Annotated in this window: 52 protein-coding genes, 4 pseudogenes and 1 other annotated feature (1 of these 57 running past the window's edge); of the genes and pseudogenes, 3 read left to right on the top strand and 53 right to left on the bottom strand. The window is 39.9% G+C overall.

All coding sequences use genetic code 11. The features are described 5' to 3' along the window. From priA to CH76_RS00260, 5 genes and pseudogenes are all read right to left on the bottom strand, one after another. Positions 1 to 877, bottom strand: the 5' portion of a protein-coding gene (gene priA, locus CH76_RS00280; protein ID WP_036141224.1) for a primosomal protein N'. Its footprint begins 1,499 nt before the window's first position; the window shows 877 of its 2,376 coding nt (coding positions 1-877); its start codon is at positions 875 to 877; the stop codon falls past the left edge of the window. Between the two features lie 155 nt (positions 878 to 1,032). Beyond that, positions 1,033 to 1,740 (bottom strand): annotated as a pseudogene (gene coaBC, locus CH76_RS00275) (bifunctional phosphopantothenoylcysteine decarboxylase/phosphopantothenate--cysteine ligase CoaBC); the annotation flags it as partial. Between the two features lie 64 nt (positions 1,741 to 1,804). After that, a complete protein-coding gene (rpoZ, locus tag CH76_RS00270) occupies positions 1,805 to 2,032 on the bottom strand; it encodes a DNA-directed RNA polymerase subunit omega (protein ID WP_036141220.1) in 228 nt (75 codons plus the stop codon). 6 nt (positions 2,033 to 2,038) lie between these two features. Continuing rightward, entirely contained in the window at positions 2,039 to 2,656 is a 618-nt protein-coding gene (gene gmk, locus CH76_RS00265; protein ID WP_036141216.1) for a guanylate kinase, read from the bottom strand. A gap of 30 nt (positions 2,657 to 2,686) precedes the next feature. After that, complete coding sequence (locus CH76_RS00260; protein ID WP_369792338.1) at positions 2,687 to 3,595, bottom strand: YicC/YloC family endoribonuclease; 909 nt, start codon at positions 3,593 to 3,595, stop codon at positions 2,687 to 2,689. 107 nt (positions 3,596 to 3,702) lie between these two features. Between CH76_RS00260 and CH76_RS00255 the strand changes: the two genes are divergently transcribed. After that, complete coding sequence (locus tag CH76_RS00255; RefSeq protein WP_036141210.1) at positions 3,703 to 5,352, top strand: NFACT family protein; 1,650 nt, start codon at positions 3,703 to 3,705, stop codon at positions 5,350 to 5,352. A gap of 27 nt (positions 5,353 to 5,379) precedes the next feature. Here CH76_RS00255 and CH76_RS00250 read toward each other — a convergent pair whose 3' ends face one another. The 24 genes and pseudogenes from CH76_RS00250 to CH76_RS00130 form a co-directional block, all read right to left on the bottom strand. After that, the gene (locus CH76_RS00250) at positions 5,380 to 6,303 is read right to left on the bottom strand and encodes an ABC transporter ATP-binding protein (protein ID WP_036141207.1); all 924 of its coding nucleotides are present in this window, start codon (positions 6,301 to 6,303) and stop codon (positions 5,380 to 5,382) included. Next, entirely contained in the window at positions 6,296 to 7,357 is a 1,062-nt protein-coding gene (locus CH76_RS00245) for an ABC transporter ATP-binding protein (protein ID WP_036141204.1), read from the bottom strand. The genes CH76_RS00250 and CH76_RS00245 overlap by 8 nt, the downstream gene beginning before the upstream one ends. Before the next feature lie 15 nt (positions 7,358 to 7,372). Continuing rightward, positions 7,373 to 8,293, bottom strand: a complete 921-nt coding sequence (locus CH76_RS00240; RefSeq protein WP_036141201.1) for an ABC transporter permease — start codon at positions 8,291 to 8,293, stop codon at positions 7,373 to 7,375. Beyond that, on the bottom strand, positions 8,293 to 9,222 hold the full coding sequence (locus CH76_RS00235) for an ABC transporter permease (RefSeq protein WP_036141198.1): 930 nt from the start codon (positions 9,220 to 9,222) through the stop codon (positions 8,293 to 8,295). The genes CH76_RS00240 and CH76_RS00235 overlap by 1 nt, the downstream gene beginning before the upstream one ends. Before the next feature lie 116 nt (positions 9,223 to 9,338). Next, positions 9,339 to 10,991 (bottom strand): peptide ABC transporter substrate-binding protein, encoded by a 1,653-nt coding sequence (locus CH76_RS00230; RefSeq protein WP_036141195.1) that lies wholly within the window; start codon positions 10,989 to 10,991, stop codon positions 9,339 to 9,341. Between the two features lie 473 nt (positions 10,992 to 11,464). Then, positions 11,465 to 13,273 (bottom strand): annotated as a pseudogene (locus CH76_RS00220) (oligopeptide ABC transporter substrate-binding protein). A 13-nt stretch (positions 13,274 to 13,286) separates the two neighbouring features. Continuing rightward, positions 13,287 to 14,192: an ABC transporter permease gene (locus CH76_RS00215; protein ID WP_036141189.1), complete on the bottom strand. Its 906-nt coding sequence runs from the start codon at positions 14,190 to 14,192 to the stop codon at positions 13,287 to 13,289. A gap of 21 nt (positions 14,193 to 14,213) precedes the next feature. Continuing rightward, a complete protein-coding gene (gene opp4B / locus CH76_RS00210) occupies positions 14,214 to 15,176 on the bottom strand; it encodes an oligopeptide ABC transporter permease (RefSeq protein ID WP_036141186.1) in 963 nt (320 codons plus the stop codon). Between the two features lies 1 nt (position 15,177). Then, a complete protein-coding gene (locus CH76_RS00205) occupies positions 15,178 to 16,122 on the bottom strand; it encodes an ATP-binding cassette domain-containing protein (RefSeq protein ID WP_036141183.1) in 945 nt (314 codons plus the stop codon). Then, the gene (locus CH76_RS00200; RefSeq protein WP_036141181.1) at positions 16,119 to 17,126 is read right to left on the bottom strand and encodes an ABC transporter ATP-binding protein; all 1,008 of its coding nucleotides are present in this window, start codon (positions 17,124 to 17,126) and stop codon (positions 16,119 to 16,121) included. The genes CH76_RS00205 and CH76_RS00200 overlap by 4 nt, the downstream gene beginning before the upstream one ends. Positions 17,127 to 17,445: 319 nt before the next feature. Continuing rightward, on the bottom strand, positions 17,446 to 18,075 hold the full coding sequence (gene pyrE / locus CH76_RS00195) for an orotate phosphoribosyltransferase (RefSeq protein ID WP_036141178.1): 630 nt from the start codon (positions 18,073 to 18,075) through the stop codon (positions 17,446 to 17,448). Positions 18,076 to 18,077: 2 nt separating this feature from the next. Beyond that, positions 18,078 to 18,785, bottom strand: a complete 708-nt coding sequence (gene pyrF / locus CH76_RS00190; protein WP_036141176.1) for an orotidine-5'-phosphate decarboxylase — start codon at positions 18,783 to 18,785, stop codon at positions 18,078 to 18,080. Then, positions 18,785 to 19,696 carry a dihydroorotate dehydrogenase gene (locus CH76_RS00185; protein ID WP_036141173.1) on the bottom strand — a complete coding sequence of 304 codons (912 nt, stop codon included), beginning with the start codon at positions 19,694 to 19,696 and terminating at the stop codon, positions 18,785 to 18,787. Before CH76_RS00185 ends, pyrF begins: the two co-directional genes overlap by 1 nt. Further along, positions 19,693 to 20,463: a dihydroorotate dehydrogenase electron transfer subunit gene (locus CH76_RS00180; protein WP_036141168.1), complete on the bottom strand. Its 771-nt coding sequence runs from the start codon at positions 20,461 to 20,463 to the stop codon at positions 19,693 to 19,695. The genes CH76_RS00185 and CH76_RS00180 overlap by 4 nt, the downstream gene beginning before the upstream one ends. 1 nt (position 20,464) lies before the next feature. Then, positions 20,465 to 23,658: pseudogene (gene carB / locus CH76_RS00175) on the bottom strand (carbamoyl-phosphate synthase large subunit). Beyond that, positions 23,651 to 24,751 (bottom strand): carbamoyl phosphate synthase small subunit, encoded by a 1,101-nt coding sequence (locus CH76_RS00170; RefSeq protein WP_036141165.1) that lies wholly within the window; start codon positions 24,749 to 24,751, stop codon positions 23,651 to 23,653. The pseudogene carB and the gene CH76_RS00170 overlap by 8 nt, the downstream one beginning before the upstream one ends. Next, on the bottom strand, positions 24,748 to 26,025 hold the full coding sequence (locus tag CH76_RS00165; protein WP_036141162.1) for a dihydroorotase: 1,278 nt from the start codon (positions 26,023 to 26,025) through the stop codon (positions 24,748 to 24,750). Before CH76_RS00165 ends, CH76_RS00170 begins: the two co-directional genes overlap by 4 nt. A 1-nt stretch (position 26,026) precedes the next feature. After that, positions 26,027 to 26,905, bottom strand: coding sequence for an aspartate carbamoyltransferase catalytic subunit (locus tag CH76_RS00160; protein ID WP_036141158.1), 879 nt, complete (start codon positions 26,903 to 26,905; stop codon positions 26,027 to 26,029). Between the two features lie 151 nt (positions 26,906 to 27,056). Then, a complete protein-coding gene (locus CH76_RS00155) occupies positions 27,057 to 28,337 on the bottom strand; it encodes a solute carrier family 23 protein (protein ID WP_036141155.1) in 1,281 nt (426 codons plus the stop codon). Positions 28,338 to 28,342: 5 nt separating this feature from the next. Further along, positions 28,343 to 28,888 (bottom strand): bifunctional pyr operon transcriptional regulator/uracil phosphoribosyltransferase PyrR, encoded by a 546-nt coding sequence (gene pyrR / locus CH76_RS00150; protein ID WP_036141153.1) that lies wholly within the window; start codon positions 28,886 to 28,888, stop codon positions 28,343 to 28,345. Positions 28,889 to 29,107: 219 nt separating this feature from the next. Beyond that, positions 29,108 to 30,013, bottom strand: a complete 906-nt coding sequence (locus CH76_RS00145; RefSeq protein WP_036141150.1) for an RluA family pseudouridine synthase — start codon at positions 30,011 to 30,013, stop codon at positions 29,108 to 29,110. Further along, the gene (gene lspA / locus CH76_RS00140; protein WP_036141147.1) at positions 30,010 to 30,489 is read right to left on the bottom strand and encodes a signal peptidase II; all 480 of its coding nucleotides are present in this window, start codon (positions 30,487 to 30,489) and stop codon (positions 30,010 to 30,012) included. The genes CH76_RS00145 and lspA overlap by 4 nt, the downstream gene beginning before the upstream one ends. Positions 30,490 to 30,603: 114 nt before the next feature. After that, complete coding sequence (locus CH76_RS00135; RefSeq protein WP_036141144.1) at positions 30,604 to 32,169, bottom strand: cation acetate symporter; 1,566 nt, start codon at positions 32,167 to 32,169, stop codon at positions 30,604 to 30,606. A 22-nt stretch (positions 32,170 to 32,191) separates the two neighbouring features. Further along, positions 32,192 to 32,518, bottom strand: coding sequence for a hypothetical protein (locus tag CH76_RS00130; protein ID WP_036141143.1), 327 nt, complete (start codon positions 32,516 to 32,518; stop codon positions 32,192 to 32,194). Positions 32,519 to 32,651: 133 nt separating this feature from the next. On the opposite strand from CH76_RS00130, the pseudogene CH76_RS14215 reads away from it, so the two are divergent. After that, positions 32,652 to 33,746: pseudogene (locus CH76_RS14215) on the top strand (AraC family transcriptional regulator); the annotation flags it as partial. Positions 33,747 to 33,843: 97 nt separating this feature from the next. Here the strand turns inward: CH76_RS14215 and ileS are convergent. The 24 genes from ileS to CH76_RS00010 all read right to left on the bottom strand — a co-directional run bounded on the left by ileS (position 33,844) and on the right by CH76_RS00010 (position 56,370). Next, entirely contained in the window at positions 33,844 to 36,609 is a 2,766-nt protein-coding gene (ileS, locus tag CH76_RS14025; RefSeq protein ID WP_036141140.1) for an isoleucine--tRNA ligase, read from the bottom strand. A gap of 38 nt (positions 36,610 to 36,647) precedes the next feature. After that, positions 36,648 to 36,862 (bottom strand) — a binding site (T-box leader). Positions 36,863 to 36,903: 41 nt separating this feature from the next. After that, positions 36,904 to 37,410: a DivIVA domain-containing protein gene (locus tag CH76_RS00120; protein WP_036141138.1), complete on the bottom strand. Its 507-nt coding sequence runs from the start codon at positions 37,408 to 37,410 to the stop codon at positions 36,904 to 36,906. An 87-nt stretch (positions 37,411 to 37,497) separates the two neighbouring features. Continuing rightward, a complete protein-coding gene (locus tag CH76_RS00115) occupies positions 37,498 to 38,280 on the bottom strand; it encodes an RNA-binding protein (protein WP_036141135.1) in 783 nt (260 codons plus the stop codon). 45 nt (positions 38,281 to 38,325) lie between these two features. Then, the gene (locus tag CH76_RS00110) at positions 38,326 to 38,595 is read right to left on the bottom strand and encodes a YggT family protein (RefSeq protein ID WP_051910114.1); all 270 of its coding nucleotides are present in this window, start codon (positions 38,593 to 38,595) and stop codon (positions 38,326 to 38,328) included. Between the two features lie 13 nt (positions 38,596 to 38,608). Continuing rightward, positions 38,609 to 39,088 (bottom strand): cell division protein SepF, encoded by a 480-nt coding sequence (locus CH76_RS00105; RefSeq protein ID WP_036141132.1) that lies wholly within the window; start codon positions 39,086 to 39,088, stop codon positions 38,609 to 38,611. After that, positions 39,085 to 39,771, bottom strand: coding sequence for a YggS family pyridoxal phosphate-dependent enzyme (locus CH76_RS00100; RefSeq protein ID WP_036141129.1), 687 nt, complete (start codon positions 39,769 to 39,771; stop codon positions 39,085 to 39,087). The genes CH76_RS00105 and CH76_RS00100 overlap by 4 nt, the downstream gene beginning before the upstream one ends. 131 nt (positions 39,772 to 39,902) lie before the next feature. Continuing rightward, entirely contained in the window at positions 39,903 to 41,048 is a 1,146-nt protein-coding gene (gene ftsZ, locus CH76_RS00095; RefSeq protein ID WP_036141126.1) for a cell division protein FtsZ, read from the bottom strand. A gap of 31 nt (positions 41,049 to 41,079) precedes the next feature. After that, positions 41,080 to 42,363 carry a cell division protein FtsA gene (gene ftsA / locus CH76_RS00090; protein ID WP_036141123.1) on the bottom strand — a complete coding sequence of 428 codons (1,284 nt, stop codon included), beginning with the start codon at positions 42,361 to 42,363 and terminating at the stop codon, positions 41,080 to 41,082. Between the two features lie 75 nt (positions 42,364 to 42,438). Further along, on the bottom strand, positions 42,439 to 42,819 hold the full coding sequence (locus CH76_RS00085) for a small basic family protein (RefSeq protein ID WP_036141121.1): 381 nt from the start codon (positions 42,817 to 42,819) through the stop codon (positions 42,439 to 42,441). A 5-nt stretch (positions 42,820 to 42,824) separates the two neighbouring features. Beyond that, on the bottom strand, positions 42,825 to 43,544 hold the full coding sequence (locus CH76_RS00080; RefSeq protein WP_036141118.1) for a DUF881 domain-containing protein: 720 nt from the start codon (positions 43,542 to 43,544) through the stop codon (positions 42,825 to 42,827). 26 nt (positions 43,545 to 43,570) lie between these two features. Beyond that, on the bottom strand, positions 43,571 to 44,272 hold the full coding sequence (locus CH76_RS00075) for a DUF881 domain-containing protein (RefSeq protein ID WP_051910113.1): 702 nt from the start codon (positions 44,270 to 44,272) through the stop codon (positions 43,571 to 43,573). Beyond that, complete coding sequence (locus tag CH76_RS00070; protein ID WP_051910112.1) at positions 44,269 to 45,153, bottom strand: cell division protein FtsQ/DivIB; 885 nt, start codon at positions 45,151 to 45,153, stop codon at positions 44,269 to 44,271. Before CH76_RS00070 ends, CH76_RS00075 begins: the two co-directional genes overlap by 4 nt. Before the next feature lie 13 nt (positions 45,154 to 45,166). Beyond that, positions 45,167 to 46,513 (bottom strand): UDP-N-acetylmuramoyl-L-alanine--D-glutamate ligase, encoded by a 1,347-nt coding sequence (murD, locus tag CH76_RS00065; protein ID WP_036141116.1) that lies wholly within the window; start codon positions 46,511 to 46,513, stop codon positions 45,167 to 45,169. Beyond that, positions 46,514 to 47,485, bottom strand: coding sequence for a phospho-N-acetylmuramoyl-pentapeptide-transferase (gene mraY / locus CH76_RS00060; RefSeq protein ID WP_036141113.1), 972 nt, complete (start codon positions 47,483 to 47,485; stop codon positions 46,514 to 46,516). 89 nt (positions 47,486 to 47,574) lie between these two features. Next, positions 47,575 to 49,857, bottom strand: a complete 2,283-nt coding sequence (locus CH76_RS00055; RefSeq protein WP_081892581.1) for a penicillin-binding protein — start codon at positions 49,855 to 49,857, stop codon at positions 47,575 to 47,577. After that, the gene (gene ftsL / locus CH76_RS00050; protein ID WP_051910111.1) at positions 49,854 to 50,210 is read right to left on the bottom strand and encodes a cell division protein FtsL; all 357 of its coding nucleotides are present in this window, start codon (positions 50,208 to 50,210) and stop codon (positions 49,854 to 49,856) included. The genes CH76_RS00055 and ftsL overlap by 4 nt, the downstream gene beginning before the upstream one ends. 14 nt (positions 50,211 to 50,224) lie before the next feature. Continuing rightward, positions 50,225 to 51,163 (bottom strand): 16S rRNA (cytosine(1402)-N(4))-methyltransferase RsmH, encoded by a 939-nt coding sequence (gene rsmH / locus CH76_RS00045; protein ID WP_036141111.1) that lies wholly within the window; start codon positions 51,161 to 51,163, stop codon positions 50,225 to 50,227. Positions 51,164 to 51,181: 18 nt separating this feature from the next. Next, positions 51,182 to 51,613 carry a division/cell wall cluster transcriptional repressor MraZ gene (gene mraZ, locus CH76_RS00040; protein WP_036141108.1) on the bottom strand — a complete coding sequence of 144 codons (432 nt, stop codon included), beginning with the start codon at positions 51,611 to 51,613 and terminating at the stop codon, positions 51,182 to 51,184. 195 nt (positions 51,614 to 51,808) lie between these two features. Continuing rightward, positions 51,809 to 53,410: a bacillithiol biosynthesis cysteine-adding enzyme BshC gene (gene bshC / locus CH76_RS00035; protein WP_036141106.1), complete on the bottom strand. Its 1,602-nt coding sequence runs from the start codon at positions 53,408 to 53,410 to the stop codon at positions 51,809 to 51,811. Positions 53,411 to 53,490: 80 nt separating this feature from the next. Beyond that, positions 53,491 to 53,862 carry a DUF3397 family protein gene (locus CH76_RS00030; RefSeq protein ID WP_036141103.1) on the bottom strand — a complete coding sequence of 124 codons (372 nt, stop codon included), beginning with the start codon at positions 53,860 to 53,862 and terminating at the stop codon, positions 53,491 to 53,493. Next, on the bottom strand, positions 53,859 to 54,722 hold the full coding sequence (locus tag CH76_RS00025) for a 2-dehydropantoate 2-reductase (protein WP_036141100.1): 864 nt from the start codon (positions 54,720 to 54,722) through the stop codon (positions 53,859 to 53,861). Before CH76_RS00025 ends, CH76_RS00030 begins: the two co-directional genes overlap by 4 nt. Before the next feature lie 46 nt (positions 54,723 to 54,768). Then, entirely contained in the window at positions 54,769 to 55,533 is a 765-nt protein-coding gene (locus tag CH76_RS00020; RefSeq protein WP_036141097.1) for an enoyl-CoA hydratase/isomerase family protein, read from the bottom strand. A 102-nt stretch (positions 55,534 to 55,635) separates the two neighbouring features. Beyond that, positions 55,636 to 55,809 (bottom strand): 50S ribosomal protein L32, encoded by a 174-nt coding sequence (gene rpmF, locus CH76_RS00015; RefSeq protein ID WP_036141093.1) that lies wholly within the window; start codon positions 55,807 to 55,809, stop codon positions 55,636 to 55,638. A 24-nt stretch (positions 55,810 to 55,833) separates the two neighbouring features. After that, positions 55,834 to 56,370, bottom strand: coding sequence for a DUF177 domain-containing protein (locus CH76_RS00010; RefSeq protein WP_036141090.1), 537 nt, complete (start codon positions 56,368 to 56,370; stop codon positions 55,834 to 55,836). Between the two features lie 130 nt (positions 56,371 to 56,500). Between CH76_RS00010 and CH76_RS00005 the strand changes: the two genes are divergently transcribed. Next, the coding region (locus CH76_RS00005; protein WP_152553262.1) for a nucleotidyltransferase at positions 56,501 to 57,671 on the top strand (1,171 nt) is incomplete at its 3' end.

Raw genomic sequence — 57,671 nt, 5'->3', positions numbered from 1 at the left:
AAATCTCCGTCTTGCCGCTGCCTGTTATGCCGTGTAATAAATACGTATGAGCTTCATGTAGTACAATTCGATCCTTAGCTTGTTGTTGTTCAGTTGTGAGTGTGAGTGCTGTTGTTTTATCAACAGCTGTAGCAAATGGGTCACGGTAAATCTCTTGCTGTGTAAAACTTGCTGCTCCCGCTTTAATCACCTCTTGAAGGACCGCCGTAGATGCCGGAATATCACTAGGTAAAAATTGCTGTTCACTATGTGCTGCTAGCCATTGCAAAAGCTCATGTTGCTTTTTGGCACGCGTACTTGTTACTGTTTGGGCCGCTTCAATTTGTTCGAGATTGCCGACAGTTACATAACGTACTTGCTTTGCTTTACCTCGCTGACTCACTTTAGTCGTTATGCGTAAGTGTCCATTGCGTACGCCTTGTTTTACTTCAGCTAATAAATTTGCTTGTTCAGCCACTTTATAGCTCATACGCCCTTGCTTCATATTAGTTGCAAGCTCCATACTAAGCTCCTCGATGGGTATAAGTGTCTCAATCATTTTTTCGTATTTGGCACGTAATGCTGATGGTAGCATTGCCTGCAGGGCATCAATTTCAAAACAAATGGTTTCGTGCTTAAGCCACGCCGCAAGTTGTAATAACTCAGGTGTTAGCACAGGCTCAATATCTAATAGCTCTGTAATAGCCTTTAGCTTACCTGTTGGTACGTCGGTTTCTTCTGTAAGTGCAATAACAAAGCCAAGCACTGGTCGTCTACCAAAAGGGACCTTTACCCGACTACCAATTTCAATAATGCCTTGCCATTTTGCAGGTATAATATAATCAAAAGGACGGTCAACATGATACGTTGGTACATCTACAATTACTTTTGCAAACATTACTGCGTACCTTCTTGTAGGCGTGCTAAAATACGTTTGGCTCCGTCTAAATTTTTGACCATAATGGCAAACGGTAAAACAATATCCTCGGCAACATCTGCACTAATAACAATGCCTGACGGATTAGTATCTTGCCATGCTAGTACATATGGTACTAACGCTTCTTTTGTTTTAATAACTTCCTTTATTAACTCGTGAGGAAGTGCTAGTGGCTCACTTGTTACAATAGTTAACGGTTGCTTAGCCTGTGCAAAATACGTAGCAATCGTTTGTCCTAATAAACTGTTTTGCCCTGCTACTACTAATACATGTGCGACAGGCTTTGTAGCAAAATGTGCCTGCACAAGTGCTGTGATTTTTTCTGGCTCCTCTAAACGTCCCTTGCCAACATAGCCACAAGCTAAATAACCTTCGGATGGCTCAATAAAGCGATAGCCATCTTGATGAAGTTGCTCAATATTGCGTAATACAGCTGGGTGATCATACATGTGAACGTTCATGGCAGGAGCTATCCAAACGGGAGCGGTTGTTGCGAGTAGCGTGGTTGTGACCATATCATCTGCAATACCATGTGCTAGCTTTGCCAACACATTAGCGGTTGCTGGTGCTACAAGCACAAGGTCTGCCCAATCTGCTAAATCAATATGTGCAATTACACGTGAATCTTTTTCGTCAAAGGTATCATAAAAAACATCGTTTTTAGACATTACTTGAAAGCTTAAAGGTTGTACAAATTGTCGTGCAGAAGCGGTCATAATCACTTTTACATTACAGCCTGCCTGCGTTAATTTACTTGTAAGTGCTACAGCTTTATAAACAGCAATGCCTCCTGTTACACAAAGTAATACATTTTTACTCGCCATTTTTCATGCCTCCTTAAACAATAAGCTCCCAAAGAGTATTCTTCGGGAGCTGTATTATCCTAGATTAAATTTCGTCTTCGTAAATTGCTGATGCATCTTGTTCTTTTTGTGTAAGTGCGCCGACACTAACTTCTTCTAGTGCCTTACCTACAAATTTGTGTGAACGGTACGTGTCTAATTGCTCTGTACCCTCATACTCTTGCATTTGGCGTGCACGTTTAGATGCAAGACTTACTAAAGAGTATTTTGAATCGATTTTGGTTTTTAATTTATCAACTGATGGATATAACATACGTTATTATTCCCCTTTCAACATAGCGATATAGCGCTTTTCGACGCGTTCGCGGCGGCAATGCTCTGCCTTAATAATAGCATTAATACGGTCACATGCGTTATGAACTTCATCATTTTCTACAACATAATCGTATAAACTCATCATTTCTACTTCTTCTCTAGCTTTTGCCACACGACGTGCAATAACGTCTGCCGGCTCTGTGCCACGACCCTCTAAACGGTCTTGCAGTGCTGTAATGCTTGGTGGCGCTAAGAAAATAAATAAGGCATGAGGCGCCTTTTCACGAATTTGGGCAGCACCTTGTACTTCGATTTCTAAAAATACGTCACGTCCTGCATCTAACGTTTCATTGACATAAGCAAGTGGTGTGCCGTAATAGTTACTAACAAACTCTGCATGCTCAAGTAAGCCACCTTGTTCGATTAGTGCTTCAAACTCCTCACGTGTTTTAAAGAAATAATCCACACCATCTTCTTCACCCTCACGTGGTAAACGTGTTGTTGCTGAAATCGAATACTCATAATTCGTATTTGGTTGTGAAAACAATTCCTTACGTACTGTACCTTTACCAACGCCTGACGGACCTGATAATACAATAAGTAAGCCGCGTTCTTTACTCATTTTCATTCTCCTTTATATATGGCAATCATTTTACTCTATATTTTGTACTTGTTCACGCATTTTCTCTAAAATTGTTTTAGCTTGCACAACAGCTACTGATACGACTGTTGATTGATTTTTAGAGCCAATGGTATTAATTTCACGGTGCATCTCTTGCATAATAAAGTCTAGCTTACGCCCAATAGCTTGCTCGCTCTCTAGCGTTTTAGCAAATTGTACAAAGTGACTTTGTAAGCGGTCAAGCTCCTCTGCAATATCCACACGCTCTGCATAAATCGCAACCTCTGCAATGGTGCGCTCTTCCACATCAATTTGTCCTGCTACACTTTGCAAACGTTCAAGCAAACGTGTACGGTATTTTTCGACTGCTTGCGGAGCCAATGCTGTAATTGTGGCAACTTCATCTGCTAGTGCTTGTTGTTGCTCAACGAGTACTTGCTTGAGCATTGCACCCTCTGCCTCGCGCATGGCAAGCAAAGCATCCATGGCTTCTAGTAATGCTTGATGCACAGCTTCATTTACTTGCTGTGTAGGTAAATCTTTTTGTTGCACAAGTGCGCCCTCTAATGAAAACAACTCACTCATTTGCCACTGCTCTGCTAGTGGTGCAAGCTTAGCTACATCTTGACGCGCAGCAGCATAGGCCTCAATTAGCGCTGTATTTACTGCAATCGTTTGTGCTGCCTGCTCAAGCTCTTTCACATTTACGGTAACATCTACCTTACCGCGTGCTAATTTTGTAGAAATTGTTTTTTTCGTCAGCACTTCTGCTTCCATCCATTCCTTGGGGAAGCGGCTATGTACTTCTAAAAAACGGTGGTTGACTGAACGCATTTCTACAGTTAGTTGAAATGCCTTGGTTGTTGTGACACCTCTGCCAAAACCCGTCATGCTACGTACCAAGCTCGTCACATCCTTCATGCGTATACTGTCGTACATTATACCATAGGCTCATGTTTTTTCGCAGTAGCTCCGTTACGAAAAAGGGAATAGTCGTGTTAAGATAGTACAAGACTACACAATAACAAACGAGAGAGTGAATTACTATGGCATTTGACGGATTATTTACACGCGCCATGACAACCGAGCTTCAGCAACTTGTCACAGGACGCATTACAAAAGTTCACCAACCTAACGCACAAGAAATTGTTTTACACATTCGTGCTAATGGAGCTAACCATAAATTACTATTATCCGTTCACTCGTCGTACGCCCGCGTACAGTTAACGGAACATACTATTGATAACCCAGCCGAACCGCCAATGTTTTGCATGTTTTTACGTAAGCACATTGAAGGTGGCTTTATTAATGCCATTAAACAAGTAGGCAGTGACCGTATAATGATTATGGAAATTCACAGCACAAACGAAATTGGTGACGCTACTGTACGTGAGCTTCATGCCGAAATTATGGGCCGCCACAGTAATATTTTATTAGTAGACCCTAGCAAAAACCAAATTATCGAGGCACTTAAACACCTATCACCTTTAATGAACCGCCACCGCACTATCATGCCAGGACAACCCTTTATTGCACCACCTGCACAGGATAAGGTAGATCCATTTTCAGGCGATGATAACTTTTTTACTGAGCCGCGCACAGCTAAAGACATCGTTTCGCACTTCGCTGGCTTTAGCCCACTCCACGCAGAAGAAGTGCTTGCTCGTGGCACAGCAAGCTTTAATGACTTTGTTCAAGCCTTTACGCAAGGCGGTGAGCAACCAACCTATGCTGAGATTGGCAATAAGGTAGTGTTCTCACCTAACCGTCTCACACATATCGCAAATACGAGTAGTTTCAAAAGTAATAGCGCACTACTTGATCGTGTATTTTTTGCACGTGCAGAGCGCGACCGCGTTAAACAACAAGCTGGCGATTTAGAGCGCTGGCTACAAAATGAAATTAGTAAGCTCCAACTAAAAATGAAAAAGCTCACAAAAGATTTTGAGCGCGCTTCACGCCTTGAGACTTTTCAATTATACGGGGAGCTATTAATGGCTAATATTTATACATTTGAACGTGGTGTTAATGAAGTAACTGTAACTAACTATTATACGGACGAACCTGTGACCATCACAGTTGATCCACGTAAATCACCTGTTGATAACGCGCAAAGTTACTTTACAAAATATAACAAAGCTAAAAATGCATTAGTGATGGTACAAGAGCAACTAGATAAAACAACTGAAGACATTAGCTATTTCGAAATGCTCATGCAACAAGTACAGCAAGCTTCGCCAACTGACATTGAGGAAATTCGTGAGGAACTAGCGGAGCAAGGCTTTTTAAAACGTCGCATTCTCAAAAAGAAAAAGAAACCAACACAAGCAAAACCCGAGAAATTTGTGTCTTCAAGTGGCATTGCCATTTCTGTTGGTAAAAATAATAAACAAAACGACGCACTCACTTTTAAAATCGCTAAACGTACTGACACATGGTTACACACTAAAGACATCCCTGGCTCACATGTGGTCATCCATAGCGACGAGCCTGATGAGCAAACGATTATGGAAGCTGCAACACTTGCAGGTTATTTCAGTAAAGCACGCGAGTCTTCTTCAATCCCTGTGGATTACACGCAAATCAAACATGTAAAAAAACCAAGTGGTGCAAAGCCAGGTTTTGTTATTTATTTCGAACAAAAAACAGTTTACGTAACCCCAGACGAAGCATTAGTTATGCAATTAAAAAAATGAGGAGTGCGCATAATGCGCCTCCTCATTTTATTTTTTGCGCGCTTGCGCCCACTCTGTTACTAAACTCTCTGTGCCATAAACGAAATGTTCCTCGTCCACCTCATAATACGTTGCGCTATCTGGTACTTCTGTATGTTCATACGGAATACGCTGACGACGCTTTTCTGATAGTGGGTCTGGTAAAGGAATCGCAGACAGTAATGATTTTGTATAAGGATGCACAGGGTGATGATAAATATCATCTGCACGCCCAATTTCTAAAATCTTACCACGATACATTACCGCAATACGGTCACTGATGTACTTAACCATAGATAAATCATGGGCAATAAATAAATATGTCAGCCCACGCTCTTTTTGCAGTTCTTTTAACAAGTTAACAACCTGCGCTTGAATCGAAACATCTAACGCTGAAATGGGCTCATCCGCAATAATAAAACTTGGGTCTAGGCTTAGCGCACGCGCGATACCAATACGTTGTCGCTGCCCCCCTGAAAACTCATGCGCATAGCGATTGGCGTGCTCACGGTTTAACCCCACAGCCTCAAGTAGCTCATAAATTTTCATTTGACGTTCTTTTTTATTTTTGTGTAAGCCATGAATCGTAAAACCTTCTGCAATAATTTCGCCCGCTGTCATACGCGGATTTAAACTTGCGTAAGGGTCTTGGAAAATCATCTGCATCTCACGGTTGAAGGCTTTTACTTCTTCCTTCGACTTTTTACCATGCACATCTTGACCTTTAAAGATAATTTCGCCATCTGTAATATCATATAAACGAATAATTGAGCGCCCTGTTGTTGACTTACCACAACCCGACTCACCTACAAGTCCTAGCGTTTCACCTTTATATACATCAAAGCTAATACCATCAACTGCTTTAATTGGACTACTTGGCGAACCGAAGTGCTGCTTTAAATTTTTAATTTCTAAAATCTTTTCTTTAGTCATTGTATTGCGCCTCCTTCTCTGCAAAGGTACGAATACGTTTTGCTACGATCTCTGGCATTGCAACATCTGGTGCGTCCGGATGTAATAACCATGTTTTAGCAAAGTGCGTGTCACTCACTTGGAACATTGGCGGCTCTTGCTCATAATCAATTGCCATCGCAAATTCATTACGCGCTGCAAAAGCATCACCCTTTGGCGGGTGTGTTAAATCTGGCGGTGAACCTGGGATTGTATGCAGTAATTCTTCTGCATCATTATCTAAATCTGGCATTGAGCCAAGTAAGCCCCATGTGTATGGATGCTTTGGATTATAAAAAATATCATTTACTGTGCCGTACTCTACAATTTGCCCAGCATACATTACTGCAACGCGGTCAGCAACATTCGCTACTACACCTAAGTCATGGGTAATAAAAATAATAGATGTTTTAGAAGTTTTCTGAATTTCTTTCATTAACTCTAAAATCTGCGCCTGGATTGTTACATCTAGCGCTGTCGTTGGCTCATCCGCAATTAATAACTTTGGATCAGCGGCTAAAGCAATCGCAATAACGATACGCTGACGCATACCACCTGAAAACTCATGTGGATATTGATTGTAGCGCTTCTCAGGGAAAGGTATACCTACCTGATCAATTAATTGAATTGCTTTTTGCTTAGCCTCACTGCGTGGCATTGAACGGTGTTGTAAAATCACCTCTGTAATTTGACGCCCAACTTTCATTGTAGGATTAAGACTTGTCATTGGGTCTTGGAATATCATTGCGATATCATTACCGCGAATTTTTGTCATTTGCTTCTCTGTTAATTTCACTAAATCTTTACCATCAAATAAAATTTCACCTGAAGCATAAATACCTGGTGGCTGCGGAATCAATTTCATTAAAGCATTACTTGTAACACTTTTACCTGAACCCGATTCACCAACAATCGCTAATGTTTCACCCTCATATAACTCAAAGTTCACACCGCGAACCGCCTGTACTAAGCCTGCGTAAGTTTTAAAATTAATACGTAAATCTTTTACTTCTACTACTTTTTTTCGTGTTTCCATGATTCAGCCACCTCCTTACTTACGTAGTTTTGGATCTAATGCATCGCGTAAGCCATCACCAATAGCATTAAACGCAAAAATTGTTAACGAAATAAATACCGCTGGGAAAATTAAACGCCATGGATAATCAGCAATTGCCTTGTTACCATCTGACGCCATCGTTCCCCATGAGGCACGAGGTGCTGGTACACCTAAACCTAAATAACTTAAAAATGACTCGGTAAAAATCGCCGAAGGAATTGTTAATGTCATTGTTACTAAAATAGCACCTAATGCGTTAGGGATTAAATGCTTCATAATTAAATGCCCTGTGCTTGCACCTAATGTGCGTGCAGCAAGTACATACTCTTGATTTTTAATGGATAATACTTCACCACGTACAATACGTGCCATGTTAATCCAACCCGTAATTGACAGTGCAATAATCATTGGCACAATACCTGGTTGCATAACAACTAATAATACGATTACAACTAACAGGTAAGGTACAGCTGTTAACACGTCTGCGATACGCATCATAATATTATCAACACGTCCACCTGCTAAACCTGACACACTACCCCATAGCACACCAATAACTAAATCAATCAGTGCTGCTGTAATACCAATAAATAATGAAATACGAGCGCCTGCCCAAATACGAACAAAAATATCTCGCCCTAAGTCATCCGTACCAAACCAAAACTGCGCGCTTGGTGGTGAGTTATACACACCTAATTGGTCACTATATTTATATTGCGACAACATTGGTACAACAATTGCCATCGCAATAATAATTGCTAAAATTATTAAACCTGCAATCGCCATTTTATTATGAGAGAAGCGAATAAATACTTCTTTCCAAAAGGATACAGATTTTTTTGCTAATTTATCAGAAGCCTCGTCGTTGACGCCGACTACTTTAAATAAATCCTTATCAATCGGTTGTTGCGTCATTATTTTTTCGCTCCTTTCAACTTAATTCGCGGATCAATGATGCTGTATAAAATATCTACAAGGAATACCGCAAATAAAAGTATGATTGAATAGAACACAGTCGTCCCCATAATTACCGTATAATCTCGGTTTGTAATACTTTGTACGAAGTGTTTACCCAATCCTGGCACGGCGAAAATTTGCTCAACAATAAAACTACCTGTTACTACGCCAGCTGTTAACGGACCTAAATACGTTACTACTGGTAATAATGCGTTACGCAAAGTATGACGGAAAACAACTGTCCATTTGCCTAACCCTTTTGCTCGAGCCATCTTCACATAGTCACTGCTATTTTGCTCAAGCATACTTGAGCGTGTTAGCTTGGCAATAAAGCCCGCATGTGTGAAAGCGATTGCAAGTGCCGGCAGCACACTATAAATAAAACCATTCCACCCTGCCGTCGGGAAAATATCTAACTTATAAGCTAAGAAGTACTGCATTAACCCAGCCAAAATAAAGGATGGGACGGAAATACCGAGCACTGCTATGGACGTAGCCAAATAATCTGGGAATTTATTATGATAGAGCGCGGATATGACACCTATTAGCACACCAAAACCTATAGCTAACAGCATTGCCTCTAGACCTAAGGTTAAAGAAACAGGGAAACTTTCCGCAATCATATCATTAGTAGAACGCGCTTTATACTTCATTGATTCACCGAAATTAAAAGTGGCCGTATCGATTAAATAATCTTTGTATTGGATATACCAAGGGTTATTTAAGCCATACGTTTCGTTTAACTTTTCCTCAATTTGAGGAGGGAAATTACGTTCATTTGCAAATGGACTACCTGGTGCTAAACGCATTAAGAAAAACGTGACCGTTACGATGACGAAAAGCGCGAGAAGTATATACATCAGCCTTTTCAAAATATAGTTAATCACTTTGGACTCCTCCTTCTATTTGCCCTCTGACAAATATATGCTTTCGCATTAATAGAAAAAAGAGCTACCTCAAAACCGAAGTATCAGCTATGAGGCAGCCCTTCGCTGTTGTGAAATTATTTCACGTCAACATTTTTAAGTTGGAAGTTACCTAAAATGTCAGGTTCCATGCCACTTACTTTATCTTGTACTACTGATGGATCTGTGTAGTAGTAGATAGGTGCAACAGGGAATTCTGTCATTGCAATTTTTTCTGCTTCTTTTAAGATTTCAATACGTTTTTCAGTATCTACTTCTTTGTTTGAAGCTTCCATTAACTCTTTGTATTTAGGATTTTCCCAGCCTGTATCATTGTTGCCGTTTTCAGCAGTTGCATACATTTCTAAGAATGTGTAAGCATCGTTGTAGTCAGCAATCCAACCCATACGACCTACTTGGTATTCACCCATGTTTACTTTCTCTAAATAAACTTGCCATTCAGAGTTATCTAATGTTGTGTTAATACCTAAGTTTTTGCTCCAGCTCTCTTGGATGTATTGTGCTACTGATGCGTGAGCCTCACTTGTGTTGTAAGAAATAGCAATTGTTAAATCTGATGCTTTAGCAATACCAAGCTCTTTAAGTCCTGCTTCAAGTGCTTTTTTTGCTTCTTCAATATCATTGTCTTTAAAGTAACCACGGTCTTCTTCAAAACCTTTGATTACTGTTGGTACCATACCTAATGCTGGTGTTTGATCAGCTTTTAATACGTTGTCAATTAAACCTTGACGGTCCATTGCTAAAGTTAGAGCACGACGAATATTTTCGTTAGCCACTACTTTGTCTTTTGTATTTAGTTTGTACCAATAAACGCCTGCTTTATCAGCAATGTTTAATTTATCTTCTGAACGGAATGCATCCATAGAATCTAGTGCTACCGTTTGGAATGGTGAACCTAAGAAGTCAATTTCACCTTTTTTGAACATTGTTACTGCTGTTGATTCGCCTTCTACCATGCCGATGTTAACTTTTTCAAGTTTCACTGTATCAGCATCCCAGTAATCTTCGTTTTTCTCTAATGTGATTGAAGCATTATGTTTCCACTCTGCTAATTTAAATGGTCCGTTTGTTACGAAGTCTTCACCAGCATCTGTGTACCAGTTTTCATTCGCTTCAACTACTTTTTGATTAAGTGGTGCATATGTTTTAAACGCTGTAAGCTCTAAGAAATACGCTGTTGGGTTTTCTAAAGTTACAACTAATGTTTTTTCATCTTTAACTTCAATACCTAAATCATCTGCAGAGCCTTTAGTGTTGTTGTACGCTTCAGCACCTTTAATTGGATAAAGTAGTGATGCATATTCAGACATATTGTCTGGGTTTAATGCCCACTCCCATGAGTATGCAAAGTCGCCAGCTACTACTGGGTCGCCATTACTCCATTTAGCATCACGTAATTTAAATGTATACGTTAAGCCATCTTCACTTACTTCCCAATCCTCTGCCATTGCTTTTTGAGGTACTGTATCTTTGTCTAAACGTGTAAGACCTTCAAATACCTCATTTAATACTGCACCTGATGTTGTATCAGTAGCAAGTTGTGGATGTAATGACGGTGGTTCTGAGGCAACTACTAAATTAAGTTCTTTTTTACCCGAACCTTCTTTACCATCGCCATTAGAATCTTTTTTGTCATCAGTAGCCTTATCGCCACCAAAGCCACATGCTGCTAGCACTAACGAGAACGCTGCAAGTAATGCTAATAAGAAAAACTTTTTGTTCTTATTCATGTGAAATCCCCCTAATGTTTTATAAGCCCGAAATCTAAGCTCTAATCAAATATACCAAAAATTACGACATTGAAAAGCAAAAATATTTAATTTTCTATTTATTAAACTATTCACAAAAGATTAAACAATAAATTATATTTCAATACATTAATAGGCTAAAGTGCCTTTTTATCATTTTTTTGATATTAAATTTACTTTTATCGTTGTTAACTAGACTTATGTATGAACAAACGTTTTTTCTCTTTATTTTCTGATTTTTCTGCACTAATAGCTTTATCTTGTAAAATAATTCTTTATACCTAATCTCGTTTTTTACATTATTATGTAAGTAAACCATATAAATAGTATTGCCTACTATTATAAATCCCTTATCCTCCTTCTTATTCCATGTGCTTTTTTTGGATTTTAAGGCTATTTTTATTATAGTAATAAACAAATAAAGAGCTATCCTGCATAGGACAGCTCTTTATGTTTTATTTCACTGGTGTATCAGCAACAAGTTCAATTTCATGTAATTTTGTTGCATCAATATAGTCAATGTTGTAGTTTTTAACACGTTTATTGACTGGCACAATTTCTGTACGGAAGTACGTAGGAATTGTTGTTGCTTGATCAGCCATATATTCTTGCCATGTACGGAAAGCTTTTGCACGGTAATCAGCATCCATTGCTTCCTTAGAATCAATATCAGCTAACATTTTTGTTAAGTCATCCGTTACAATGCGTGCAAAGTTAAACTCTGCATCTTTACCATACAAGCCTGCTGGCGATGGATTAGTACCTGTGCCCCACGCTGCCATAAACATATCAATCTCTGGGTCATCTGCTTTTACTTTATCATAGAAGCTTTGGAATTCAATTAAGCGACCTGTTGTTAATTGTACATCTAAACCAACATCTTTCCAGTTTTGACGATAGTACTCAACAATCGCCTCATCTGTATCAGAACCTGACATTGAAGCTAAATTAATCGTAAATGGTTTTCCGTCTTTATCTTCACGGATACCGTCACCATCCACGTCTTTATAACCCGCTTCTTCTAATAAGGTTTTTGCTTTTTCTGCATCATACGTAATACCTTCTAATGAATCATCATAAAATGATGCAAATACTGGTGGGATTAATGAGTTACCACGCACACGTAAGCCTTGGTAAAACTCTTTTGTTACAGATTCAATATCCATAGCATAGCCAATTGCTTGACGTAAATCTTTGTCGTTCATTTTTGCATTTTCATCTGTAACATTTAATTTAGCTTCCTTATCATACTTACCTAGTTTAAATGATAGGTATGAGTAAGCTAACTCTGGTCGACCTAATAAATCAATATTTTTTAAATCTTTTACGTTATCATATTGTGTTGCTGGGAATGAATCCACAATATCAAACTTACCTGATTTAATAGCTGTTGCTGCTGAAGATGATGGTACCGTTTGTAATACAATTTTGTCTAACTTCGGTTCACCTCTCCAGTAATGTTCGTTTTTAGTAAACTGTACTGACTCACCTGGTACGATTTTTTCAAATTTAAATGCGCCTAATGTTACCGGATTTTTGCGTACAGCATCTGATGCTAATAAATCTGCTACTGCAATGCTTTCTAGTTGATGCTTTGGTGCTGCGTAGCCCCATAAACCATCGCCGCCACTATAAATAGCTGGTGATAATTTTTTAAATGAAATTTCTAACGTTGTGTCATCTACTTTTTTAAGTCCTGAAATTGTGTCAGCCTTACCATCATGGAACTCTTCAACGCCAACGATATTTCGGAAGTCACCGTCATAACGAACACCTGGGTAATCTTTGTCTGCAATAATTTCATAAGGATAAATTAAATCTTCAATTTTAAGTGGCTCACCATCCGATCATTTTACATCTTTACGGATTGTAATAGTTGCTTTGTTGTTATCAGCATCCACTTCTAATTTACCGATACCTTCATCTGTAATTAAAAAGTCTTCTCCTGTATCAAATAATGAGTTTGTTGCAAATCCCATTACTGTTGAATCATAAGCGTCATCATATAACTCCCAAGAGAACACGCCTTGGAATGGTGAGTCTGTTACCATACCATATTGTAGTGTACCACCCTTAACTGCTTCGCCGTCATTCTCAATCTTCATGGGAAGCACCGCTGATGCGTCCTTGCTGTCTTCTTTCTCTGTGCTGTCATCCTTCTTGCCAGTGTCTTTGCTGCTATCTGTACCACCACCACTACATGCTGCTAGTGCTAGTAGGGCTGCAAAGAGTAGAGCTAATAGTGATAAACTTCTCTTCTTCATTATAATTCCTCCCTTATCCTAATCTTTGTCTTGCGTCAGCCGCACGTCGAAGCGCTTGACCGACATAATTTATACCAAGCATCATAATTAAAATGAATAATGATGCGGGCAACCATACCCACCACTTACCTGCAAGTACTACAGGGTTTGTAGCATAACTTACTAATGTACCTAAGCTTGGCACTGAAGGTGGTAAACCAAATCCTAAGAAGGATAGCCCTGTTTCAATACCAACATTACCTGCAAAGCTTAGTGTTAGCTCAACAATTAAAATCGAGCTTAAGTTAGGCAAAATACCTTTAAACATAATGGCTAAATCACTTGTACCCATTGTTTTAGAAGCATTAACATAATCACGCTTTGCCTCAGACAACACCTTACTACGAATAAGTCGTGCAGTGCTGACCCAGCCAAAAATACTAATTACTAGTATTAAATGTAAGGCTGTATATTTAGGAATAATTGTAATCATTACGATAATAATCATTAGCGTTGGTAATGTCATAAAGAAATCAATTACTCGCATAATAATATTATCAATAAATCCGCCATAATAGGCTGCAGCTAGGCCAATCATAATCCCTAAAACTGAGGTAATGACAGTAACTGAGATAGCAATGAAAATAGAGTTTTTAGCCCCTATAATTAGTTGCATCAAAATATCTCGCCCTGCTTCATCCGCTCCTAATACATAGCCGTTAACTCCTGGCTCTGCATAACGTTGTAGCAGTTTCACCTTCATTACTTCATCAATATCAATAAAAAAGTAGCTCGCAATATAAACACCCACAATTAAAGCAGTAATAAAGATGAATGAAAACATTGCAATTTTATCTTTTTTAAACTCTCGTAACACAACTTTCAATCCTGTTGGTGGTACACTTTCTGCTAGTACTTCTTGTTGCTTTTCCTGTTCCATAGCGTCTTCACTCCTTCTTTATTAGTCAATGCGAATGCGTGGGTCTACGATACTCATAATGATGTCGGACAATAGACTGCCAAGTAAGGTTAAGAAACCAAATAGCATGACAAGTGTAGTAATTACACTGTAATCACGTGTAATCACTGAGTTCACAAATAATTGCCCCATACCAGGATAGCCAAAGATGGTTTCGATAAAGATAGAGCCACCTAATAGGCCAGTAATCGTAAATCCTAAAAATGCCGCAACTGGTAATAAAGAATTTCGGAAAATATGACGTGTGTATACTTTACGTAGTGGTACACCTTTACTACGTGCTGTTTTCACATAATCTTGTGTTTGTGCATCAATCACTTCACTACGTAAATATTGAATAATACCTGTCGTACCTAAAATGGCATATGTGATAGCTGGTAGTAGCATATGATGTATGCGGTTCCAATAATATGCAAATGTACCTTCTGTAATATTGACATCCACTGTACCGCTCGTTGGGAACCAACTCAGTTGATAGCCAAATATATATAAAAATATTAGGGATAGCACAAAGGTTGGTATGGCATAGCTCACAAAACTATAGAGTACAATGGTTTTATCAACAAAACTATCCTTATACCTACCTGCAATAACTCCTAATGGAATAGCGAGCGCATAGACTAAGATCACACTTAATAAGGACAATAAAAATGTATTATAAGCACGCTCACCAATTAAAGAAGAAACACTTCGTTTATACGTGTAACTTTTACCAAAGTCACCTTGCGCAACATTTTTAATCCAATTGACATACTGTACAGGCGCTGGATCATTAAGTCCTGCTTGCTCTCTAAGTTCTTCTACACGTGCTGGGTCCGTCTCTGGTGTAATTAAGCCTGAGAAAGGATCTCCTGGCATCTTTTGTGCCAATAAGAAAATAATAATACTCAATACAAATAATTGCGGAATCATAACTAAAATACGTCTAATAATGGTCTTCCACATATTATCGCTCCTCCCCCGTTGGCAAAATTGCTACATGATGTGTATTTGTTAAGGGACGGATAGGGTAGACTTTACCGTCTTTGTCATAGTATTTATGCTGTTCTTCACGATAGAGTTGCTCAACACGTAAACGCTCATCTCTACGTTCCTTACGTGTACTTGGCTCCGTATTAGGTATCGCTGACAGTAAACGGTGTGTATAAATATGTTGAGGGTTAGTATAAATATCTTTACTTGTTCCTCTTTCCACAAAACGACCGCGGTACATAATCGCAATATCATCACACATATGCTTAACTACACCTAAGTCATGCGAAATAAATAAATAACTTAACCCATACTCATCTTGAATATCCTGCATAAAGTTAAGCACCTGCGCCTGTACGGATAAATCTAGTGCTGATACCGGCTCATCTGCAATAATTAGTTTCGGTTTACACGCTACAGCACGTGCAATACCTAAACGTTGGCGCTGTCCTCCTGAAAATTGATGCGGGTATTTATACTTGGCATCCTCTGGCATACCAACAATCGCTAATAATTCATTTACTCGGCGATTTTCCTCATCTGGTGTCATTGTCGTAAAATTCCGAATTGGTTCGGCAATAATATCCAAGACACGCTTACGCGGATTCATACTTGAATGAGAATCTTGAAAAATCATCTGTACATCACGGTTATAGCTCGAATTTCTTTGACGGCGTTGATTGGTTACGTCCTGTCCTTCATACGTAATAGAACCTGAGGCGATTTTTTCGAGCCCTATAATCGCTTTACCTGTAGTTGATTTACCGCAACCTGATTCCCCTACAAGTCCATAAGTTTTACCTGTTTCAAATGCCATCGAAATCCCATCAACCGCGTATACTTGGTCCACTACCTTATTTAAAAAGCCTCCACGAATTGGATAATGCACGCAGAGGTTTTTGATTTCCATAAAACTCATACCACATCGCTCTCCTCTTCAAAACGAAATGTCTGCCAGCATGTACAGCGTACATAATGGTCGGGTGCTACCTCATGCATACGTGGTTCCTGCTCATGACTAGACGTATCTAACCACGGCACTCGTGTCGAAAAACGACAGCCTGTGCGAGGTAAATTTTTAAGCGATGGCACAATGCCATGAATTACATTTAACTTCTCACCTTCTACATTCATTTGCGGAATTGAGTTAAGCAATGAACGTGTATAAGGATGTTTTGGGTTGGTAAACAATTCATTGACAGGCGCTTCTTCGATAACTTGCCCTGCATACATTACGGCTACACGATCAGCAATCTCTGCTACTACACCAAGGTCATGTGTAATTAAAATAATGCCTGCTTCTGTTTCTGTCTGTAGCTCTTTTAATAAATCTAAAATTTGTGCCTGTATCGTTACATCAAGCGCCGTTGTCGGTTCGTCTGCGATGATTACTGCGGGTTTACAAGATAATGCAATCGCAATCATGACACGCTGACGCATGCCCCCTGAAAGCTGATGCGGAAACTGCTTAGCCGTACGTTGCGGATTAGGAATGCCTACTTGCTCTAGCAATTCAATAACACGTTTGTGCCTAGCATCCTTATTTAGCTTCGTATGATAGATCAACGATTCCTCAATTTGTTGTTCAATACGCATAAGTGGGTTAAGCGCTGATAATGGGTCTTGGAAGATGAACCCAATCTCTGCACCTCTGACATTGTTGAATTGTTCGTCTGTCATTGCAACGAGATTTTTTTTATGATAAATAATTTCTCCCTCGGTTTTGGTGTCGTCTGGATTATGCAACCCGACAATCGAAGTAGCTAAGGTACTTTTACCACAGCCTGATTCACCAACAATTGCCAACACTTCATTTTTGCGTAGCGTTAACGTTACATCGTCAACTGCTGCAAAGTAATCATCTTTGATGCGAAAACTGGTCGTTAAGTTTTTAATGTCCAGCAATATGTCTGCCTTATTCAACGCGGCAACCTCCCTTAAAAGAATACTTAAATATTATACTAATAAGTTTGATTATCACGTAAATTTCGAATATTGTAAACAGTTTTATTTACATTTTATCCTAATCATTAAAAAATAGCTGTAAAAACTGAGGTTTTCGCTGTAAAAATCAATTTTACCTACAATTAAATAATCAGTTATTTCTAACTATTTAACTCCAAATATATACATACCATGTATATATTATCCTTAGATAATGGATTTCTAACATAAAACATAGAGTAAGGCATAAAAAAACATCTTTTTCGATAAACGAAAAAGATGTTTTTTATATTTATTTTTATAGTTCGCCTGCTTTTAATTTTGCATGCCACTCTTTTAAGAAAGGTGCGTTTTCTTCTTTAATTGAACCTGCCTCAGTTGCCGCTTCAATTAAATAATCAAAGTTTGTTAAACTTGCGTAGCTCACGCCAATTTCATCAAATGCTTTTTCGGCACGTGGTAGATTGTATGTATACACACAAACCACACCTACTACTTCACAGCCTGCCTTACGCAGTGCTTCTACAGCAGTAATCGAAGAACCACCTGTTGATACGATATCTTCAACTACTACAACCTTTTGACCTGGTGCATATTTACCTTCAATTTGATTGCCACGTCCATGCTCTTTTGCTTTTGAACGTACATAGACCATTGGTAAATCTAAAATATCACTTACCCACGCAGCATGCGGAATGCCCGCAGTCGCTGTGCCCGCTACAACTTCTGTTTCTGGGAAGTTTTCTTTAATTAATGTAGCTAAACCGTTAGCGATTTGCTTACGTGCTTTTGGATCAGAGATTGTTAGGCGTGTATCACAGTAAATTGGTGATTTGATACCAGAAGCCCATGTAAATAAATCAGTTGGATTAAGTTCTACTGCTCCTACACTAAGCATAGCGTGTGCAATTTCGTTTTGTAATGTCATAATTAGTTGCCCTCCCATAATGTACGTACCGTTGTGTATGCAAGTTGTGGTTCTGCTGCTTGTGTGATAGCACGTCCTACTACAATTTGTGTTGCGCCGTCACGTTTTGCACCGTCTGGTGTTGCAATACGCTTTTGGTCATGCGTTTCGCCACCTGCTAAACGAATGCCTGGTGTTACTCGTAAGAAATCAGCGCCACAAGCTTCGCCAATCATGGCTGCTTCATGGACGGAGCATACTACGCCATCAAGCCCTGCTTCTTTTGTTAGTTGAGCGTAATGCTTTACTGCATCATTAAGTGAAAGCATAATTTTTTGCTCACGTTGCATTTGCTCTTCTGTTGTAGAAGTTAGCTGTGTTACAGCAATTAGCTTAGCACGTTCTTGTCCTGCTGGCGTACCTTCTTTTAATCCTTCAAGTGCTGCTTCCATCATTGGACGACCACCTGCCGCATGTACGTTAACCAAATCCACGCCTAGCTTAGCTAAGCCGCGCATTGCTGACTTAACTGTATTAGGAATATCATGAAGTTTTAAATCTAAGAAAATATCATGCCCCATATTTTTAATGGTTGTAATAATGCTTGGGCCTTCTTGTAAATACAGCTCCATACCAACCTTTACAAATAGACGCTCATCAAATTGTTGTAAAAAAGCTACGACTTCTTGCTCAGTCGAAAAATCTAGCGCAATAATAGGATTGGTGTTCATTAGCGGTGGCTCCTTCCGATAATTTCTGAAATATGCGTTACGCCAAGTGCATCTAGTTTAGCTGGTAGTGCTTCAACTAAATTTGGGCATACAAAATGATCAACAAAGTTCGCTGTACCTACTGCAACAGCCGAAGCACCTGCTGACATAAAGTCAATCACATCTTGTGCGTCTGTAATACCACCCATACCAATGATTGGAATGTTAACAGCATTGTATACTTCATACACCATACGGATAGCAACAGGTTTTACGGCTGGGCCTGATAGACCACCTGTTTTATTAGCAATAACTGGCTTACCTGTGCGCTCATCTAAGCGCATACCAACTAATGTATTAATCATCGTAATACCGTCTGCTCCGCCTGCTTCTACAGCCTTAGCAAGTTCCACTACGCTCGTTACATTAGGTGATAGCTTCACATAAACAGGTACCTGTGATACGGCCTTAACCGCTGCTGTTAGTTCTTGAGCAGTTTGTGGGTCTGTACCAAACTGGATACCACCACACTTAACATTTGGGCAGGAAATATTTAGCTCTAGTGCTTTAACATTAGGTGCAGTTGAAATACGTTTAGCTACTTCAACATAATCAGCTGTCTCTGAACCCGCCACGTTAGCAATAATAGGTACATCATATTGTGCTAACCACTTCAATTCATTATTCATAACATGCTCAAGCCCTGGATTTTGTAAGCCAATAGCATTTAGCATACCTGCTGCGGTTTCAGCAACACGCGGCGTTGGGTTACCACGGCGTGGCTCTTCTGTTGTTGCCTTAATCATAATAGCGCCAAGCTTCTCTAAATCATATAACTTGGCATACTCTTGACCAAACCCAAAACAGCCTGAAGCGGGCATAATAGGATTGCGTAAATCTAAACCTGGTAATTCCATAGCTAAGCGATTCATAATGCCACCGTACCTTTCGGGAATACTGGACCATCTGAGCATACTTTAATATAGTCGCGCTCATCTTGATCTGTTGTATCACATACACATGCGAAGCAAGCGCCAATACCACAGCCCATGCGCTCTTCAAATGATAAGTAACCCTCTTTTTCGGGGTAGTATGCCTCTAATGCACGTAACATTGGCATTGGACCACATGAATAAAATACATCAAACTCTGGTTGCAACTTATTTAAAACATCCGTAACAAAACCTGTATGACGATGTGTGCCATCAGCTGTAACATATTGCGTTTCACCTAGTGCTAAAAATTCATTTTCATAGAAACAAACATCTGCTGTTTGGAATCCCATAACATGAATCGTTTTAACCCCTTTAGCATTAAGTTGTTTAGATAGTTCATACAGCGGGGGCACACCAATACCGCCACCAACGAGTAATGCTGTATCGCCCGCTTGTACAGCATCTAGTGGGAAGCCATTACCAATTGGGCCAAGTACGTCTACAACTTCGCCTTCGCGATTTTTAGCTAATACTTGTGTACCGCGCCCCTCAGCACGGTAAATCATTGTAAATTCACTTTTCTCTTTATCTACATTAGCAATGCTAATTGGTCGTCGTAACAAGGGCTCAAGTGCATCCGTCACGCGAACATGAACAAATTGCCCAGGAGACATGTCCTGAACAATTTGTCCGCGTAACGTGATTTCAAAAATGTTTTTTGCAATTTGAGCTTGGCGAACGACCGTCATTCGCTCTTGTTGCATATTATTTTACCTCCGCCTTTGGCATTTGCTCTGCTGTAAAGGTCATTGACTCAATTACACGTAGCATTGCCTCTGCTGTATCTAATGAAGTTAAGCAAGGTACGCCGTTTTCTACTGACTCGCGTCGAATACGGAAACCGTCACGTGCTGGTTGCTTACCTTTTGTTAATGTATTGATTACAAGCTGTGCCTCACCGTTTTGGATAACATCTAGTAACGTTGTACCCTCAGCACCAATTTTGCCAACAACATCTGTACGGATGCCCGCTTCTTCAAATGTTTTTGCTGTGCCTTCTGTTGCTAAAATACGGTAGCCTACTGTTGAGAAGCGTTTTGCTAATGCAATTGCCTCGTCTTTATCCTTATCTGATACAGTGAATAGCACTGAACCATGTGTTTGGATTTCCATACCTGCTGCTACTAAACCTTTGTAAAGTGCTTTTTCAAGCGTAGCATCTTTACCCATTACCTCACCTGTCGATTTCATTTCAGGTCCAAGCGTAATGTCAACACGGCGTAACTTCGCAAAGCTGAATACTGGTACTTTAACGAACACGCCTTGTTGCTCAGGAGCTAGGCCTGTTGGGTAGCCTTGTTCTACAATTGACTCACCTAAAATGGCTTTTGTCGCAATATTTGCCATCGGAATATTTGTAATTTTACTTAAGAATGGTACTGTACGGCTTGAACGTGGGTTAACCTCGATTACGTACACTTCACCTTCTGAAATAACATATTGAATATTCATTAGACCTACAATTTTTAAGCCACGTGCTAAGCGCGTTGTATAGTCTGTTAAGGTTTCGATTTGTTGTTGCGTTAATTTTTGCGGTGGGTATACAGAAATTGAGTCACCTGAGTGAACACCAGCGCGCTCAATATGTTCCATAATCCCTGGGATTAATACGTTTTCACCATCACAAATTGCATCAACTTCAATCTCGTTACCTGTTAAGTAGCGGTCAATAAGCACTGGGTGGTCGGGTGATGCTTCAACCGCATGTTCCATATAGTGCTCTAACTCTTCTACGTTATATACGATTTCCATTGCTCGTCCACCAAGTACGTAAGATGGGCGCACCAGTACTGGGAAGCCAATTTCTTTACCAATTACTACTGCTTCTTCTTTAGAAATCGCTGTTTTACCAAGTGGTTGTGGTATGCCAATTTCGTGGAGCGCACGTTCGAATTTATCACGATTCTCAGCGCGATCGATATCTTCTAATGTTGTACCTAAGATTTTTACGCCGTTTGCTTCTAGTTTGTCTGCTAAGTTAATAGCTGTTTGTCCACCGAACTGTACAATGACGCCCTTAGGTTGTTCAAGGTCAATAATATGCATTACATCCTCAATTGTTAGTGGCTCAAAGTATAATTTATCTGAAATTGAGAAGTCCGTTGATACCGTTTCAGGATTTGAGTTAATAATGATAGCTTCATAACCTGCTTCTTTAATTGCCCATACAGAGTGAACTGTCGCATAGTCAAACTCTACGCCTTGTCCAATACGGATTGGCCCAGAGCCAAGTACAATAACAGATTCTTTATCTGTTTTTATCGATTCATTTTCTTCTTCGTATGTGCCATAGAAGTAAGGTGTATTTGATTCAAACTCACCTGCACATGTATCTACCATTTTGTATACAGGTACAATGCCATGCTCCTTACGGAAAGCATAAATGTCTGCCTCAGTTGTATCCCATAGCTCTGCAATTTTACGGTCTGCAAAACCTAAACGTTTTGTACATAAAGTGTATCTTTATCTTGCTTATTGTCAGCGAGCGTTTTTTCCATTTTAACAATTTTATCGAACTTCTCTAGGAAGAATAAGTCAATTGCTGACCATTCGTGAATTTGCTCAATCGTTACACCACGGCGTAGTGCTTCACCAAGGAAGAAGATACGCTCATCGCCTGCTTTACGGATACGTTTTTCAATCCATGCGTCGTCGTGCTCCGCACCATTTTTAAGTTCTAGGTGGTCTTGTCCCATCTCTAGTGAACGAACAGCCTTTAACATTGCCTCTTCAAATGTGCGACCAAGTGCCATTACCTCACCTGTTGCTTTCATTTGTGTACCAAGGTTACGCTTTGCTGATTCAAACTTATCAAAAGGCCAGCGTGGAATTTTTGCGACAACATAGTCAAGTGCTGGCTCAAAGCAAGCATATGTTGACTCTGTAACAGGGTTTTTAATTTCATCTAGTGTTAAACCTACCGCAATTTTAGCTGCAAGCTTTGCAATCGGGTAACCTGTTGCTTTTGACGCTAGTGCAGATGAACGTGATACACGTGGGTTAACTTCAATTACATAGTACTGGAAGCTATATGGGTCTAGTGCAAGCTGTACGTTACAGCCACCTTCAATTTTTAATGCGCGGATAATATCTAGTGAGATATTACGTAGCATTTGGTTTTCGCGGTCAGATAATGTTTGTACTGGTGCTACTACAATAGAGTCACCCGTATGGATACCTACAGGGTCAACGTTTTCCATGTTACATACTACGATGGCGTTGTCTGCTGCGTCACGCATTACTTCGTACTCAATTTCTTTATAACCTGCGATTGATTTTTCTAGTAAACATTGTGTTACTGGTGAGTATTTTAAACCTGACGTTACGATTTCTTCTAAATCTTGGTCATTGTAACAAATACCGCCGCCTGTACCACCAAGTGTGAAAGCAGGGCGTACGATTACTGGGTAATCAATGCGTTGTACAAATGCTTTTGCTTCATCTAGATTGTGGATGATATCTGATTCAGGTACTGGTGCACCTAACTCATACATTAAGTTACGGAATAAATCGCGGTCCTCAGCTTTATGGATAGCATCTAGTTTTGTTCCTAAAATTTCTACATCTAACTCTTTTAAAATGCCTGATTCTTCAAGCTCAATTGCCATGTTTAACCCTGTTTGTCCACCTAATGTTGGTAGTAGGGCATCCGGGCGCTCTTTACGAATAATACGAGATACGAACTCTAAAGTGATAGGCTCGATATATACTTTGTCAGCGATTTCGGTATCTGTCATGATTGTCGCTGGGTTCGAGTTAATTAAAATTACGCGGTAGCCCTCTTCTTTTAACGAAAGACAAGCTTGTGTTCCTGCGTAGTCAAATTCTGCGGCTTGTCCGATTACGATTGGGCCTGAGCCGATTACTAAAATAGTTTCAATATCTGTACGTTTAGGCATTTTGTTTCCCCTTTTCTACTTCATTTTCCATCATTTCAATAAAGTCATCGAATAAGTGGTTAGAGTCCTCTGGACCTGGTGAACCTTCTGGGTGGAATTGCACCGCAAAGATTGGATAGTTTTTGTGGCGGATACCTTGTACTGTTCCGTCATTTAAAGCGATATGTGTTACTTCTAAGTCTGTTGCTTTTAGTGATGCCTCGTCAATCGCATAGCTATGATTTTGCGATGTTAGCTCTGTACGACCTGTTGCTAAAGATTTAACAGGGTGGTTACTACCACGGTGACCGAATGCTAGTTTAAATGATTTGGCACCGCTTGCCATTGATAGGATTTGGTGACCTAGGCAAATACCGAACATTGGCACTTTTCCGATTAAATCTTTCACAATTTCAACTGCCTCAGGAATGTCTGCTGGGTTACCTGGGCCATTTGATAATAAGATACCATCTGGATGCCATGCTAAAATTTCCTTAGCCGGTGTGTTGTAAGGTACAACTAATACGTCACAATCACGTTTATTTAACTCGCGTAGTAAACCATGCTTCATACCATAGTTAATGACAACAACACGCATGCCACGACCTGGGCTTGGGTAAGCTGCTGTTGGTGATACTTGCTTAACGTGGTCTGTAATTAGGTCTGTTGCTTTTAGTTGTGCTACAATCTCATCCACGTTTACTGCTTCATCTGCTGCTGTAAGGATAGCGCGCACAGTTCCTGCCTTGCGGATAATGCGTGTTAACTTACGTGTATCAATACCTTCGATACCTGGTACGTTTTTAGCCGCAAGGTAGTCGTCTAATGTTTCGTCACAACGGAAGTTAGAAGGATGCTTTGCTAGCTCACGTACCACTAATCCACGGATATGTGGAGTAATACCCTCAAAATCATCACGGTTAATGCCGTAGTTACCGATTAATGGGTAAGTTAATGTTACAATTTGACCGTAAAATGAAGGGTCTGTGATTTCCTCTTGGTAACCAGTCATACCCGTTGTAAATACTACTTCACCTTGTGATGCAGCTTCACTACCGAAAGCAAAGCCTTTAAATACTGTACCGTCTTCTAAAATAAGCATACGTGTTTTCATTTTGCGTCCTCCTGATATACGATTTCACCTTCGAAAATTGTCATAACAGGCCAACCCTGTACAACCTTTTCATTAAATGGTGTATTTTTCCCCTTTGAAACAAATGTCGTGCGATCAATTACTTGCTCTTTAGCAAGGTCAATTAGTACAAGATCCGCCACAGCGCCCTCTGCTACCGTACCATAAGGTAGGTTAAAGACTGCTGCTGGTTTAACTGTCATCCAGTCAATTAATTGCTTTACTGTCCACTCGCCCGTTTTAACAAAGCGTGTATATAGTAGTGGGAACGCAATTTCAAAGCCATGGATGCCGAATGGTGCATCGCTCATGCCGTTTGATTTTTCTTCCTCCGTATGAGGCGCATGGTCGGTTGCGATACAGTCGATTGTGCCATCTAGTAAACCTTCGCGTAGCGCTTGTAAATCTTCTGCCCCACGTAATGGTGGGTTCATTTTCCAGTTTGCATCATCTGAAGGTATATCATCCTCACATAGTAATAAGTGGTGTGGTGTTACTTCAGCTGTTACTTTTACGCCAGCTTTTTTAGCATCACGGATAACGCGTACTGACTCTTTTGTTGATACGTGGCAAACATGGTAGTGTGCGCCCGCTGCTTCTGCAAGTAAAATATCACGCGCGATATGCACTGATTCACATACAGAAGGAATACCTTTTAACCCAAGCTCCTTATTGCGCTTGCCTTCATGCATTACGCCACCATAAATTAATGAGTTGTCTTCACAGTGTGCAACTACTGCCATATCAAGTTTAGCAGCATCCTGCATACACTCAAACATCGTTGCAGCTGTTTGTACACCTACACCATCATCTGTGAAAGCAAATGCACCGTGTTGTTTTAAAGCTGCTAAGTCTGTACGCTCTTTACCTGCTTGACGAACTGTCAGTGAAGCATAAGGTAATACGCGAATTTTAGCGTTATCTTTAATTAATGTATTCACAAGCTCAAGGTTTTCTACTGTGTCTGGTACTGGACGTGTATTTGGCATTGAGCAAACTGTTGTATAACCACCTTTTGCCGCTGATGCTGTACCTGTTGCAATCGTTTCTTTCTTTTCGCCGCCTGGCTCGCGTAAGTGAACATGCACATCTACAAAGCCTGGTGCTAGTAAGTTACCCTTACCATCAATCACTGTTGCACCTTCTGTTTGTACGTCTCCGATCTTAGCAATCTTACCAGCCTCAATCGCCACGCTAGTGTCGATTAATTCACCTTGCTCGTTTAACATTTTGACATTTTGAATAACTGTTTTCATTTTATTCTCTCCCTTTCAAAAGTGTTTCAACAATTGCCATGCGAACATAAACTCCGTTGCGCACTTGCTCAAAAATGCGTGAGCGCTCGCACTCAACTAATGTAGTATCAATTTCGACACCCCGATTAATTGGTGCTGGATGCATGATGATTGCACCGTCTTTCATTTGTTTCTCGCGCTCTAGCGTTAAACCATACTGCGCATGGTAGCCTTCCTTCGAGAAATCTTTATTGACTTTATGACGCTCGTGCTGCACACGTAGCAACATAATTACATCACTATCTTCTATTAAATCATCCCAATCATGATGGGCTTCAAAATCGCCTGCCCATTCAGGCGGACATAAGAAGCGCACATTTGCACCTAAATGTTCTAGTGCAATGGCGTCTGATTTAGCTACGCGGCTATGCGAAATGTCGCCAGCAATCGTAACATTTAACCCCTCAAACTTGCCAAACTCTTTTTTTATTGTATATAAGTCAAGCAGTGATTGTGAAGGGTGCTGCCCCGCACCATCGCCTGCATTGATTACAGCTACATTAATACCTTCAAGCAACTCATTGTAGTATTCATCTTCCTTAGCTCGAATGACTACTGCGTCTAAACCAATCATCTCAAGTGTTTTTACCGTGTCGTACATTGTCTCGCCCTTAATCGCACTAGAAAAGCCTGCATCGAAAGGGATAACGGTACAACCAACATTGCGCTCTGCCATTTCAAAGCTTGTTTTTGTACGTGTACTTGGTTCAAAGAATAAGTTCGCTACGTTGTATTTGCGCTCAAGCTGACTTGGCTCACCTGCTTCAAAAGCACTTGCTCGCGCTAGGATGTGTAAGATTTCTTCGTTTGATAAATACTCCATGGATAATAGGTTTTTCACGTTCGTTAGCTCCCGTCTCTATAAAAATAGCCTCGCTTAAGGTAAGCGAGGCGTAGGGAGGCATGACGAGATAGAGCTGTAGCGCTAAACGCTTGCTCACTCACCAAGTTCCCCTTTTTTGCCTCTCTGGACAATCTATTAAAAGGTACTGCTATTCATCTAATAATTTTTCATTTTCTTTTGTGTAAGGTGACTTCGGTAACACTAAGTTAAGTATAACACCTACAATTGCTGCAAGTGCCATGCCCTCAAGTGTTACTAACGAAAAGTCTAGCTTTGCTCCACCAATACCGATAATTAGTACGACTGAGGCAATGACTAAGTTGCGACTTTCACCAAAATCAATTTGGTTTTCGACTAGCATGCGTAAACCGCTTGATGCAATGATACCAAATAATAGTATCGATACGCCACCTAAAACCGATGTCGGAATTGTGGCAATTATCGCCATTGTTTTACCAGAAAACGATAAAAGTATTGCAATTATGGCAGCACCAAGTATTACAAACACACTATAGACACGTGTAATTGCTAATACGCCGATGTTTTCGCCGTAGGTTGTCTTTGGTGGACCACCGATTAGCGCACTAATAAATGTACCAATCCCATCGCCAAGTAATGAGCGGTGTAAGCCAGGGCTTTCAAGGTAGTTACGATTTACAACACGTCCAAGCACTAACTGATGACCAATATGCTCAGAAATTGTTACGAGTACAACTGGCACCATGATAAGTAAAATCTCTGCCGTTACCGTAAAGCTATAATCCACACCTGGTAGTAAAAACTTCGGCATCTCCAACATTTTTGCTTCACTTACTTTACTATAATCCACAATACCAATTGCTAGTGAATAAAGATAGCCTACCACAAGTCCCATTAAAATTGGCATTGTGCTTAAAATACCTTTAAAAAAGACTGTAAAGATAATTGCGGTAAATAATGTGACTAAAGCTGCTGAGAAGTGCAACATATTATATTCACCATTTACATTCATCGCCATATCAACTGCTGTGCCTGCTAAGCCTAATCCAATTACCATAATTACAGGGCCTACAACAATTGGTGGTAGCAATTTCATTAACCATTTATAACCGGTACGCCAAATGATGAGCGACACAATACCGTATACTACCCCGACCGCCATTGCACCGATCATAGCGCTACCTGGGCCATCAATTTTACTCGCTAAAATAATTGGTGCGATAAAGGCGAATGATGACCCTAAGTAAGCTGGTACCTCAAAGCGTGTAATTAATAAGAAGAAAATCGTTGCAATACCGCTTGTTAACAATGCAATAGCTGGCTCTAAGCCCACTAAAGTTGGCACTAAAATCGTTGAGCCAAACATCGCAAACATATGTTGTGCACTTAAAGTAATAAGCGACAGTGGATTTGGTACATCTCTAACGTCTAATCTTGCGTTCGTTGCCATCGCTATTACTCTCCCTGCTTATGAATTGTTACACTATCTAAACCATCAACCTCTGTTAAATGCACGACAATTTTTTCTGTGCTAGAAGTCGGAATGTTTTTACCTACATAATCAGCACGGATTGGTAACTCACGGTGACCGCGGTCCACTAAAACAGCCATTTGGATTTGTGATGGTCTTCCTAAATCCATTACAGCGTCAAGTGCTGCTCGCACTGTGCGTCCCGTGTATAACACGTCATCTACTAAAATAATTTTTTGGTTAGCTACTACATAATCAATATCAACCTGTTGCACATACGCCTCAGCGTTTTCATGCTTAGGTGTTAAGTCATCGCGATACAGTGTGATATCAAGCTCCCCTGTACGAATTGGTTTGCCTTCAATTTTTTCAATGCGCTCTGCTAAACGTTTAGCTAGAAAAGCACCTCGCGTTTTAATACCAACTAAAATACATTCATCAATTCCCTTATTGCGTTCAATAATTTCGTGTGCAATCCGTGTGATTGCTCGTGACATTGATTGGGCATCTAATAACTCTGTTTTTGTCAAAGTAGTGCTCTCCTCTCAGTTTCCTTAATTTTTCCAAAGAAAAAACCTCTTAAGCATATTGGCTCAAGAGGTGAATTTGCACACAAAAAGACATACGTAGCCGTCTACAGACGGGTAGCGTTGTATTTGGTACCTTATCAGCCTCTCTGGACTGCCATTAAAGGTGAATATTTAATTGACTGTCGCTAATTATAGACTGAAAAATACCAAACGTCAATGCTATTTACGTAACTTTTCGATTAAGGCTACAAAGTCAGACGGCAATTCTTGCTCAAATTGTAAATATTTCTTAGTGACTGGGTGTACAAAACCAATCACACCTGCATGTAACACTTGTCCGCCGAAATCAATGGTCTTCTTAGGACCGTACTTAGGGTCCCCCGCCATTGGGTAGCCAATATAGTCCATGTGTACGCGGATTTGGTGTGTACGCCCTGTTTCTAAGCGGCACTCTACTAATGTGAAATCACCAAGACGCTCGAGTACAGTGAAATGCGTAACAGCGTGCTTACCATTATCTTGTACAGCCTGTTTTTGACGGTCGCGTGAGTCACGACCAATCGGTGCTTCAATGGTACCCTTATCATGTGCAATATGACCGTGCACAAGTGCTGTATATTTACGTGTTACTGTTTTATCAACAAGTTGTTGCACAAGACCTTCATGTGCTTCATTTGTTTTTGCAACCATTAATAAACCTGACGTATCTTTATCAATACGGTGAACAATACCTGGGCGTAACTCACCATTCATATCAGATAAGTTGTTAAGTTGATAGGCTAAACCATTTACTAGCGTGTCCTTGGTATGCCCCGGCGCTGGGTGTACTACCATACCACGTGGCTTATACACAACAGCTACATCATCATCTTCATAAACAATATTTAATTGTAAATCTTGAGGAATAATTTCAATTACTTCTTCCTCAGGTATATTTACTTCATAGCTTTCACCAAGTTTAACTTTATAGTTTGCTTTTGGTGTTGCGCCGTTTAATGTAATGCGTTCTTCTGTTAACCATGTACCAATCTGCGTACGTGACCAATCTGCCTCTAGCGTTGATAGTGCCTTATCTAAACGTGATCCTACTACTTCTTCTGTAATAACTACTGTTTGTAACGTCATACTTTCACCTGTTTCCTTGTTTTTCGTTCTTCCATATACATCCCAATAAATAAAATGATAACCGCAAAGGTTAGTGCTGCGTCTGCCACATTAAAAATAGGGAAGTAATAATTAATTCCTGGGATTAATACGCTCGCAAAGTCTACAACCTCACCTCGTACAAGACGATCAATAAAATTACCAATCGCTCCGCCTAATAATAGCATTAACCCTACTTGTAGTACGGGCTTGTGTTGTGCTTCCTTGTGAAAGAAATAAATAATTGCTCCGATTACGACAAGGGTAATAATCGTAAAGAGCCACATTTGTCCTTCAAGCATCCCCCAAGCAGCGCCGCGATTGCGGTGTGATAATATAGCAAACCATGGGTCCCAAATCATAATACGCTCGCCAACTGCCATATTTTTAACGATTAGCCACTTCGACCATTGATCAAGTGCAATAACAAATAATGCAATGCCATAAAATTTATACACACAAACGTCCTCCAATACGCTGTACTTTCGCTATCGTAACATTCTATACGTTTTTTTAGCAAAATACAAAAAACATCCCTACACTCCTGTAGAAATGTTTTTGTATTGTTTTTATTATACCGTTTCTGAGCCCTTTGCGTGAACTTTTTTCATAAAGTCATTCACATCTGCAGGCACTTGTCTATCAAGTAGTGACACAATAATGACAGATAGGAAGCCTACAGGCACTGTAATAATGCCTGGGATTTTAAATTGTAAAAATTCAGGCATAACACTTGGGAAGAAAATAAGTAACATGGATACGCCTAAACCAATAACCAAACCAGCAATTGCACCCTTCTCTGTCATGCGACGCCACCAAATACCTAAAATAAATATTGGTGTAAAGGTACTTGCTGCTACTGTAAATGCGAGCGCAACTAAATGACCAATGGATGCATCTTTAACTAGTAACCCTAAGCCACCATATAAGATACCTAAAATCACAATCGCTACTTTACCCGCGATTACGCGCTCGCGTTGTGTAATATCTTTTTTAATAAACTCTGCATATAAATCATGGGCTAGTGCGCCTGAGCTAGTAATAAACAGCCCTGATAAATTAGAGAACACTGCCGCAAATGCACCTGCAATTACTAAACCTAGCAACCACTCGCCACCTAAGGCCTGTGCCGTCGATGGTATAACCATGTTATTACCACCAATGACTAAGTCACGCATAACTTCCTCTGAGGCTGTGCCTGCTAGGAAGATAGCACGTCCTACTACACCTAAATAAACAGCGAGTAAGAAGAACACACTTGCAATACCAATGGCCATTAAAGCGGATTTACGTGCTGCCTTTGCGCTTGGATTCGTGTAAAAACGTAATAAAATATGTGGTAAACCAATTGTGCCGAGTGCTAACCCAATGGTCATACTAATGGTTTGCCAAAACGTTGGGAAATAGAAGCCCGTACCTGACCATGCCTGTCCATCGAACTGAATATTACTGCCATCAAGCGCATACGGAGATGTCCCTGCAATCGGTCCCGAAAACGAATTGATCGCATATAATATTTTGTCATAGTGTAGGCCGCTGTACATTGCTGCTATTAACATAAGTATAAATGCACCTAACCGAATCCATAACTCCAATGCTTGATTGATAGTCGTCCCTTTCATACCACCAATCCCTACATAAAAAATCATAACAACACAAGTAAAAATAATACCAAATTCATAAGATGTGCCGAAGAACATACTTAAAATTTGTGCAGCGCCAAGTAATTGTGGTGCTGCATAGAAGCCCGAAATTGATAGTACTACCACAACCGCTGCGAGTCGAGCGCGGCGGCTATGGAAGCGGTAGCCTAAAAAATCAGCTACCGTAAATGCACCGAAACGGCGCAGTGGACCTGCAACAAAAATCGCTAGTAGCGTTAAGCCAATGGAAAAACAAAAAGCATAGTAAGCGCCGTCATAACCTAACTGAAAGGTTAAGCCCGCAATACCTAAAAAGGTTGCTGCACTTAAATAGTCGCCACCAATTGCTGAGCCATTGGTAAACCAGCCAAAACTTCGTCCCCCAACGAAGAAATCAGAAGCTGTTGCATTCTTTTTAGATAAATACGTAATGTAAACGATAGTTCCCATCAAAAATACCGTTAATATCATTTTTGGTTCAAATAACATACTCATTCAACCAACCCCCTTGTCCGTATTAATCGTGATCGTATTTAGCCAAGCGTTTTTCGTATAATTTAGTATGCACGTACGCAATAATAAATGACATTGCCATCATTACAACTGACGTAACAAACCATGTAATCGTCATACCGCCCCAAATTGGTTTAAATGCAAACGCTGGGAAGTACCAGTTCATTACAGGAATACTAAAAATTAAAACAAAATAAAATACCGTGAGTGAAACGCCCGTACGCAATTCATCATGCATAATCTCGCTAGTCTCATGATCGAGTGGTGGTAGGTCTTTAAAGTCTACGGTGCCATGTTCAACATAATCATAGTGATCTTTGTTTTCTGCCATGTTTCATTCCCCCCTTATTTATCTTTACAGCTTTATTTTACGCGATAACTTTATTCTAAAAATACAAAATATTGCTACAATTATATATTTTATTGCTCGTTTACGTTAAAATATGCAGTAAGGGGTGATATTCATGCTACAAATTTATTGGCAAATGACCAATGCACGGGAGCAACAGCAGTTAATGCAGTGGGTAGAAGCACAGCTTCCTGCACAAACAGCAACATGCCATGTCTCCTGTGATGTATATGTTTATGAGCTCACTACATTATTTGATTGGGTAAAAATTAATCGATTACGCAAACACTGTATCGTCGTTCCAATCATTCCCCTAGAGCTCGCTCACTCATCAGCTATTGCACTTGATTTACAATTACAAGCACTACTTATTAAACCGATTACACAACAAAAACTACTACGCATCGCCAAAAAGCTGTATGCACAAAAACACATACAGCCTCCTGCAACTCCATTTCAAAAAGCTTTTTTACGTAGACTAATAAAAAATGAGGTACTGCACGTCGAGGAAATGCAGCAAGCCTATCATTTTATTTCTGCTAAACACATACCTAATGTTGTGCTTGTTTTACAAGGCTTCGGTCGTACGGACCATCGTAAGGGGTTACCATCAGACGCACAACAATTAATTTTGACACGCCTGCGCCAAGCTTTTGCGCCTATTGCCCAGATTACTTTCCTTCATGCAGAACGCTATTTGGTTGTATTGCTACAAGTACCTACCTCCATTACGTCGTTCAAACATTGGCAACAAGGTGTCACGATTTTAGAGAGCGTTATCACAACACTACGTGATGAGCACAACTGCTATATTTTTATTGGTGTCGGTAAAATTTACCGCGATGCACTTTATCTACATCACTCTTATCGTCAAGCCAAACTCGCACGCAGACGCCCTGCTTTGCACAATTTACATTTGCGTTATTACGAGGACCTTACTGCACATGAACCAATGCAACAAGCTATCTCTTATATTGAGCAACACCACACAGAGCCATTAACTGTTCAACAAGTAGCGGCACACCTTAACTTTAGTACCTCACACTTCAGCCGAATTTTTAAACGAGAGGTTGGTAGGAGTTTTGTTGACTATGTTGCGATTACACGCATTAATAAATCGCTCCCTTATTTGCGTAAACATCAATATAAATTGGATATTATTTCGACGAAAGTCGGCTTTAATACACCCAATTATTTTAGTATGAGCTTTAAAAAATATGTGGCTTTTCGCCAAAAGTTTATCGCAATACGCAGGAGTTTTTATTCATATAAAAAAAGCGCTCCCCTAAGGGAACGCTTTTTTTTAGTTATTCTACGTCTGTGTAGTAATTTTCTACAACGTCCGCACAACGTTTACAAAGTGTTGGATGTGCTTCGCTCTCGCCAACTGTTTCAGAAATTGACCAGCAACGCTCACATTTTTCACCTTCAGCTTTTGTAACAACAATCGCTAACTTACCTGTAGCAAGTGCTTCAGCAGGTGCTTGCGCTTTGTCTAATGTTACAAAATCCGAAACGATGCATAGCTCTGCAAAATTCATGCCCGCGCTAGTTAAAATAGCCGCTTCGTCGCTATCTGCATATACAGTAACTTTTGCTTCTAATGATTTACCAATTGTTTTCGCATTACGTGCTTCTTCTAAAGCTTTTAATACTTCATCACGTAGGGCAATAACATTTTCCCACTTCGCACGTAGCTCTGTAAATACCTCATGCTCTACTGGTGCTGGGAAGTCCGTTAATTGTACAGAAGCTTCTTCCATACCCATTACAGCCCAAAGCTCGTCCGTTGTATGTGGAATGATTGGTGTTAAAACTTTAACTAACGTCATTAACGTATCATACATCACTGTTTGCATCGCACGACGCGCTGCATTGTCATAGCCTTCGATGTACACAACATCTTTAGCAATATCTAAGTAGAATGAGCTAAGCTCAACTGCTACAAAGTTATTTACCGTATGATAGACTGCCGCAAAGTCATAACGCTCATACGCTGCGTCTACTGCCTTTAATACATCTTGTAGGCGCATATACATATATTTGTCCATCTCGCGTAAATCAGCAAAGGCTACACGGTCTGTCGCTTCGTTAAAGTCTGTAACATTACCATGTAGGAAACGGAATGTATTACGGATTTTACGGTACACTTCTGATACTTGTTTAAATAAAGCATCTGATACGCGCACATCTGCTGTGTAATCTACTGATGCTGCCCATAAACGTAAAATATCAGCACCCATTTGGTTCATTACTTTCACTGGTGCAATCGTATTACCTAATGATTTACTCATCTTACGTCCCTTATCATCTAGCGTAAAGCCGTGTGATAATAAACCTTTGTATGGTGCAACACCATTAATCGCTACACTTGTAATAAGTGATGAGTTAAACCATCCACGATATTGGTCAGAGCCTTCTAGGTAAAGGTCAGCAGGATATTTCATGCCGCGCTCTACTAGCACACCTTGGTGTGTTGACCCTGAGTCAAACCAAACGTCCATGATGTCATTTTCTTTCGTAAATTTACCATTTGGGCTACCTTCATGTGTAAAGCCTGCTGGTAATAAATCTTTTGCTTCACGCTTAAACCAAATATTTGAGCCATGCTCACGGAATAATTGTGATACGTGTGCAATTGTTTCTGGCGTAATGATTGGTTCTTCATTTTCTGCATAAAAAATCGGAATTGGTACACCCCACGCACGTTGGCGAGAAATTACCCAGTCACCGCGGTCACGAATCATATTATAAAGACGTGTTTTACCCCATGCTGGCGTAAATGTCGTATTGTCTACTGCTGTTAATAATTCGTCACGGAATGCATCAATTGATGCAAACCATTGTGGCGTTGCACGATAAATAACAGGTTTCTTTGTGCGCCAGTCATGTGGGTATGAGTGCGTAAAGAATGTTAATTTTTCTAATGCGCCTAGTTCTTCTAATTTTTCTGTTACAAGCTTATTAGCATTGTCATAGAAAATCCCCTCAAAGCCTGGTGCTTCTTCTGTAAACACACCACGATTATCAACAGGGCTAAGGATTGGTAAATCGTATTGTTTACCGATTTGGTAGTCATCCTCACCATGTCCTGGTGCAGTATGAACACAGCCTGTACCTGCATCAATCGTTACATGCTCACCAACCATAACAAGTGAATCACGATCATAAAATGGATGCTGTGCTACTACGCGGTCTAGCGCCTGTCCTTTTACTTCTTGTACGATTTCGTAGTTTTCCCACTCTAGCTCTTTAGCTACTGTGTCTAGTAAATCTTTAGCAACAATAAATTTAGTATCCGCTACTTGTACAACAGCATAAATAAATTCTGGGTGTACAGAGATACCAAGGTTTGCTGGTAAAGTCCAAGGTGTTGTTGTCCAAATAATAAATTTAGCATCTGCTGGTACAACATCCTTCGCGTCTTTTACCGCAAAACTTACGTAAATTGAAGGTGACTGCTTATCTTGATACTCAATTTCTGCTTCAGCTAATGCTGACTCAGAAGATGGTGACCAGTAAACGGGTTTCAGCCCTTTATAAATATAGCCCTTCTCTGCCATTTTACCGAAGACTTCGATTTGACGCGCTTCAACTTCTGGTTGCAGCGTAATGTATGGGTTATCCCAATCACCACGTACACCTAAGCGACGGAATTGGCCTTTTTGTAATTCGATTTGCTCCATCGCATATTTTTCACATAGTTCACGGAATTCAGCGATTGACATTTCCTTACGCTTAACACCTTTATTTGTTAATGCCTGCTCAATTGGTAAACCATGCGTATCCCAACCTGGCACATACGGTACATGGTAACCTGTCATTGAACGATGGCGGTTAATCATGTCTTTTAAAATTTTATTCATGGCATGGCCTAAATGGATTTCGCCATTAGCAAAAGGAGGGCCATCATGCAGTACAAAATGTGGACGATCCTTCGTGCGTTCAAGCTGTAATTTGTCAATGTCCATAGCATCCCATTTTTCTTGCATCTTTGGTTCATTGTTTGGCAGATTTCCGCGCATTGGGAAGTCTGTCTTCGGCATTAATAATGTTTTTTTGTATTCAACCATTGTTTTTTCCTCCTTAAATATAAAAAAGCCCCATCCCGGAAAGGGACGAAGCTTTAGTTTCGTGGTACCACCCTAATTTATAGTGCGCGCACTATGTCTTAGACGCATTAACGCTGCGTAACGAAATGGCTTACTACTATTCAGCCATTTAACTCAGGAATGATGTTCAAATACTTGTATTAACTAGGCTCGCACCACCCCTAGCTCGCTATATAATAACCGTGTACCCTACTGTTTCCTTCAAAGATTTAAATTATCTAATTGTTGTAAGTATAGAAAAACCACAACCAAACGTCAAGCCTCTTCGTCATTAATCGTTGGTAATAGCTCATTTTCAGCTGTATCTAGTAAATGATCCCAGTCATCTGTGTTTAATAAATCAAGCTGTGCTTCAACCAACATTTTAAAACGATTACGGAACACTTTTGATTGCTTTGTTAATTCTTCCACTTCGATAGTTGCTTTACGCGACTTAACTAGTGCCTCGTTGACAATACGCTCTGCATTCTTCTCGGCTTCTTTAACAATTAACTTGGCTTCTTTTTGTGAGTTGCGACGTACTTCGTCTGCTGCCTCTTGTGCAATAACAATCGACTTTTGTAATGTTGATTCCATTGTATTAAAGTGGTCAGCTTTTTCCTGTAGCATGGCTACTTGCTGTTCCAACTCTTTTTTCTCACGAATAATAATTTCGTAATCCTGAATGATTTGGTCTAAAAATTCGTTGACCTCATCCTCAGCATAGCCACGAAATGAACGTGTGAACTCTTTGTTGTTTATATCTATAGGTGATAACGGCATAGCATCCTTCTCTCCTTTTAAACCAATTAACATTTTCTTTACATTATACACGTTTACATCAAATATTTACACAACAATTCGGTAAAATTACGCAATGAGTGTGCCTAAAATGACTTTAATTTTTTGCTTGCGTGTACGACCTTCAATTGCTAAAACCTTTAAACGACCATAGCCGCGCACTGACAATAGGTCCTCTTCTTGCAACTCAAATGCACGGTCTTCTCGCACAGTATGATTTACTTTTACACGCCCTGCTGTGATAAGTTGTTGCGCTTTTTGTCGACTAATAGATAATGCGCTTGCTAAGACGACATCTAAACGCATTGAGCTTACGGTCTGCATCTGCTCTTGCCATTCTTCTGTTATTTGCGGCAATGCTTGGGCTAATGAAATTTCTTCTAGGCTCACTTTAGCTTTCCCTACTGAGGTGACTTGCAAACGTAAAAACTCACTAATCTCTTTACTCACAGCAAACTGTACACAATCATCAGCTAAACGAATATCACCAAAACGCTTGCGTTCAACGCCATTTGACATTAAGGCGCCTAAAATTTGCGGATGCTCTAAAGTTACAAATTTTGTTGCATAATGAATAGAAAATAAAGTAATCGCAAAATCTTCTACGCTTGGTTCATAATAACTCGGATAAATAAGCATACGCTGTCGCTCTGCTCCTTCAAATCCACCTTCTGATGCTAAGCTAATGTCATCTTGTTGTTGGATAATTGCCTGTACAATGAAGCGCTCACGCGGATCCAAAAAGTCTGTTAACTTAGGTGCATAACGGTCTTCTACCTCACGTTGCCATCCCACTACCTGCTCAATAAATGGTCGTTCTTCACTTCTAAAGTGCTGTATAATATTGTCCATTATTTTCTCCCTTTAAAAAAATCCTTACCAAAGTAAGGATTTTGCTTATAATAATATCCAACTTAATACTTTTAAAATACCCGTTGCAATTAAATTCAATGAAAAAATAGCAATAATCGGCGAAAAATCAATCATGCCAAGTGGCGGAATAATTTTACGAAATAGCCCTAAATAAGGCTCAGCTACTTTAGCTAAAAGTTCACCAAATTTTGATTCCTGTGCTGCTGGTACCCAACTCATTAGAATATATAAAATTAATAAGATGGAGTAGGCATTAAATACACTAAGTACGATGGATTGAATCTCATAATACATCAATAATATTACCTCACTCGGTCGTCTGATTTGTAAGTAGTTGTTGTACGTCGCCTTCAATCTCAACATTGGCAGGCGAGCTTAAAAATACATCTGTGCTTATTTTCTTAAACGTCGCACCCATCACATAGGTTGCACCGCCAATAAAGTCAATTACACGCTTAGCCTGCTTACCATCTAATAAATGAATATTAATGACAACCGTTTGCTCATCACGAATACAATCACTAATGGCTTGCACCTCTGCATAGCTGTTAGGTTCAAACACACGCACTTTTGGTGTTTGCTGTTGATGATTACTAGGAACAGCTTGAAGCTTTACAACATTATTACCTTCATTTGTGTGCTGTGGTTTGACAACACGTGGGCGTTGTTGTTGCATTTGCTGTTGCATCTGAAAATTCGCTGGTTGCTGTGGCTCAGGTGTAGCGTCTAATTCTTCGAACTCCTCATCACCATAAAAAAAACTTTTCCATTTACTCTTTTTTGTCATTTCGCTTCCTCACTTTCATTACCAACTAAAGCTGTGCCGATGCGAACGTAAGTAGCTCCTTCTTCAATGGCAATTGTATAGTCATTCGACATCCCCATTGATAGCTCTTTGCATGGTGCGAATGGTAATTGTAATGCAGCTACTTGTTGTTGCAATTGCTTTAAGTCACGAAATACAGTACGAATCTGTTGTTCATCAGCATCCAATGGTGCCATTGTCATTAGCCCCACTACCTCAATTTTATCCATAGTTGCTAAAGATTCAATGAAATCAATTGCTTCAGCCGCAGCTAAACCATGCTTACTATCCTCGCCTGATACATTAACTTGGACAAAACATTTTACTCGTTGCTCTGCGCGCTTATTAATTTCAGTTGCTAAGCTTAAACGATCTAAAGAATGTAAATAGTGAATTGAATTAATAACTTGACGTACTTTACGTGTTTGTAATGTACCAATATAATGCCAAGTTGCGCCTGTGATTTCTTGTTGCTTAGCAACTAATCCTTCAGGTCGATTTTCACCTAAATCCAAGATGCCTGCTTCTAGCGCTTCTTGAGTACGTGCTAGTGAAACAGCCTTCGTTACTGCAATTACTGTAACATCTTGTTGAAATTGGCTAACACGCTTTGCGTCTGCTACCTGCTGGTTAATTTGCTTTAAATTATCAACGATTTTTGTCAATTTTCTCCCAACTTTACATCTATAATTTATCCTCATTGTAACAAGCACCCCGTAATATATCAACTACACACCTTTCACAATAAAAAAACTCAGAAGCGCTTAGTTAAGGGCTTCTGAGCATTTTTTACAAATTATTGACGGTTACGATTACGTAAGAAGGCTGGCACATCTAGCTCATCTTCTTGTGAGTAAGTCGGTTGCTGTGGTTGATATTGTGGCGCTTCCTGTACAGGCGCTTGGTGCTCTTGTACTGGTGGTTGCGTTGCACGTGGCTTACGCATAAATTGCGTACCCATATTTTCGATAACAGGAGGTGCCTGTTGATCTTCACTAAAACCTGTCGCGATAACTGTTACAATAATTTCATCTTTTAAATTATCATTAATAACAGAACCAAAAATCATGTTTACTTCTTCATCCGACGCAGCTGCAACAATCTCTGCCGCATCTTGTACTTCGTATAAGCTCAAGTTTGAGCCACCCGTAATGTTCATCAAGACGCCCTTTGCTCCTGAGATTGATGATTCAAGTAATGGACTTGAAATAGCTTTTTTAGCTGCTTCAGCTGAACGATTTTCGCCTGTTGCGATACCAATACCCATTAATGCTGAACCTTTATTAGACATAATTGTTTTTACGTCAGCAAAGTCTAAGTTAATTAAACCAGGTGTTGCGATTAAATCTGAGATACCTTGAACACCTTGACGTAATACATTATCAGCCTCAATAAATGCTTCAAGCATTGGTGTACTCTTATCAACGATTTCTAATAATTTATCATTTGGAATAACAATTAATGTATCAACAGCTTCTTTTAATGCTGCGATACCACCAAGTGCTTGTTTTTGTCGCTTTAAGCCCTCAAAACTAAATGGCTTAGTTACAACACCAACAGTTAATGCACCTAGGTCATGTGCGATTTGAGCAATCACAGGAGCTGCTCCTGTACCTGTACCACCGCCCATACCAGCAGTAACAAATACCATATCAGCACCTTTAAGCATTTCTTCTAATTGTTCTCGGCTTTCTTCAGCGGCTTTTTTACCAACCTCTGGGTTAGCACCTGCACCTAAACCTCTTGTTAACTTCATACCCATTTGTAGGCGGTTATCTGCCTTAGAGTCTTTTAGCGCTTGCGAATCTGTATTAACAGCAATAAAGTCAACACCTTGTACGCCGTGTTCAATCATGCGGTTAACAGCGTTATTACCGCCGCCCCCAACACCAATTACTTTTATTACAGCCATTTGATCTAAACTCGTATCAAAATCCAACATACTATTTTCCTCCTACCATAAAATTCCCTTATTATTCGAATATGCTATTAAACATTTTACTTACTTTGGATTTCCAACTTGGGCGCTTCTCTTGTGGTTCTTCGCCGTCAGTCGTATCATCATAATACACTTCTTCTGTAGCATGAGCCGTTTGCGCCGGTTGCATTGGCGCAGTCATTTCACGGTTAAAGAAGTTATCGTGCTGTGTTGCATAATCAATGAGCCCGACCGCTGCTGCATAACCTGGTTCGCGCACTGAAATGAACTGTGGTGTATAAATTCTAACACGCGTTTGCATCACTTGACGAGTAAGAGGCGCTATTCCTTCAATCATGGCGCAACCTCCAGTTAAAACTACACCACCTGGTAAGTCTCTTACGCCCATTTGCGCAAGTGCATCAATAGCGAATTCTAATATTTCAACAAGGCGAGCGCCCATAATTTCTGATAAATAGCGTTGGCTATACTGCTCTACTGTATCCGTACCCTCAATTGGCACTTCGAAAAACTCTTGATCTGAAGCATCGCTATTAAAAGCATGACCGTATTGCTTTTTAATATACTCTGCTTGTGTAGTTGATGTTTTTAATACGATAGAAATATCTTGCGTAATATTATCGCCACCTAGAGGCACTACCTTTGCATTTTGCAAAATGCCTTCCTCATAGTAGGACACCGTCGTTGAGCTACCACCAATATCAATACAAGCTGTACCTTGATACTTCTCGTCTTTTGTTAAAGCCGCATGACCAACAACTAATGGTTGGAAATAAATTTCATTAATACTGATTGAGGCACGCTCTACGCAGCGCAACACATTATGCATTAAAGTGGCTGATGTGGTAATCATCATAGCGTCAACTTCAAGTCGTACGCCAATCATGCCACGAGGGTCTGTAATCCCTTCACAGTCATCTACAGTAAACTGTATTGGCACAACATTAACGCACTCGCGACCTTCAGGGAGCTTATAGCTACTCGCTGAATCCATTACACGCTGTAAATCAGCATTTGTAACTTCTCCGCTCGTTACTGTTACTACACCCTTAACACGTTGAATTTCTGCTTGATGTGCAGAGATGCTCACGACAGCCTCTCTTACTTCATAACCTGTCATTCTCTCCGCATGTGCAATTGCCTCTTGCACTGATTGCAACGTTTTTTCGATATCTACAATAATACCTTTACGCAAACCTTCGGAACGTATATTACTCTCTCCAATAACGTGGAGCTGTGAACCTCGCATTTCACCAATTACTACTTTTACGTTAGATGAACCTATATCAATAGCTGTATATATATTTTGCGAATCCAAATTCGTTGCACCTCCTTATGAATTAAGTCTCTTTTGTTCATTTTATTGTATGTGTTAACGTTTGTCTAAGTAATTTCACATAATCTTATGGTTAGATTGGTTTTTTTTGTTTTTTTTACGCTCGTCGTAACGAACAAGTAAAATTCGGCGTATTACAGCAATATTTTGAAACAGCCTTACACCGAAGGCAAAAATTGCCGCTAAGTATAAATCTACCCCTAAATGTACACCTAGAAATGCTAAACCTGCCGCCAATAAGACATTAAAGAAAAAGCCCGATACAAATACTTTATCGTCATAAACTTCCTGTAATTGAGCTCTTATACCCCCTAATAGTGTATCAAGTGCGGCTAAGACTGCAATAGATAAATAGTTTTGGTAAATTACAGGGATTTGCATATCAGACAAAAGACCTAAGGCTAATCCTAATAGTAAACCAAGTAGTGGTAGCCACATTGCTATCAGTCTCCTTTGTCCATTTGTTGTAAATAATCAACATGCACCTTATCAGCATACTTCGCGATAATTACTTCCTCTTGTGGCTCACTAACTTCTAGTATGACATCGTCTAAATAAAAACTATCAATTAAGGTTGATGCCTCTAACTGTGACTTTAATTTCTTTGCCTCCTCCATATTCATCGTCCCAACTTGAATAGCTAGAGGTGGCATAGCTAAAGGCTTGCCATTAACTGTAGTTTTGCCATTAATATCTCGAATGGCAGAAGTTTGAATCATGCGCTGATTATCAATAGCTATTGTTACCGCTTTGAATTCGTATAGCGAGTTAACTAACTGCATTAATAGCGCAGGTGGTACAGGCGCTAATGTTGTTCCTAGCGCTATTGCTTCTGGTGACGGCTTTAAAATTAATTGCACGCCAGGACCTGTATACGTGGTTAGTCCCACATCACTCTCTAGGCGTTCTACGGTTTCACGTAGCGCTACTTCCGGACTACTTTGTGCTACGCTTTCATAACGTTTCATTACTTCGTTCAATGTGCGAATTTCTTTTAATAAATCAGAGTGTCTTCTTTTCTCTTGTGCTAATTCCTCCCTGACTTCCCAAACATCTCGCGTATCTCGCTCTACTGGTTGCTGTACAGTGTTATAAAGGACGGCCATCATTACACCAATAATAAATAACACTATCGTAATACGAATATAATATGATGTGTTCATTCATTACCCCTCCTCACAAATTCCACTCACATCCCCTGCTTATTCGCAACCATTTCAATCATACGATTTTCCTCGACTGTTACGACAATATTGTCATGTAACAGCTGATCTAATACGCCTCCTCGCAAATTTAACGAAGCATTGATGGTATCGTTATCTCCGATTGCTTCTATTGTAAATGGTGCTGGAAACTGCTTACCGTCTACAACAATGACAGGACCTGTACAACGAATGTAAGAATTCGTGCGTAACCGTTGACCATTAATAGCTATAGCCTCAGCTCCAGCAATTTTCAGTTCATTAATTACCGTAAAAACATGACTTTCATGTACAATATATTCGTTTGGATTAACACTTGCAGGATTATAATCCGCATCAGCCAATGTGACTTTTACGCCCTTCCCCTTCGTAGAAATCGTCCCCAACATAAGACGCAAATCATCAGCTTCTTCTACAACCTGTTCATAATCTGTATCTGCAACTTTTTTTTCATAATCACGTACCGCTGTGGTGAGCTCATGTACTTCAGCTGCCAATTGTTTGTTACGCTCCTGTTGATCAATGAGTTGCTCACGGTAATTGTCTTCGCGCTCATAAGTTTGCAAGTCTGCCACTGTCATCATACGTTCTTCCTTAGTTAAGTTGTATGAATAACCAATAATAAATCCTGCTGCTATACAAACGACTAACATAAAAAATTGTTTCCGAGAAAATACAATATGCTTCATTGCTCTTCAACACCTTCTGTAACTGGCACCGTCTCAACACCCTCAGTACTTCCTTCTTCAACAGGTGGTGGTAACTCCTCAAGTGGAAGTTGTACTTGTTCTTGCATATCTACAGGTTCTTTTAACTCCACAACACCATATTGCTCATTATATGGACGATAGGAAGCACCGACCTCTAAATCAATGACGCCTTTTTCGCCTACTGGGATTTGCGCCACAATTTCAGGATAGTATTTCAATTTATCTGCTAGTGTGGGTGTCATCGCAAATACTTCAAAACTATCATTCATAAACATTTGTAACAAATAAGGTGAGGTTTCTGTTTTCTTATTAGTAATTTGAGAAATTAACGCTAATACCTCTGGTGGTAGTTGTGCAAGTTGTTGGCTCAGCTCTTTACGTTCTTTTTTATCTTCAAAGCCTTGAAGTAACGGCGCATCCATCGGCAGTAAACCTGCCGCTTCATAAAATGTTCCGTTTTCTAGTACACCAACATAGCTAGTATCTTTTAGCATATACGCTACATTGGTCCATTCTTTTACGGTTACTGTTACTTTACGGGGCCATTGTTTTTTAATTGATACTTTTTTAACGATGTCCTTACCCTCAATGGCAGCTTTACTTTCTTTTATAGGTAAACGCCACATAGAGTCTCCTTCTTTAAACGCCAAGAGCTTAAGGTATGTTTCTTTATCAAGCAACTGTGCTCCCTCAACATTAATCGCTTTAATCTTACTGTAAGAGGACTGCATATAAATGAAGATGGCGAATAGTACAAGTAACACTGCTAGTAATCCAACGAACTTCATATTTGTTTTACGCTTCCGTCTTCTTTTTAATGCAGGAATACGCTCCTCCAAATCAATTACTTTTTTGTCCATTCGCTCAACTCCTTTACTGTTTAGCTACCGCATCGATAAATGCATCACCGCGGATTTCGAAACTGTCATATTGGTCCCAGCTTGCACATGCAGGTGATAGTAGTACAGTGTCTCCTTTAGTCGCAAGTGTACGTGCCACTTGAACTGCCTCTGTTACATCTTCTACAAGCATTGCCGTAATACCTTTATCTGTCATAAAATCAGCAAGTCGTTGCTTTGTTTCACCAAAGGTAATAACAGCTTTAACATTTTGTAGTGCGTCTGTTAATTCATCAAAACTATGATGACGCTCTAAGCCACCTGCTAATAAAATAGTAGGTGCATTAAAAGCTAATAAGGCGCTCTTTGTTGCAAGGCAGTTTGTTGCCTTAGAATCGTTATACCATTTCACACCCTGCTGTTCAGCAACAAATTGTGTACGATGCTTAACACCACCAAAGTGTTTTAATACCTCTTGCAAAGGCTGTACATCGCTTCCTAATAAAATACAAGTTGCTACAGCAGCTAAAATATTTTGTAAGTTATGCTCACCTGGTAGCGCAATCTCATCGCGTGATAAAATTGCATCTCCCTGCCAATAAATCATTGTTGCATCTGCACTAATACCTTGCTCAGTACGTCCTGCTGTTGTAAAAGGAATTTTTTGAGCCTTACTACGCTGTGCATAATTTGCTACAACTTCTTGGTCAGCGTTGTAAATAAAGTAATCGCTTGCATCTTGTTGCTTAGTAACCGCAAACTTCGCTTCTGCGTAACCTTCAAATGTACCGTGGTAATCTAAATGCGCATCATATAAATTTAAAAGTACCGCAATTTTTGGTTTGAACTGTGATACCCCCATCAATTGGAACGAAGATAACTCTGTTACAATCACATTAGCTGGTGTTACCTCTCTTGCTACACCACATGCAACTGTACCAATATTACCTGCAATCTTTGGTTGTTGCTGTGCTGCCTGTAGCATGTCATATACTAATGTAGTCGTTGTCGTTTTACCATTAGAGCCTGTGATACCAATCATCGGTGCTTCACTTACTAAATAGGCAAGCTCTATTTCTGTCCACACTGCTATGCCGCGTGCTACAGCATCACTAATAATAGGATTTGTGTATGGAATACCAGGGTTTTTCACCACAAGTTCAAACCCTTCATCTAATAAATCTTCTGGGTGACGCCCACAAATTACGGTAATACCTTTTTCAAGTAATTGTTGCGCTTCTTTATTTTCTTCAAAAGGCTTTGCATCATTTACTGTTACAAATGCCCCTAAGTCATGTAATAACTCTGCTGCGGCTAAGCCACTTTTTGCTAAACCTAGTACTAATACTTTTTTATGCTGTAAATTTGTATATGGCTTCATTTACATTACCCCCATCATAATGCCTGCAACGGCAGCAATAATACCTGTTGTCCAAAAGACAATTACTACTTTCCATTCTGACCAACCTGATAACTCAAAGTGGTGATGGATGGGACTCATTTTAAAAATACGTTTCCCACGTAATTTAAAGCTACCCACTTGTAAAATAACAGATAGCGTTTCGATAACAAATACGATACCAATTATAAGTAGTAAAAACTCTTGCTTTGTTAGTACTGAGAGCATCGCAAGTCCACCGCCAAGTGCTAGCGAACCTGTGTCACCCATAAATACTTTAGCTGGGTTTTTGTTAAATAATAAGAAGCCGAGCATTGCACCTGCTACAACGAATGCAAAGAAGGCCACATCGCCTTGCTCTTGAATGTAGGCGATAATACCGTAAGCTGCAAAAGCAACTACAGATAATCCTGAAGCTAGACCATCTAAGCCATCTGTTAAGTTAACAGCATTTGAGAACCCTACTAACCAAAAGATTAAAAAGCCTACATACAGCATACCCAAATCAACTGACCAATCAACTAACGGTATCGTTACAGATGTATCAAATTCATTACCGCGCAGTAATAAGTATGCAACAATTGCAATAATAATTTGTCCAATTAATTTTTGAATAGACGTTAAGCCTAAATTTCGCTTAAAAATTACTTTTAAACCATCATCTAAAAATCCAATGACTCCAAATCCTAAAAATACAAGTAATAGTGTTGATGTTTGAGTAGTCATGAAATTAAAGACAAAGCCTAACACTATAGTGACTACTAAAATTGATACTAAGAAAATCAAACCACCCATAGTTGGTGTGCCAGCCTTTTTAAAATGTGATTCTGGTCCTTCTTCTCGAATACTTTGACCAAATTTTAATCGCTGTAATAAGGGAATTCCTACCGGTGCTAGCGCTACCGTTAAAATAAATGCTGCTGCAAACACAATTGCAATCGTTGAAACTGTCATGAAAATACGTTCTCCTTTTTATCCATTTATGTAAACACCTAAAGGAGTTGTCATTTTACATGACAACTCCTTTCTTATTAGGCTAACTACTATCCTACGCCACCTGGCTCAATATTTGGATTATCAAACTGCTGTAATGACTCTCCTTCTTCTAGGCCCTCATAGCCATCTGGCAGTTTTGGTTCAAGCGGCGGCTCAGCTTTATCTTCTGGCTGCGGCGTAAACCTCTCCTCTGGCGTCTGCAGTCGTAAAACGATAGTTGTATTTTCTGTAACTTGTGTACCTGCCGAAACACTTTGGCTAACAACAAAGCCCTCACCATTTGTTTCGATGGATAAACCTGTTAACGCCTCATAAGTTAAAACACTTTGTTGGGACCAACCTGTAAATGATGGTAACGTACTTGGTCCTTCTGTTTTCAAAAATACACGCGTGCCACTTACGACCGTGCTTCCCTGTTTTGGATATTGCTCAGTAATTGTTTCACCTTCACCAATAATTACTGGTATTAATCCTTTTGCCTCTAATGCAAGTTGTGTGTCTTGCACAGGTTGCTTTGTATAATCCTCAAACTGTATTTTTTCTACGGGCTCAACTTCTGTTGTATTAACATTTAAGTATTTTAAACTGTTACGCATAACTGAATTAAACACTTTAGAAACTGGCTTAGATCCATACTCGCCTGGGCTTAAATTTGGCATGGTAATATCTACATACATAATAATTTGCGGGTCATCTTTAGGAGCCATTCCTAAAAAGCCATAAAGGAAATTATTATTATCAAACGGATAATAACCACTGCCGTCCTCACGTGGTACTTGTGCAGTTGCTGTTTTACCAGCGACTTCATACTCCTCTAGATTGTAACTTTGAGCTGAACCATATTTAGAAGTTACTGTTGAAGCAAGTACATCACGTACTGTTGCGGCTGTTTCTTTTGTAATTGGCTCACCAACCTGCTTTGGTTTGTGCTGCTCAATTACTTTACCTGTTGTATCATCAATGATTTTTTCGATAACAAATGGGCGCATCATTTTACCATCATTTGCAATTGCTGTTGCACCTTGTATTAATTGAATAGGTGTAAACGTACTACCTTGACCAAAGGCTGTAGTAATACGCTCAATTGGCTCTTGATTAAGCAGCACTCCACTTGCTTCGTTTGGTAAATCAATACCCGTTGGTTTACCAAAGCCAAATCGATCGAGATACGTATAAAACTTATCTGTCCCCATAATGTCTAGCATATGTGCAATCGCTGTATTAGAAGAACGCTGAAGCCCTTCTAAATACGTAATCGTACCCCAACCTTGTAAATTATGGTCTCTAATTGCTGTGCCATTAACATTATAACTACCTGATTGGTAATATGCATTAGGCGTCCAGTTACCTGTATCTACTGCGGCAGCTAGGGTAAACATTTTCATAGTAGAGCCTGGCTCAATAGTTTGCTCAATTGGCGCATTTAACCAGCTCATACCCTCTCCCTCTAATGTCTCAGGGTTAAATGTAGGACGCTGCGTAATAGCTAACACACGCCCTGTTTTAGGGTCAACCATTACTGCTGACATTGCTTTAGGTTTGTACTGTTTGTAAATTTCATCCATTTCTTCTTCTAAGAAGTTTTGAATGTTTTTCACCAATGTAAGCTGTACTGTATCACCATTTTTAGGTGGTTGCACATCGCGCTCACTATTAGGTAAAATCGACGACATTTTAGTACCTTGATACTTTAATAAGCCGTCCTTACCTGTCAGTAAATCATTATAAATATGTTCAAGTCCCATCTCACCAACAAGCTCAATCTTGCCATCCTTATTAACAATAGGTTTGGCGTAACCAATTAGATGAGAGGCAAATGTACCATTAGGGTGAAAGCGTTTTGCTTCACTAGAAAAGTTAATTCCTGCTATTCCCTCTTCTTCAATGGCTTGCTTAGTTGTAAAATCTAAATCCTTACCCGCATTGCCAAACTCTACTTGCGTGCGGTCTGGCAGTGTTAGTTGTTTTAAAATTGCCTTCTCTGACATTTTAATATGCTTCGCTAACACCTTAGCTGTGCTTTTTGGGTCAGTAACATACGGAATTTTCATTTTAACCGCCTGTGGGGTATCTAAAATAGCTTGTAGGCGATATGTTGTTGTGTCTTCAACAATGATAGCCCCTTTACGATCGACAATTTTGCCTCGCTCTGCGGGTAATACTTCTTTACGAGCTCTAATTTCAGTGGCGCGTTCTTTCAAATCATTACCTTGTACTTCACCTGTTACTTGAATGTAAACAATGCGAGTAAATAACGTCAAAAAGACGATACCAAAAGCAAAGAAAAGGAAAAATGCACCTTTACTTCTTCGTTGCTTTTGATTGGTCATTTCGCTGGCACTACCTTTACATTTTGTTCACTTTGCGTAAGGCCTAAACCTTCTGCTTTTTTCCAAATACGCTCTGGCTGTGATAATTCAGTTAACGTTGCTTTTAATTCGCGATTGTCTTGTTGCATCGCTTTTGTTTCAAGCTCTACACCTTTAATTTCTCTCGTCATATCGTAAATGGTCACTTGACGAGTTACTGCAGTAACAGCTAAAGCTATAAAAACGGCAATAAATACAACCATTAATATTTTATCAAATTTGGCAGGTGCATTTGTCTTATATCTTCTTGTTACAACAGGTGGCTTCTGCTGTGGAGGTGTTTGTAATGGTTGCTGATAAGCGCGTTGTGCCATAGTATCACATCCTTTTAATTAGTGTTTTTCTCTGCTATACGTAGCTTTGCCGAACGCGCACGGTTATTACTCGCTAGCTCCTCCTCAGATGGCAAGATTGGCTTGCGATTCACTAAACGTAACGTTGGCTTCATATGATCCGGGATAATAGGTAAATTTGGTGGTAAATCAGGTAATGATGACGCTTCCTTAAATATCGTCTTACAAAGTCGATCTTCAAGTGAATGGAAGGTAATTACACTAATTCGTCCTTTAGGCGCTAATACTTCAATCGCATCTGTGATAGAATCCTCAGCTGCACCTAGCTCATCATTCACTGCAATACGGATGGCTTGGAAAATACGCTTTGCAGGGTGACCGCCTTTACGTCGAGCCGCTGCGGGTATACCCTCTTTAATTAATTCAACAAGTTCTGCTGTTGTTTCAATGGGTGCTTGCTCACGTGCTGCTTCGATTTTACGAGCCACTTGTTTAGAAAACTTCTCTTCGCCGTAGCGGAAGAAAATGCGTACTAAATCTTCGTAAGCCCATTCATTTACAACTTCACGCGCTGTTAATGGTGCACTTTGGTCCATACGCATATCAAGTGGTGCGTCATTATGATAACTAAAGCCTCGCTCTGCTGTATCAAGTTGTGGTGACGATACACCTAAATCGTAAAGCACACCATCAACCTCTGTAATACCAATTGCTGCAAGCTCCTCTTTTAAATATCTAAAATTCGCATGTATAAACGTTACCCTGTTTAAGTAGGATGCTAAACGTTCCTTTGCATTATTAATCGCAATAATGTCTTGATCAAAGCAAATTAATCTACCTTCATCACTTAATTGCTTTACTAAATATTCGCTGTGACCTGCGCCACCGAGTGTACAGTCTACATAAATGCCATCGGGCTGGATGTTCAATCCATCAACCGTTTCGCGCAATAAGACCGTTGTATGATCGAACATAAAACGTATTCCTCCAATTTATCTATCTATAATTAAAATATCTTCTGTTAATCCATCGAGCTGTGTAGAAGCTACTTCATAATAGCTCTGCCAAATTTCAGTTGACCAAACTTCAATGCGAGTACCTACACCAATAATTGTGCATGATTTTGTGAGTTGTGCATAATCGAGGAGATAATTGGGCAAAATAATCCTGCCTTGCTTATCTAGGGTAAGTGCAGTTGCGCCAGAAAAAAACAAGCGCGTTAACGCACGAGCATTACGCTCCATAAGTGGTAGCTGTTTGATGTTGTTTACGACGAGTTGCCATTCAGGCTCGGTATAAATAAAGAGACTTTGGTCCAGTCCGCGCGTTGCAATAAATGTACTACCAAGTGCCGCTCGAAATTTAACAGGCATGGTAATGCGACCCTTGCTATCAAGCGTGTGCTCATACTCACCAATGAACATCTTTTTCACCTCATCACTCTAAATAATGTACCACAAATCCCCACTTTCCTCCACCGAATTTGATATTTATAAGGCATAGCCAACGATTTTAGAATTTTCTATCAATTGAGGTTTGTATCAATATACCTACAAAAAATAACACCCGCTTGAAAAATCGGGTGTTATTGCAAATTCGCTTATTTTTTTCTTTTTTTATTACAACGAAACCACATAATGTTTATATGAGGTCTGTAGGTTTTGCTGACACAATGCATTAATCCAATCCGCACCACAACTTGCAATATATTGGTATGGATTATACGTACGCTCCTGTAAACCGCCATCAGGCAGTAACTCATAATCAAGTACAGCATATTTCGCTAATGCTACCTCATGCTTTATTAAAGTATCTTGCTCCACTTTACGCTGTAAATAATCAAATTGACGAAGATGTAGTTCTTGATTTTTTTGTGTAATTGTTAGCAAAGCTTCAGGCATTTGTTGTAATAGTGTCGCATAGTTTGCTTGCAATGCTTGCTTAGTAGTTGCTAGCGTATCTAATACTTCAGTTGGTTGTACAGAAGCAATAAATGCTTCACGCTTTTTATGGTGTTCACCTGCAAATACTTGCTCAATTGTCAGTTGCAAAGCCTGTAATTGCTTTTGTACATGCGGAGTCACTAAAGTAATGTGTAAACGCGGTGCAAAAATCGGCATTTGCAAATCCATCTCATCGAAGGCCGGTTTTAATGTTGCCCAGTACGCAAGCTCACCAGGTCCACCGACAAAAGCTAATACTGGCAGCACCATCTCCTGCATAAGTGGGCGCGTTACTACGTTATTACTAAGTTGTTCCGGATGCGCAGTAGCTATGTCTACTAACTGTGCTTTGGTGAAAGTATCCTCACCCGTTGTAAATACACCATCTTGCTGTGTCAACAAATGACGAGCACCGTTTTTAACATAAAATAAATTTGCCGCTTCAGTTGTAGCAAAAATAGGTGTACCATAACCTGCTTGTTGTAATCTTTCTTCTTGCATTGTTACAACTTTAGCAATCGCTGGTGCTGACTCAATCAAACGTATGAAATAAGCTGACTCCAACTTACGTAACTTAGGATTAGCTGCATCAACCCATAATAAACCTGCATCATTAAATAGTCCGTGCATTAAATACGTAAAGAAGGCTGTAAAGGTTGTGCTCACTTTAGCTGCTGCGCGTAACTGTGCTATAACTTCTTTAGTGTACGTCTGCTCACCATAATCCGCGATGACCGCATCAATTAATTGCTGTAGTTTTTCTTCTGTAACCTCAGTTGTTGAGGCCATTGTTTTTTCGATAAAGCGATCTTTATATTTGCGCTTATGTAGCCCGTCTTTTGTATACGTAAAAGTATGGTTGATTTCTTCGATGTCATGGTCTTCACCAGCTATCCAAAATACAGGCACTACAGGCACGCCTAATGCAACGCTTTGCTTGCGCGCTAATTGAATTACTGTAATTGCTTTATGCACAGAATAAAGTGGGCCCGTAAATACGCCAGATTGCTGTCCACCAACAATCGCAAACGCACCATTAGCTAATTGCGTTAAATGTTGTTCAGTTGTTGCAGATAATGGATACACACTCATTGACTCACGCATAATAGCTGCAAGTTGCTCACGCTCATAATGTTGGTTTTGTAAATAAGCAAGGCGCTCTGTAAATGCCGCTTCCTCATAAGCATAGCTAAAGAACGACTGAAGCGTAGAACCCTTTGTCCAGTAATCTTCAACGAGTTGATTGTGTAGTGGTGGTGTAACTGCTGTAATTTGCATGAAAAATAACTCCTTAATAATGTTCGTTTTATCCTATAGTGTAACGCTTCTATCTCGAAATCAAAATAATTTTGCTCGACCTAGTTGCTTGTACTGTGATAAAACATACCAACAAGCAAGGTTAAAAAATAAAGTACGGTTAATATAACAAAGTAAATACGCCATGTTTTACGCATTAGCTTTATAATTTCAATGTCCTTTTCTGAACGCCACACTCGAAATGTATTATAAATAGCAATAATAATGAGCAGGCTAAACAACGCATAGCCTAACTGTACGCCAGTCAGTGCCTGCAGTGCTAACGGTACAGAAACCATTAAAAAAACAGTAGTAATATCTGCCGCTCTACCAACGGTTATAAACTTCACTTTTTTACTAAGTACTACCAGTACAATAAAAATACTGTGTGGCAAAAATAATAGCGCACTCAGTATGACTTGCAAAATGCTCACTCACTTGCCCTCCGTTCCTCAATTGCTAATAAAGCATAATATAGTGTATGCAGTGTAGGCAAGACCTGTTGTTGGTTTAATGCCTCCTGTAAAATCGCACCAACAATTGTTGATAGCTCACTTGGTCGTCTGGCTAAAAAATCAGCGCGCATAGACGAGGTATTCATCGCTGTATTGTGACATAATTGCACCACATCTTCAAATCCTACTAGATGTTTTTTATCAGGAAAAGCAGTAATCAGCTCCTCATAGATAGTTTTAAGTAAGTGAAATGCGTGTGTGTTAGTTATTAGTTCGCCATTTGGTAAATCAAGCAGTGCTGTTAACGGATTAATTAAGCTATTGAGCATCGCCTTTTGCCAAAGTACTTCATTCACATCTGCTACATAACTAATAGGTAACGCCTCGCTTGTAAGTTGCCAAATTATATGTTGTTGCGGCGCACTAAGCTTCATAGTACCTGCACCACGCTCATACACCGTTGTATCATTCTTCGTTTCTGCACCTACTGTCAGTGTACCTACTAACACTTCACAAGAAAATTGTTGGGCAAAGGATTGATGAGCCAGTCCATTTTGTAAAAAAACGAGTGTAGTAGTCACTTGTTGCAGTAATGGCTGAAGTGCCATCAAATGGTAAAACTTCACGGTTACAAAATAAATATCTGCCTTTGGCAAGGTCGTCGTTGCTTGTACAAGGTAATTCACACATTGTGTAGGTGTGAGCTTTGTAATCCCGTTGTTCATAATAGCACGCGCTTGCTCCTCACGCCTCACGACCATGATTACTTCGTGTTGTTGTGCATAGTAGGTCGCAAGTAGCTTACCTATCGCACCCGCACCAATAATCGCTATTTTCATACGTGTCCCTCCATTAAAAAAGGCTGCCGTATTGGCAACCTTTGCGTTATTTTTTTGTTTTCGTCAGAAAATTATTAACCGCTTCGTGGTGAGCTTCACTTTCCCAAAGCTTTGCACACAAGCGCACCTCATCCATCACACGCTCATACATATTGCGCTCGCGCCATTTACGTAGCTCAATCTCTTTATAGGCCTGATGTACAGAAGGATGGATTTTGCGCATATTAGCGATAAAGTCATCAAGAGCAAGTTGCTTATCTCCCTCAAACACACGCATTGCCCAACCAATCTCATATAATAGCTCTGCTTCATAAGGTTTTGCATCAATTAACATTTTTAATGCGCGGTCATGTCGCAAACCTCGCTCAAATAAATACGTGCCGCCACCCCAGCCACTCGTAATTGCCAATGTTCCTTGAATAAATCCGCACTTGGCATGACTTGCCACTAAACGAAAATCACAGGCTGTCGCAATTTCACAACCACCACCCACAGCTGCACCATTAATTAAAGCAATCGTTGGTACGTTTAATGTAGCTAAGTCATATAAAATTTTGCCCATCTTACTCAGCATACCAAAAGCTTGTTCTTCAGTTTCGAGTGCATGAAATACAGAAAGGTCCCCACCTGAACAAAATGATTTTTCCCCTGCGCCAGTAATCACTAAAAAGCGCACATCATCATTTGTTTGAATATACGTGATGACCTCTTGTAACCCATCCATCACTTGATCATTAACTGCGTTACGTTTTTCCTCACGGTCAATGGTAAATGTTAAAATCCCATCTTGCTTGTCGATTATGTAAGCCATAATAATTCCCCCTTTGCCTAAAATTGTAGCATATTATGGCATAAAAAAGCTGTTTCAGAGCCATGGTCTCTGAAACAGCCTAGGTATAGCGCAAATACTGTATTATTTGCTTACTACTTCTTTACCTTTGTAATGTCCGCAAGCTTTACATACGCGGTGAGATAGTTTAGCTTCTCCACAGTTTGGGCAAGCTACCATACCAGGTACAGATAGTTTGAAATGCGTACGACGCTTTCTTTTTACAGTTTTAGAAGTTCTTCTAAATGGTACAGCCATGAATGGCACCTCCTTACAGATTGTTTATTCATCTGTTTGATCTAAAAACTTAGCTAAATCAGCTAGTCTAGGATCCACTTTTGGTTCGTCATTTTGCTTTTGCAAAACGAGTTGGTCGTCCGTTTTATACGTCCAGCCCTTACCGTCACGCTCGCGTCGTTCGGAATCATCCTTAAACACTTGCATTGGCACCTCAAGTAGCAAAAGCTCCTCAAGGACAGGCGTTGCGTCAATAACGTCGCCGTCGACATAGTGTATGTCTTCGTCTTCCTCATTGCCACGTAACGCTTCATCAACAAAGCTGAAAATTTCAACTGTATCGACTTCAATCGGATAATTTACATCCTCCCATGTGCGAGCACAAGGAAGCACTAACTCGCCTGACAAGTGCAATTGACAAGTCATTTGCGATGTACTGAATGTACATTGCCCTGTTACATGAATAGGCGAAACTTTACGAATATCAGAATTTCGCTCCATTACATCGTCCAGCTGAACTGTTGCATCAACTGGCATCCCGTCTCGGCGAAACTTAGATAACTGATGAATTGACCATTTCATACGTTTTATCACCTCAAGACAACAATGTTGATTATATAATGTGTGAAATTAGATGTCAAGATATTTTCTTGTCACTTATCTTGAACCTCCGTATAATAATGTACAGTATAACACACAAGGAGGCAATTGTATGAATGCAGTTGGCATTACTGTAGAATATAATCCCTTTCATAACGGACATCTTTATCACGCTGAACAAGCAAGAGAACGCGCAAACGCCGATGTAGTAATTGCTGTTATGAGCGGTAATTTTGTACAGCGCGGCGAGCCTGCACTTATCGACAAATGGGCACGCACACAAATGGCGCTAGATAATGGTGTTGATATTGTCATAGAACTGCCTTATGTTTTTAGCACAGCCTATGCGCCTAACTTCGCAAAAGGTGCTATTACTCTATTAGATGCAATGTGTTGCAATGCCTTTGCTTTTGGTAATGAAAGCGGGGAGGCAACAGACTTTTATGCGACTGTGGATTTATTAACACGTGAGCAACAACGCTACGACGAACTCATTAAGCAAGCAGTAAAAACAGGCATGAGCTACCCGCGTGCTATGGCTAATGCATTTACTACGATTGCACCAACAAATCAGTATATTGATTTAACGCAACCTAATAATATTTTAGGTTTTCACTACGTAAAGAGTGCCGTTGCCTTAGCTAGCACGATGCAAGCCATTACAATCCCTCGTAAGGCGGCAAATTATCACGATGACCATTTCAGCCACAACTCTATCGCAAGCGCCACAGCGATACGTCAGGCGCTTTTAACTACTACATCCATTACAAACTTTGTACCACCTACTACAGCTAAGCTATTAGCAACAAAGCAACACGTAACATGGGCTGATTTTTATCCATTGCTACGTCATACTTTATTGCAATGGTCGCCCGATTTTATTGCAAAATTTGCTGATGTTAATGAAGGTATCGAGTATGCATTAGTTAAAGCGGCTAAGCACGCAACAAATTATGAACAATTTTTAAATCAAATCAAATCAAAGCGTTACACTACAGCACGTTTACAACGTATGCTCACACATATTTTACTAGGTGTTACCCAGCAAGAGCGTGATGCCCTCACTAGCCCTAGTTATATCCGCTTATTAGGTATGACGAGCGAAGGGCAACATTATATGCGGTATACAAAAAAGTTACGCAAGCTCCCTGTTGTTAGCCGTGTTGCTGGTCATCAAGATGCGCTACTCGCGCTCGATTGCAAAGCCACAGCTATTTATAATTTAGCCACAGGTGCCACACAAACAGATTTTAATACACCACCTATTATAAAAGAGGCTGGGA

It is taken from the genome of Lysinibacillus sp. BF-4 (assembly GCF_000743635.1).
Lineage (GTDB): Bacteria > Bacillota > Bacilli > Bacillales_A > Planococcaceae > Metalysinibacillus > Metalysinibacillus saudimassiliensis.
This window is presented reverse-complemented; position numbering and strand designations above follow the sequence as displayed.

Bases quoted from the DNA above. Each gene is read 5' to 3' on its own strand.
- pyrE (WP_036141178.1), bottom strand. From the start codon at position 18,075: ATGACATTACAAAACGAAATTGCACACGCTATGCTTAGTGTAGGAGCA.
- CH76_RS00255 (WP_036141210.1), top strand. From the start codon at position 3,703: ATGGCATTTGACGGATTATTTACACGCGCCATGACAACCGAGCTTCAG.
- CH76_RS00180 (WP_036141168.1), bottom strand. From the start codon at position 20,463: ATGCAACAAGAGCGAATGACGGTCGTTCGCCAAGCTCAAATTGCAAAA.
- rpoZ (WP_036141220.1), bottom strand. From the start codon at position 2,032: ATGTTATATCCATCAGTTGATAAATTAAAAACCAAAATCGATTCAAAA.
- pyrF (WP_036141176.1), bottom strand. From the start codon at position 18,785: ATGAACACCAATCCTATTATTGCGCTAGATTTTTCGACTGAGCAAGAA.
- mraY (WP_036141113.1), bottom strand. From the start codon at position 47,485: ATGACAGTTTCAACGATTGCAATTGTGTTTGCAGCAGCATTTATTTTA.
- CH76_RS00085 (WP_036141121.1), bottom strand. From the start codon at position 42,819: ATGTGGCTACCACTACTTGGTTTACTATTAGGATTAGCCTTAGGTCTT.
- opp4B (WP_036141186.1), bottom strand. From the start codon at position 15,176: ATGTGGAAGACCATTATTAGACGTATTTTAGTTATGATTCCGCAATTA.
- mraZ (WP_036141108.1), bottom strand. From the start codon at position 51,613: ATGTTCATTGGTGAGTATGAGCACACGCTTGATAGCAAGGGTCGCATT.
- CH76_RS00230 (WP_036141195.1), bottom strand. From the start codon at position 10,991: ATGAATAAGAACAAAAAGTTTTTCTTATTAGCATTACTTGCAGCGTTC.
- CH76_RS00240 (WP_036141201.1), bottom strand. From the start codon at position 8,293: ATGACGCAACAACCGATTGATAAGGATTTATTTAAAGTAGTCGGCGTC.
- bshC (WP_036141106.1), bottom strand. From the start codon at position 53,410: ATGCAAATTACAGCAGTTACACCACCACTACACAATCAACTCGTTGAA.
- ftsL (WP_051910111.1), bottom strand. From the start codon at position 50,210: ATGGCACAACGCGCTTATCAGCAACCATTACAAACACCTCCACAGCAG.
- CH76_RS00260 (WP_369792338.1), bottom strand. From the start codon at position 3,595: ATGTACGACAGTATACGCATGAAGGATGTGACGAGCTTGGTACGTAGC.
- rpmF (WP_036141093.1), bottom strand. From the start codon at position 55,809: ATGGCTGTACCATTTAGAAGAACTTCTAAAACTGTAAAAAGAAAGCGT.
- murD (WP_036141116.1), bottom strand. From the start codon at position 46,513: ATGAAGCCATATACAAATTTACAGCATAAAAAAGTATTAGTACTAGGT.
- CH76_RS00130 (WP_036141143.1), bottom strand. From the start codon at position 32,518: ATGGCAGAAAACAAAGATCACTATGATTATGTTGAACATGGCACCGTA.
- rsmH (WP_036141111.1), bottom strand. From the start codon at position 51,163: ATGTTCGATCATACAACGGTCTTATTGCGCGAAACGGTTGATGGATTG.
- CH76_RS00215 (WP_036141189.1), bottom strand. From the start codon at position 14,192: ATGGAACAGGAAAAGCAACAAGAAGTACTAGCAGAAAGTGTACCACCA.
- gmk (WP_036141216.1), bottom strand. From the start codon at position 2,656: ATGAGTAAAGAACGCGGCTTACTTATTGTATTATCAGGTCCGTCAGGC.
- CH76_RS00055 (WP_081892581.1), bottom strand. From the start codon at position 49,857: ATGACCAATCAAAAGCAACGAAGAAGTAAAGGTGCATTTTTCCTTTTC.
- CH76_RS00115 (WP_036141135.1), bottom strand. From the start codon at position 38,280: ATGGACAATATTATACAGCACTTTAGAAGTGAAGAACGACCATTTATT.
- CH76_RS00075 (WP_051910113.1), bottom strand. From the start codon at position 44,272: ATGAAGCATATTGTATTTTCTCGGAAACAATTTTTTATGTTAGTCGTT.
- CH76_RS00080 (WP_036141118.1), bottom strand. From the start codon at position 43,544: ATGAACACATCATATTATATTCGTATTACGATAGTGTTATTTATTATT.
- ileS (WP_036141140.1), bottom strand. From the start codon at position 36,609: ATGGTTGAATACAAAAAAACATTATTAATGCCGAAGACAGACTTCCCA.
- CH76_RS00010 (WP_036141090.1), bottom strand. From the start codon at position 56,370: ATGAAATGGTCAATTCATCAGTTATCTAAGTTTCGCCGAGACGGGATG.
- CH76_RS00205 (WP_036141183.1), bottom strand. From the start codon at position 16,122: ATGAGTTTTATGGAAATCAAAAACCTCTGCGTGCATTATCCAATTCGT.
- CH76_RS00155 (WP_036141155.1), bottom strand. From the start codon at position 28,337: ATGGCAACGAACGCAAGATTAGACGTTAGAGATGTACCAAATCCACTG.
- CH76_RS00120 (WP_036141138.1), bottom strand. From the start codon at position 37,410: ATGCCGTTATCACCTATAGATATAAACAACAAAGAGTTCACACGTTCA.
- CH76_RS00110 (WP_051910114.1), bottom strand. From the start codon at position 38,595: ATGTATTATGAGATTCAATCCATCGTACTTAGTGTATTTAATGCCTAC.
- CH76_RS00185 (WP_036141173.1), bottom strand. From the start codon at position 19,696: ATGAATCGCTTAGCTATGGAATTACCAGGTTTAGATTTACGCAATCCT.
- CH76_RS00070 (WP_051910112.1), bottom strand. From the start codon at position 45,153: ATGGACAAAAAAGTAATTGATTTGGAGGAGCGTATTCCTGCATTAAAA.
- CH76_RS00020 (WP_036141097.1), bottom strand. From the start codon at position 55,533: ATGGCTTACATAATCGACAAGCAAGATGGGATTTTAACATTTACCATT.
- CH76_RS00165 (WP_036141162.1), bottom strand. From the start codon at position 26,025: ATGAAAACAGTTATTCAAAATGTCAAAATGTTAAACGAGCAAGGTGAA.
- CH76_RS00170 (WP_036141165.1), bottom strand. From the start codon at position 24,751: ATGAAAACACGTATGCTTATTTTAGAAGACGGTACAGTATTTAAAGGC.
- CH76_RS00105 (WP_036141132.1), bottom strand. From the start codon at position 39,088: ATGACAAAAAAGAGTAAATGGAAAAGTTTTTTTTATGGTGATGAGGAG.
- CH76_RS00245 (WP_036141204.1), bottom strand. From the start codon at position 7,357: ATGGAAACACGAAAAAAAGTAGTAGAAGTAAAAGATTTACGTATTAAT.
- CH76_RS00250 (WP_036141207.1), bottom strand. From the start codon at position 6,303: ATGACTAAAGAAAAGATTTTAGAAATTAAAAATTTAAAGCAGCACTTC.
- CH76_RS00135 (WP_036141144.1), bottom strand. From the start codon at position 32,169: ATGAGTATGTTATTTGAACCAAAAATGATATTAACGGTATTTTTGATG.
- CH76_RS00145 (WP_036141150.1), bottom strand. From the start codon at position 30,013: ATGACGTTACAAACAGTAGTTATTACAGAAGAAGTAGTAGGATCACGT.
- ftsZ (WP_036141126.1), bottom strand. From the start codon at position 41,048: ATGTTGGATTTTGATACGAGTTTAGATCAAATGGCTGTAATAAAAGTA.
- CH76_RS00025 (WP_036141100.1), bottom strand. From the start codon at position 54,722: ATGAAAATAGCGATTATTGGTGCGGGTGCGATAGGTAAGCTACTTGCG.